Below are 57,671 nucleotides of genomic sequence, written 5' to 3'. Positions count from 1 at the left end.
TCCGCCGGTTCGTTCCGGAGTGCTGGGACACCGCCGCCCCGGAGACGGTGCACGCCGCGCGCCTGGCCGGGGTGGAGCAGTTCCTCGCCGGCGCCTTCGGACCCGAGGCGCCGGGCGGTCGCAGCCCGGAGCTGCCCGCGCTCGCCCAGCACCTCGTCGACGCACTCGACCCTGTGCTCACCGCTCTGCTACCCGACGGCCGGACGCTGTTCGCCGCCCACCAGGAGGCGCTCGCGCCGGGCGTGCAGGCCCAGGATCCCGCCGTGCAGCCGTTCCTCGACCTGTGGAGCGCGGCGACGCTGCTGCGCGAGTACCGCGGGGACGGACACATCGGCGCCCTCATCACCCACGACCTGTCCGGGCTCGAGGCGATCGTCCTCCACTGCCTCACCGGTACCTCGTTCCGTCCGTCCGCCGCGCGCAAGAGCCGCGGCTGGTCGGAGGAGGAGTGGAACGCCGCGGTCGAGTCGCTGCGCGAGCGCGGACTCGTGCTCGGTGCCGGGGACGAGGCCCGGATCACCGACGAGGCCGCGGCGCTGCGCGAGGAGATCGAGCAGGCGACCGACGCCTCGGTCGCGCTGTCGTGGGAGGCGCTGTCGGACGAGCGCCTCGCGGAGCTCGACGGGCAGGCGAAGGACTTCGCGAAGATCCTCGTCGCCCAGGGCGCGTTCCCGCAGAAGCTGTTCGCCACCGGCTCGGGTCTCACCAGCCGGGAGCAGGCCGACCGGGCGTAGGCGCGGGTCGGCGCCTCAGCCCTGGTCGGACGACACCCGGCGGGCGGCGGCGATCGCCTCGTCGCTCGTCGGCCCCTCGGTACGGAAGACGATCTCGCGGTAGTAGGCGAGTTCGGCGATCGAGTCCTTGATGTCGCCGAGCGCACGGTGGCCGCCGGTCTTCCCCGGGGCGTTGAAGTAGGCCTTGGGGAACCAGCGCTTGGCGAGCTCCTTGATCGAGGACACGTCGATGATCCGGTAGTGCAGGTGGTCGACGAGCTCGGGCATCTGCACCGACAGGAAGGTCTTGTCGGTGCCCACGGAGTTGCCGCCGAGCGGGGCCTTCCCCGGCTCCTTGACATGGGAGCGGATGTAATCGAGGACGGTGTCCTGCGCCTCGGCGACGGTGACCCCGTCGTCGAGCAGCGGGAGCAGCCCGGAGGTCGTGTGCATCCCGGTGACGAACGCGTTCATGTTGTCGAGCGCCGCCTGCGAGGGCTTGACGACGACGTCGACGCCCTCGTCGACGATCCCGAGGTCGAAGTCCGTCACCAGACAGGCGACCTCGATGAGCTCATCGGTGCCGACCTCGAGGCCGGTCATCTCGCAGTCGATCCATACGATTCTGTCGGTAGCCACGCCTCGATCCTACGTCGTCGACCGGTGAGGACACCGGAGGCGAGCCGGTGTGAGGTGCGCCACGGGCGCTGTCATCGAAATGTCAGGCGGGGTGTGTACCGTCGACTGCCGTCCTCCGGGGCAGGGTTCCGCACGCTTGGCGGACCCGTCATCTAGACTGAGGAACGCGCACGCGGCGGATGCCCTGCGCGGCTACGACGAAGGGGAATGCGTGCGCTACGTTGTCTCGGGACTGCTCATCGTCGCCGGTCTGATCGTCGGCGCGATCGGCATCCTGCAGCAGACCGCCTGGGCACCGGACGAGACGATCACGGCCTCCGCCTCGCTGAGCGAGCCGGGCCCGCTGCTCGTCATCGAGCCGGGGGTGCTCAACCTCTACGACACGCCGGCCACGCTCACCGTGCAGAGCGAGGGCGAGCTCACGCTGTCGCAGGCCTCGAAGGAGAACATCGACATCTGGGTGGGGGAGACCCCGCACTCGCGCATCACCGGGCTCGCCGACGAATCGACCCTGGCGGTCGAGACCGGCGGCGGCGAGGGCGAGACCGCGGACCCGGCGAACGGCGACCTGTTCGAGTCCCAGCTCAGCGGCGAGGGCGAGATCGTCCTCGACTGGGACTCCGAGCCCGCGCGCACCGCGTTCCTCATCGCCTCCGACGGCGAATCGCCCGCAGCCTCCTCCGTGGAGATCAGCTGGCCCAACCACGCCGAGACCCCGTGGGCGCTGCCGCTCATGATCATCGGCGGGATCCTCGTCGCGCTCGGCCTCGTGCTCGGCTTCATGGACCTGCGCCGCGCGCAGAAGGAGAAGCAGCGCCGGGAGGCCCGCCGTGAGAGGCGCCGCAGGCTCGCGGAGACCGGAGCCGCCTTCGCGATCGTCCCCGTCATCGCACTCGCTGGCTGCGGCGGACCCGCCGAGCTCCCGACGCCTGCGCCCTCGGACCCGCCGGAGACCGCACCCGCCGTCGTCACCGATGCCCAGCTCGAACGCGTCATCACGGAGATCGCGGATTCCGTCGCCGCGTCCGACGAACAGCTCCACGCCGATGCGCTCGCCGCCCGCGCGGCCGGGCCGTTCCTCGAGCAGCGGCAGTCCGCCTACGCCGTCAAGGACAAGGCGGAGGACTACGAGCTGCCCCCGGCCGTCGCTGCCGAATCGATCACTGTGAACTTCACCTCGGCGACGGACCAGTGGCCGCGCGTGACGAGCGCGATCACCTCCGACAGCGGGTCGGGCCAATCGCAGCTCCTCGTGCTGTCGCAGGAGAACGCGCGCGCCGACTACAAGCTGTGGTCGCAGAGCGTGCTGCTGCCCGGTGCGGCGATCCCCGAGGTCGCCGATGCGCGCCAGGGGTCCCAGCTCCTGGCACCGGACCAGGCGGGTCTGAAGAAGACTCCGGAGGACACCGTGCGCCAGTACGCCGACGTGCTCCAGAACGGCGACGACTCCCGCTTCGCCGGTGACTTCGCCGAGGACGCCTTCCGGAAGCAGGTGGAGCGCGCGCAGACCTCCCAGCGCGAGGCGCTGTCCGAGGGCAACGGCACCATCGAGTTCGAGTACGCCCCGGCCGAGGGCAACCAGCTCGCTGCCCAGCAGACCGCCGACGGCGGTGCGATCGTCACCGGGCTCATCACCGTGACGACGACGATCGCCCCGGAGTCCGTCGAGGGCCGCACCGGCTCGCTGACGATCCCCGAGCCGCAGAAGTCGATCGTCGGGGAGAGCACGACGAGCCGGAAGCTCGTGACGAAGAACCTCCAGGTCGTGTCGTTCACCGTCCCCGCCGACGGCAACGCGCAGATCGCCCTCGTCGGCGTCTCCGATGTGCTCGCCGACGCCGAGCTCGCCCGCTGATCCCACCCCGGCCCGCCGAACCATCCGCCCGCCGACACCGCCCGAAAGGACATCCCGTGACGCAGCCGCCCCAGCACCCGGACCCCCAGTCTCCTGCCCAGCCGCAGCAGGGGCTCGATCTCTCCGCTGTGCGCACCCAGCACGGCGCCACCGCCCCGACGACCGGTGACGCGGCCGGCGGTGCCCTGCCGGACAACGCCGTCGAGGTCCCCGCCCTCGTCTTCGACGTCACCGAGGAGACCTTCAACGACGTCGTGCAGCTCTCCTCCGACGTCCCCGTCGTCATCGACCTGTGGGCCGACTGGTGCGGGCCGTGCAAGCAGCTCTCCCCGGTCCTCGACCGAGTGGTGGCCGACCTCGGCGGCCGGGTGGTGCTCGCCAAGGTCGATGTCGACGCGAACCCGCGCATCCAGCAGATGTTCCAGGTGCAGTCGATTCCGACCGTCGTCGCGATCGTCCAGGGCCAGCCGGTTCCGCTGTTCCAGGGCGCGCAGCCCGAGCCCCAGGTGCGCCAGGTCTTCGACCAGCTCCTCCAGGCCGCCGCACAGGCCGGGATGACGAAGATCGCGGTGCCGCGCGGCCAGACCGCGGCCGAACCCGAACCCGCCCACCCGGAGGCGCTCGCCGCGCTCGAGGCCGGCGACCTCGACACCGCCGCCGAGGTCTACCGGAAGGCCCTCGCGGAGGCACCCGCCGACGAGGACGCGAAGGTCGGGCTCGCCCGGGTCGGCCTCCTCCAGCGCACCCGCGACCTCGACCCCCAGGCCGTGCGGGATGCCGCGGCCGCCGACCCGCGCTCGGTGCCCGCCGCGCTCGACTGCGCCGACCTCGACCTCGCCGGCGGGCACGTCGACGACGCGTTCTCCCGCCTCGTCACCGTCCTCACGACGAGCGCGGGGGAGGAGAAGGAGACCGTGCGGGTCCGTCTGCTCGAGCTGTTCGAGGTCGTCGGCGGCACCGATCCGCGCGTCGTCAAGGCCCGCGCCCGCCTCATGCGGTCCCTGTTCTAGAGGACCGGATGCTGCGCCTCATCCTGGCCGCCGTGTGCGCGGTGATCGGACTCGCGGTGACCGCGCTCGCGGTCTCCGCGGTCGCGGTCACCGGCACCGACGACGTCACCGAGACCGAACCCTTCACCGTCGCCGACGGGACCTACGCCGTCGTGCTCGACGAGCAGCAGGTGCCCTACGAGGGGTCCACGGCGGCGATCACCGCCGAGAGCGACACCGAGCTGTTCATCGGCACCGCGAGCGGCGTCGACACCGAGAACTACCTCACCGGGGTCGCCCACGAGACGATCACCGGCGTCGAGTTCCCGGGTGTGCTGAGCCACCGGTCCGTCCCCGGGGAGCCGCAGCCGGTGACGCCTGCCGCGACGCGCGATTGGTGGCTGGCGAGCGACACCGGCACCGCCGTGTCCCATCGCTTCGACCTCGATGCCGCACCGCAGATGGTCGTCATCGCACCGGCGGACCCGGACGCCACCCTCGACGGCACCACGGTGAGGCTGAGCATGGACGTCGAGGGAGTGTTCGGCTTCAGCCTGCTCGGCTTCGCAGTCGCAGTGCTCGCGTTCGGACTCGCGGTGTTCTTCCTGCTCCGCTGGTGGAACACCCGGCTGCGCCCGCCGCCCAAGCTCCCCAAGCGCAAGGGCACAGGCGATGGCCGGGGCACAGGCAAGGGCAGTGGCGACCGCCCGGCACCTGCCCGGCGGCCCGGCAAAGGGTCCGGACGACTCGGCGGCACCGCGGCCGGCGCCTCGGCGATGGCCCTGGTGCTGTCCGGCTGCTCCCAGCTGCCCCTGCCGATCGCCCAACCCGCCGAGCCGGAGCTCACCCCGTACGAGCGGCCGGCGCTGCGCCCGGGCGATGCCGGGACCTTCATGACGGACTACACCGAGGCGCTCGACGCGACCCTCGCCGGGGACCAGGAGGAGCTCGACGGCATCCAGACCGGGCCGCTGCTCGGGCGCACCCGCGCCGAGGTGCTCATCGCCCGCGCCGAGGAGCAGACGCTGTCAGCAGTGGCCTTCACCGAGGTCGTCGCCGGCGGGCCGATGTTCGACGAGTACCCGATGTGGTTCATCGGGTTCGGCGACCCGGGGGAGGGCGAGTCCGTGCAGGCGATGCTCGTCACCCGCGAGTCCGCCGCCGAGGACTGGAAGGCCGCCCAGTCGCTGTTCGTCCCGCGCGAAGCCGTGCCCACCCTGCTCGCCGGCGGCGACGGCGCGGTGCCCCTCGCACCCGATGCGCACCAGGACGTGGCGGCGGCCGCCGCCGCGCAGCTCGACGGGTTCCTCGAGACCGGGACGCTGCCGGAGAGCCCGGTCGAGTTCGCCTACCCGACCGACACCTTCTCGAGCTTCCGCGAGTACGTCGACCAGTTCTCCGAGGGCGACAACGCCTTCGAGGACGTCGGGGTGACATGCGAGCCGTACACCGAGGTGCCGCTGAGCACCTACGCGCTCGAGACGGAGGCCGGTGCAGTGTCCTTCGGCGAGGTGCAGTGCACGATCACGCTCTCGGTGCCCGGGGACTTCTCGATCGACATGGGCACTGCCGTCGAAGCCGTGATGACGAACGACGGCGGCGGCAACACCGTGCAGATCGACGCCTCCCTGCCCTACCTGCTCACGAGCGCCGGCGCGGAGAACACCGTGTACGGCTCCGACTGGTTCCTCCTGTCCTCGCAGACCTCCGAGGACTGAGCGGGGCTGCGCCGCCGCGGGGACCGGGCCATCCGCGGCCGGACGGTCTCAGCCGCGCACCCGGCGGTCGACGCGTGCCAGCCACCACAGGCCGACGACCGGGAGCACGAGCGGGATGAATCCGTACCCGATCCCGAACCCGGACCACACGCTGGGGGCCCGGAACACCTCGGGATGGGTGAAGCTCAGCACACCGACGACGAGCACTCCGAGAAGCTCGATGAGGCAGGACGCGATCGCGATCCGGTGGGTGGTGCGGTTGCCGATGACCAGGCACACCGTGGCGATGATGTAGACGACCGCAGCGACGGCCGACAGCGTGTAGGCGGTCGGCGCCTCGTCGAACTCGCGGATGATCTGGTACCCGGCGCGCGCGGACGCGGCGAGGGCGAACACGCCGTAGACGGCGGTGAGCGCCCGGCCGGGACCGGAGTGCATGGCCGACCAGCCCGGCCGCCCACCGGTGGCCGTGCCGGTGGTGCCGGGTGCGGAGCGGCGCGTCCTCAGAGCCAAATCTGGTCCATCCTCTCGATCATGACGAACACGGTGACCGCCGCGGCGGCGACCACGGCCGGCCCCCAGCGGCTGAGCTCCGCGAACGCCCAGAACCCGGCGAGCGGGACGAGCAGCAGCGCGGTGAAGAGGTAGCCGAAGAAGAGCAGCGGATCGGTGCCGTCGGCCCGGCCCCACAGCGCGATCGACACGACGAGCTGCACGATGAGGAGCACGAGCAGGCCGCCGGTCGCGCCGAGCAGCCCCTTGCCCGCAGCGGTGTTCCGGATCGTGAGGACGAGCGCCCACACGGTGAGGACCGCAGAGTACGCGAAGAGCAGATAGGTCAGGGCAGTGAGCACCGGACCAGTCTACCGAGGGCGCGCAGCGGATCACGAAGGGGCAACGATCGCCACCAGGTCCCCGGAGGCAGGTGTGGTCGATGTCACAATCACTGCAGGGCCGCACGTGCGGTGCAGACTCGGGGACAAGGGGCACGGGAGATGGCGATGACGCGCACACGGTGGATCACAGCGCTGGCGGCGACGGGAGCACTCGCACTCGCGCTCGCGGGCTGCGGGCAGTCCGGCACTCCCGGCGGTGAAGGATCCGGAGAGGGCGGCGCGGCCGGCGGCGACACCCCGGAGTACACCGTCGCCGACGACTTCTCCCTCGAGGAGTCCGAGACCTGGAAGGCCGCGAGCGACCGCGGGACGATCCGGATCGGCGTCAAGTACGACCAGCCGGGGCTCGCCAACGTCGAGGTCGGCTCCGAGCTGCCCGAGGGCTTCGACGTCGAGATCGCGAAGCTCGTCGCCGCGGGGATCGGATTCGCTCCCGAGGACATCGAGTTCATCGAGACCGTCACGCCCAACCGCGAGCCGTTCCTCCAGCAGCGCACCGTCGACCTCGTCGTCGCGAGCTACACGATCAACGACGAGCGCAAGCAGGTCATCGACTTCGCCGGCCCCTACTACATGGCGGGCCAGGACCTGCTCGTCCTCTCGGATTCGGAGATCAACGGTCCCGACGACCTCGCCGGGACCACGGTGTGCTCCGCGGACGCCTCGACCACCGCGATGCGGATCGAGACCGACTACCCCGAGGCCGACCTCGTGACCTACGACGCCTACCCCAAGTGCATCAACGACCTGCAGGCCGGCAACGTCGACGCCGTCACCACCGACGACTCGATCCTGCGCGGGTACGCCGCACAGTACGGGGACGAGATGCGGGTCGTCGGTGAACCCTTCTCCGAGGAGCCCTACGGCATCGGCATGCCCAAGGACGAGCAGGAGCTGCGGACCGCGATCAACGAGATCCTCGAGCAGGCACGCGAGGACGGCACCTGGGTCGAGGCCTTCGAGTCGACGCTCGGCGACAGCAGCGGTGTCGAGCAGCCGGCGACCGAGGACTACTGAGCCGAAGGCCGGTGAGCCGAGGGCTGCTGGGCTGGGGACTGCAGGGCCGGGGGCTGCCCGGCAGCCTGCCCGACGGCGGGCCGCTGCATCTGTGCGATGCGGGTCCGGCCCATCGTCAGGCCGATGAGGGCGAGCAGGCCGCCGATGACGAGGTAGACCGAGATCGGCCAGGTCGCGCCGTCGGAGATCTGGAGCAGCCAGGTCGACACCGAGGGGGACAGGCCGCCGCCGAGCACCGCTCCGACCTGGAACGACACGGACACGCCCGAGTAGCGGAAGCGCGGGGCGAACAGTGCGGTGAACCAGTACGCCATGGGTCCCCACACGATGCCGGCGAACGCGTAGCCGCCGACGATCGCGATCGTGGCACCCGTCGCGGTGGCCGAGGAGAAGAACCAGAAGAACGGGAACGCCCAGGCGATGAGGAGCACGGTCCCGATCCCCATCACCCGCGTCATCCCCAGCCGGTCACCCAGATAGGCGGCGGTGAGGCAGGTGACGAGGTGCACCGCGGAGCCGATGAGCCCGGCGGTGAGGATCGTCGAGCGCTCCATCCCGAGCGCCTCCGTGCCGAATGCCATGGAGAAGGTGTTGATGATGAAGATCGTGAGGTTGAAGCCCATGTTGAGGAGGATCCCGGCGAGCACGAACATGCCGGCGGTGCCCACCACCTCGACGAGGGGCGCGGCCGCCGTCGAGTCGGTGCGCTCGAGCGCGGTGAACTCGGGCGACTCGTCGAGGCGCAGCCGGATGTAGAGACCGACGAGCACGAGGACGGCGGAGGCGAAGAACGGCAGCCGCCAGCCCCAGTCGAGGAACGCATCCCCCGTGGCCGAGGCCGCGAGCGTGAAGGACAGCGTGCCGAGGATCGAGCCGAGCGGGGAGCCGCCCGTCGCCCAGCCGCCGTAGAACGACTTCGTGCCGGCCGGGGCGTGCTCGGTCACCATGACGAAGGCGCCGCCCTGCTCCCCGCCCATGAAGAAGCCCTGGAGCAGGCGGAGCGCGAGCACGATGAACGGCGCGGCGAGACCGATCTCGGCGGTCGCCGGCACGAGGCCGATGAGGAAGGTGCACACGCCGGTCGCGGTGAGGGTGATGACGAGCATCGACTTGCGCCCGAGGCGGTCGCCGAAGTGGCCGAATACGAGCCCGCCGAGCGGGCGGGACAGGAAGCCGGCACCCATGGTGAGGAAGGCGATGAGGGTGCCGACGAGCGGGTCCTCGGTGACGAAGAAGACCTGGTTGAACACGATCGCCGAGGCGAGGCCGTAGATGATGAAGTCGTACAGCTCGATCGCGTTGCCGATGCCCGAGGCCAGCGCGACGCGCCGGACGGCCGAGCGCGGAGCGGCCTCGGCGGTCCTCGCAGGGGTGGAAGTCATGAGAGGAATGGTAGGACGAGGCCCGGCCGCGGCGTTCGGCGGGGTCGCCTGGTGGACGGGACGCCGCGTAGAATCGCCCACGATGCGCACCTACTTCGACCATGCCGCCACCTCGCCGATGCCGCCGGACGTGCTCGACGCGTACACCGCGGAGCTCCGGCGCGCAGCCAACCCCTCGTCCCTCCACGCGGAGGGCCAGGCCGCCCGGATGAGGATCGAGCAGGCCCGTGAGGACATCGCACGGGCCGTCGACGCGAGCACCCCGGCCGAGGTCGTCCTCACCTCCGGCGGCACGGAGGCGGACAACCTCGCGATCAAGGGGCTGTGGAGGCTGCGCAACGCCGATGTCGGCAGCGCGGGTGACGCCTCCTCGGGCGAGGAGCCCAGCGGCGGCGAACACTCCTCGCCACCGCGCCCCCGCATCCTCATCTCCGCGATCGAGCACCCCGCCGTGTCCGAGGCTGCCGACTGGCTCACCGGGCTCGGTGCCGAGGTCGTGCGGATCCCCGTCGATGCCGACGGCCGCCTCGACCTCGCGGCGTACGAGGCGGCGCTCACGGCGGATCCGGATCGGACCGCGCTCGTGTCGGTGATGGCGGCGAACAACGAGATCGGCACGGTGCAGCCGATCGCGGAGGTCGCCGCGCTCGCCCGCGCTCACCGGGTGCCAGTGCACACCGACGCGGTGCAGGCATTCGGCCAGCTCCCGCTCGACTTCGCCGCAGTCGGCGTCGACGCGATGACGGTGACCGCTCACAAGATCGGCGGCCCGGTGGGCATCGGCGCGCTCGTGCTCGGCCGCGACCTGGCACCGGAGCCGGTGCTCCACGGCGGCGGGCAGGAGCGCTCCGTGCGCTCAGGGACCCTCGACGTGGCCGGGGCCGTCGCCTTCGCCGCCGCCGCGACCGCCGCGACCGCGGACCTGCCGGCCCGGGCGGGGCACATGGCCGCGCTCCGCGACCGGCTCATCGACGGGATCACCGCGGCGGTCCCCGAGGCCGAGCTGTCCGGCCCGCCCGGCGCGGGCCGGCTGCCGAACAACGTCCACTTCGTGTTCCCCGGGTGCGAGGGCGACACCCTGATCTTCGGCTTCGACGCTGCCGGCTTCGCGACCTCGGCGGGTTCGGCCTGCTCGGCCGGGGTGTCGCGGCCCTCGGAAGTGCTGCTCGCCTGCGGGCGCGACGAGCCGACCGCGCGCGCCTGCCAGCGCTTCACACTCGGCCCGGAGACGAGCGAGGCCGACGTCGATCGCCTCCTCGCCGCGCTGCCGGAGATCGTCGTGCGCGCCCGCCGGGCCGGCATGGCATCGGGGGCCCCGGCATGAGGATCCTCGCCGCGATGTCAGGAGGCGTCGACTCGGCCGTCGCCGCCGCCCGCGCGGTCGACGCCGGGCACGAGGTCGTCGGCGTGCACCTCGCGCTCTCCCGGATGCCGGGCACCCTGCGCACCGGCTCGCGCGGGTGCTGCACGATCGAGGACTCCCGCGACGCCCACCGGGTGGCGGGCCTGCTCGGCATCCCGTTCTACGTGTGGGACTTCTCCGAGCGGTTCAAGGAGGACGTCGTCGACGACTTCATCGCCGAGTACTCGCAGGGCCGCACCCCGAACCCGTGCATGCGCTGCAACGAGAAGATCAAGTTCGCCGCCCTCCTTGACCGGGCGCTCGCGCTCGGCTTCGACGCGGTCGCCACGGGCCACTACGCGGAGATCATCGAGGGGGCCGATGGCACCCCCGAGCTCCACCGCGGCCTCGATCTCAACAAGGACCAGTCCTATGTGCTCGGCGTGCTCACCGCCGAGCAGCTGCGCCACTGCTTCTTCCCGATCGGCGCGGCGACGGCGAAGGCTGAGGTCCGCGCCGAGGCCCGCGAACGCGGCTTCCCGGTGGCGGACAAGCCCGACTCCTACGACATCTGCTTCATCCCCGACGGGGACACGAAGGCGTGGCTATCCGACAAGATCCCCATGCGCCCCGGCCTCATCAAGGACACCGAGGGGGCCGTGCTCGGCGAGCACGAGGGCGCGATGACCTACACGATCGGGCAGCGCAAGGGCCTTCGGATCGAGCGGCCGGCGGCGGACGGGAAGCCGCGCTACGTCGTCGACCTCGACTCGCGGGAGAATACCGTGACGGTCGGTCCGCGCAGGGAGCTGTCCGTCGACCGCCTCGACGGGATCCGCACCTCGTGGTGCGGCGCGCCCCCGGCGGACGTCGGCTACGCGGAGTCCCAGGCGATCGACTGCGAGGTGCAGATCCGAGCCCATGCCGACCCGGTGCCGGCCCGGATGTGGCTCGGTGAGCTCATCACTGAGGTGGGGGACGGCGAGCACAGCGCTGAGGCGGAGGACGCCGAGGCGGAGGCGACCGCCACCGTGACGGGGGCAGGGGAACCCTCCGACCCCGCGGCCATCACCGTGCCCCGCTCCCGCCCGCCCGGCTTAGCTCATGCACGTCGTCACCGAACGCCCCCTGTCCGGGGTGGCCCCGGGGCAGACCATGGTCGTCTACCGCGGCACCCGGGTGCTAGGCCAGTCGACGATCGATCGCGCGCACCGCAGCACCGCGGCGGTCTGAGGCCCCGCGCCGGCGGGTTGCCGGGGACGCCGCACCCTCACCGATGCCGAGGTCCAGATCGTCATGACCGACGGCGGTCGGCGGCCCCCTGTTCTGCACCGCGGTCCCCGGTGACGGACCCCGCCCGGCCCCCCGGCAGTGCCCCGGGGGCATGACGTCCGTCCCACTCGCTACTGTGGTGCCATGAGCACCGCACCGTTCGGATCCTGGGATTCCCCGATCACCGCCGCACACGTGGCCGCAGGGTCCGAGCCGATCCAGCGCGCCCGGTTCGCCGGCGAAGCGATCTGGTACTCCCAGCGCATCTCCGACGAGGAGGGGCGGACCGGGATCTTCGTGTCCCGCACCGGCCGGTTCGGCGACGGGGAGCTCGTCCTCCCGTGCGGCCACAACGCCCGCAGCCGCGTCCACGAGTACGGCGGCGGGGCCTGGGAGATCGACGGACCCTCGGGCACGCTCTACTTCGTCAACGCGACCGACCAGCGCGTCCACGCACTCGACACCACCGACCCGGGTGCCCGTCCCGTCCCGCTCACCCCGGCGACCCGGTCGACCGTGCGCTACGGCGACCTCGTGCTCAGCGGCGACCGGCTCCTCGCAGTCCGGGAGAGCCACCGCGCCCCCGGCGAGGTGCACCGCTCCATCGTGGCCATCGAGACCGGCGGGCCCGACGCCGGCGCGCTCGTCACCCTGGCCGAGGGGCCGCACTTCCTCGCCTGGCCGCGGATCTCACCGGACGGCCGCCATCTGTCGTTCGTCGGCTGGGACCACCCGCACATGCCCTGGGACGAGACCCGGGTGTACATCCAGGAGCTCTCCGAGGGGCGCCCGGTCGGGCCCGCGGTTGCGATCTTCGGACGTGCCGAGGAGTCGGTGCTGCAGCCGGAATGGCTCGGCAGCAGCACGCTCGTCGTCAGCGCCGACCGGACCGGCTGGTGGGAGCTCTATCGGCTCGACGTGCCGACCTTTCTCGCCCGCTGCCGGGGCGAGGCCGGGGCCCGACCGGCCGAGGAGGTCCCCCTGCTGAGCACCGATGGGGAGATCGGCGGCCCGCTGTGGTCGCTCGGCGACCGCTGGCACCTGCCGGTGGAGCACGGCAATCGGATCCTCGCCGAGAGCCGGTACGGCACCTCCTCCCTCGTCTGGTCCGATGTCCGCACCGGCGAGCACCGGATGATCGACTGCGGGCTGACGAGCTTCTCGATCCAGGACTATCGCGAGGGCACAGCCCTGCTCGTCGGGGGCAGTGCGCACCGGGTGAGCGGTCTCTACACCTTCGAGCTCGCGAGCGGCGAGCTGTCGCCGGTGGCACTGTCGAACGCGCGCCTCGCGCACGCCGACCACTATCCCACCGCGGAGCTGCGGGAGTTCGACGGCGTCCCCGCCGTCGTGTACCCGCCGCGCAGCCCGGGGTTCTCCGGACCCGCCGGTGAGGTGCCGCCCTATGTCGCGTTCGTCCACGGCGGGCCCACCGGGCAGGCGGTGCCGATGGTGTCGGCGCACCACGCCTTCTTCACCTCGCGCGGGATCGGCGTCGTCGACGTCAACTACGGCGGCTCGACCGGCTACGGGCGGGCCTACCGCAACCGGCTGCGCGGGCAGTGGGGGATCGTCGACGTGCAGGACACCGTCACCGTGCTCCGCGGACTCGCCGCCGCCGGGGAGGCGGACCCGGACCGACTGGCGATCAGCGGCGGCTCCGCCGGCGGGTGGACCGTGCTCAACGCGCTGACCACGACCACCGATTTCGCCTGCGGGGCCTCCTACTACGGGGTCGCGGAGCTCACCCGGTTCGTCACCGAGACCCACGATTTCGAATCGCACTACATCGGCACGCTCGTCGGCCCGCTGCCGGAATCTGCGGAGATCTACGAGGAGCGCGCCCCGCTCAACCGGCTCGACGCGCTGTCCGCCCCGGTGGCGGTGTTCCACGGCGCACTCGACACCGTGGTTCCGCAGAGCCAGACGCGCCGGCTCGTCGCGGCACTCGAACGACTCGACCTGCCCTTCGTCGCGAAGGTCTACCCACGCGAATCGCACGGCTTCGTGCGGCCCGAGAACCTCATCGACTCCCTCGAGACCGAGCTCGGCTTCTACGGCCGCATCATGGGCTTCGACACCCCGGGCATCCGCCGGGTCCACCTGCGCGGACGCGGCCGATGAGCGGGGATCCCACGTCCGGCGGCGGACAGCCGGTGATCGGCGGCGGACGGACGACGGCCACCGCGCCCCAGCGTGCTTTCTCGACCACCGGGGTGTGGCCGGGGGAGGACCCGCGGCAGGGTGCCTCGGCGTCGTTCGACGATCTCGCCGCCGGCTACCCGGCGATCCCGCTCACCGGTGCCCCGGCCCAGGGCGGGAGCCGCTGGGCCGTCGACGGGACGGGTGCGGCGGTGCGGCTGCTCGCGGAGCTGCCGGTCGACCTCGGCTCCTACGGCTGGCGGCTGAGCCGCGGCGAGGGGAGGGACCAGCGCGTCGAGGAGTCGCGGTTCGGCCGCACCCTCGATGCCGTGGGCGAATACGGCGAGGGCTATGGCGGCCGCACCCTGCTCACGCTGCCCGGGCCGTGGACGCTGATCCGGGCGCTCAGCCTGCCGGGCGGCACGCCGGTGCTCGGCGATCGCGGAGCGGTGCGCGACGTCGTCCAGGACTATGCCGCCGGCATCACCGCGGAGCTCGACCGCTGCGAGCGGCTGCTCGGCGCCCGGCCGCGGGTGCGGCTGTGGGAGCCGTCGCTCGATGCGATCCTCACCGGTTCGGTGCCCACGGTCTCCGGATTCCGCACGCTGCCCGCGCTCGCCGAGCAGTCGGTCACGGCGGCGCTCGCGTCGTTCCTCCGCCGGACCGGGCCGGACACGATCCTCGGACTGCCGGAGCTCGGCCACGTGCGGATCAGCGGCAAGGCCGTCGCCCACCGGCGACTCCTCGCCGATGCCGGGGTCGGGGCGCTGAGCATCCCGCTCGAATCTCTCGAGTCGTTCGACGGGCGTCGCTGGGAGGCGGTCGCCGAGGCCGTCGATGCCGGGACCGAGGTGTGGCTGCGGCTGCCGGCGCGGGCCGGTGAGCGGCCGAGCGAGGTCACCCGTTGGGTGGATGCGCTCGCCGAACCCTGGGAGCGCATCGGGATGAACCGGGCGAGCCTGTCCGGATTCGGTATCCTCACCGGGTGGGAGCTGCCGGTCGGGCTCCCGCCGCTGCTCCCGGCCGACGCCTCGGTGCGGACCGCGCTCGGAAACATCGCGCTCGCGCGGCGCCTCGCCGATGCGCTCGCGGAGGAGTCGTGACCGGGACCGGAGCGGTGAGCGTGCGGGCGGCGTGGGTTCGGCCGGGGCGGACGGGCGCGAGACACCAGAACGACGGGGAGGCAGCATGACATGCTCGACGAAGCCGGCGGGCGACGAATCGACCGCCGAGGAGCCGACGGCAGCGGCTCAGGACGGTGCGGCCAAGGCCGCGGATGAGACTCCGGTGAGCAGCGCCTCGACCAGCGACGCCTCGGTCAGCGACGCCTCGGTCAGCGACGCCTCGGTCAGCGATGCCTCGGTCAGCGACGCCTCCGACGACGACACCTCGGACAGCAGCTCTGCTGATGTCGACCTCACCGACGCCTCGGCCCGTGCCCGGTACGCGCAGGAGCTCACGGCCGCGATCGAGGCGCATCGCGAGGCCTACTTCAAGCACGATGCGCCGACCGTGTCGGACGCGGAGTACGACGCGCTCATGGTGGCCCTGCGGGACCTCGAGGAGCGGTTCCCCGAGCTCGTCGACGACGCCTCGCCCACGCAGACCGTCGGCGGCGCCGTCGACACCTCGACCTTCGCGGAGGTCGAGCACCTGTCGCGCATGTACAGCCTTGACAACGTGTTCTCCCTCGAGGAGCTGCGGGCCTGGCGGGCGCGCACGGACAAGGCGGTGCCGGCCGGCACCCGGTTCCTGTGCGAGCTCAAGATCGACGGCCTCGCGGTCAACCTCCTCTACCGCGACGGCGAGCTCGTGCGGGCCGCGACCCGCGGCGACGGCCGCACGGGCGAGGACATCACCGCGAACGTGCGGACGATCGCCGACATTCCGACCCGGCTCGACACGGAGTTCCCGCCGGCGGAGGTCGAGATCCGCGGCGAGGTGTTCTTCCCCGTCGAGCGATTCACCGAGCTCAACGCCGCGCTCGTCGAGGCGGGGAAGGCGCCCTTCGCCAACCCGCGCAATGCCGCGGCGGGTTCGCTGCGCCAGAAGGATCCGCAGGTCACCGCTGCGCGTCCGCTCCACATGCTCGTCCATGGGATCGCCGCCTGGACCCCGGCTGGGCCGGATCATCCGGAGCCCGCCGCACAGTCGGAGGTCTACGAGCAGCTGCGGTCCTGGGGTCTGCCGATCAGTGAGTACTACCGGGTGCTCGGTGCCGAGTCGGAGGTCGAGGAGTACATCGACCACTACGGCGAGCACCGCCACGACGTGCTCCACGAGATCGACGGAGTGGTCGTCAAGGTCGACGACATCGGGACGCAGGAGGAGCTCGGATACACCTCGCGCGCCCCGCGCTGGGCGATCGCATACAAGTACCCGCCGGAGGAGGTCACCACCCGGCTGCTCGACATCCAGGTGCAGGTCGGCCGGACCGGACGGGTGACCCCGTTCGCGGTGATGGAGCCGGTGACCGTCGCGGGGTCCACGGTGAGCAAGGCGACCCTCCACAACGCGCACGAAGTCAAGCGCAAGGGCGTGCTGATCGGCGACACGGTGACGATCCGGAAGGCCGGGGATGTCATCCCCGAGGTGCTCGGCCCGGTGGTCGCGGCACGCACCGGGGACGAGCGGGAGTTCGTCATGCCCGCGGTGTGCCCGTCCTGCGGAACCGCGCTGCGGGAGATGCGCGAGGGCGACAAGGACATCCGGTGTCCGAACTCCCGGTCGTGCCCGGCGCAGGTCGCGAACCGGCTGTTCTACCTCGCGTCCCGGGCCGCTCTCGACATCGAGGCGCTGGGGGAGGAGGCCGCGCTCGCGCTCACGCAGCCGGTCGCCCCGGAGGTGCCTCCGCTGACGAGCGAGGCACACCTGTTCGATCTCACCGTCGAGGACCTCGCCGAGGTCGAGATCGAGCGGGAGAAGCGGGTCAAGGGCGAGCCGACCGGCGAGATCGAGCGCGTCAAGTACTTCTACACCAAGGAGGAGCGGTACGTCCGCGGGGAGAAGGCGGGCGAGCTCAAGAAGCCCTCGGTGCCGCGGGCGAACACCGTGAAGATGCTCGAGGAGATCGCTGCGGCGAAGGAGCGCCCACTGTGGCGCGTGCTCGTGGCGCTCTCGATCCGGCACGTCGGCCCGACCGCGGCGCGGGCGCTCGCGGAGCGCTTCCGCACGATGGAGGCGCTGCGCGGTGCCTCGTTGGAGGAGCTCGCCGAGGTCGAGGGTGTGGGTCCGACGATCGCGGAGAGCGTCGTCGAGTGGTTCGGCGTGGACTGGCACCGGGAGATCGTCGACACGTGGAAGGACGACGGGGTGGTCATGGCCGACCCGGAGCCCGAGGACTCCGACGTGCCGCAGACGCTCGCGGGGCTGACGATCGTGGCGACCGGGAGCCTCGAGGGCTTCACCCGCGACGGGATCAAAGAGGCGATCACCGGTGCGGGCGGGAAGGCCGCGAGCTCCGTGTCGAAGAAGACCGATTACGTGGTCGCCGGGGAGAACGCCGGCTCGAAGCTCGAGAAGGCGGAATCCCTCGGTGTGCCCGTGCTCGACGAGGCGGCATTCGCCAAGCTCCTCGCCGAGGGGCCGGCCAGCGGCGATGGCGACACCGCGGACGAGGACAGCGATGCCGCCGGGTACGATGTTGAAGCCGGCAGCTGAGCCGGTTCGAACGTCATGAGCTGAGAGCACTGTGAACGGCCCCCACAATCCCCGCCACCCCGACAACCCCCAGCATGTCCCCGGTCCCCACCAGGGCTCTGGTCCCGAGCAAGCCTTCGGGCTCCACCGGAGCTCCGGTCTCGAGCCCGGGGGCAGGCACCAGCTCTCACCGGAAGCAGGGTCTGCTGCCATGCCCGGTGGGCCCGTCCCGGTGCAGCAGCCGACCGGGGCGCTGGGCAGGTGGCTCGGGCTCATCAGTCTGTGTGGGCTCGCCCTGCTGGGGAATATCTTCGGGATCATCGCGACGTCGATCGTCCACGCGAAGAGCAGGCACAAGCCGATGCTCGCGCGGCACAACGCCCGGAACGCCCTCAACTGGTCGATCAGCTTCGGCGCGTACACGGCGCTGCTCTTCACCATCCACTTCATCGTGCTCTACGTGGTGACGGCGGATGAGCCGTACACCGGCGGGTTCTTCCCCATCGCCACCGCGATCGCGATCTGGATGGCCGTCGGTGTCTATCACGTCATCGGCTCGATCGTCTGCGCCGTCAAGGCGGCGAACGGCTCGGTCGCCTGGCTGCCCGGAACACTGCCCTGGGTCGGCAGCCCCCGCTGACGGGGAGCATCCACTGAACGCCAGATCCACTGAACGCCGGCATCCGCTGAACGCCAGTCGCCCTGCTGAGGAGTGGTGTCTGTTGACCGGTGACCTCCGGTGATCGGTCGCCTCCAGCTGATCAGCGGGCTCAGTTGATCAGCGGCGTCAGTCGATCGTCAGCCCCCCCAGATTGAAAGCCTTCTGACCGGCAGCCTTCTGATCGGCAGCCTCTGCTGGTTGGAGCAGCAGCGGATCTGCACATCTCAGGGTCGGATCGGTCTGGGGTGCGGGAGAGGTGCCGTCCCGTGTCGATTCAGAAGGGCGGCGGGTCGTCGTCGGCGTGCCACCAGGAGTCGCCGTCGTCGGCGGGAGATGCGGTGGATGTCTCCTCCGTGCTCCCGTCGTCGGACGTGCCGCTGAACAACGTAACGGAGTCCGTGAGGCGCGTGTCCTCTCGGCTGGCCGCGGGCACGCGGTCGATCGTCGTGTCGGGTTGCGGCGCGGTGGCGTGCGGACGGTTATCCTCCGTCTCGGAGGCGTCGGAGGCGTCGGAGGCGTCGGAGGCGTCGGGGGCGTCGGAGGCGTCGGGGTCCGGTTTCGGGACCTTCTCCCAGTACGCCCACGGATCGATGACCACGGCAGCGGCGGAACTGCCCGGCGTGCTGTCATCCGGATCTTGGTGCGGCGGACTGGCAGCTGGGCATACTCCGGGCGGTTGATCGGGCGGCCCGTTGCCGGGGCCGTGTGGTGGTCCGGTGTTCGGGGTGTCCGGCGGGTCGTCGTCAGGGTCACGCGGGGGTCCGCCATCGGGAGGACTCCGTAGGTCGTCGTCGCCGTCCGACAGTTGGGTGCCCGGGGTGTCCGGGTTGTCGTCGGGTTCGTTCGGCGGCGGATCGGGCTCGTCGGGGTCGGGGTCGGTTAGGCCGAGGAGGCGGCGGGTGATGCGGGCGTTTTCGCGATCGGCGGGCCTGTCAGCCGGTGTGGTGGTGTGGGTGATGCCGTGGGTGAATTGCCAGCAGATGAGTCCGTCGGTGGTGCGGTGCAGGCGCAGGGTCCGCTCGGTCTTCATCTGGTGGTGCTGCTTGCACAGGGGGTGGAGGTTGTCGAAGTCCGTCCGCCCGCCACGAGCAGGAGCGGCGTGGTCGAAGGGGGTGATGTGGTCGGCTTCGCTGGTCTCGGCTCGCCGCGTGCAGCCCGGGGCGGTGCACCAGGCCCAGGTCTGGTTCAGCGTGGTGCGCATTCCGGCCGGCAGCGTGTAGGACTGTGCAATCTCGGGGCAGATGGCGCCGGTGGTGGGGTCGGTGAGGATGCGGGTGAATTTCTCCGACCCGGCGGCGAGTCTGCGGGCGAGGTCGGCGGGGATGGGGGTGCCGTCGGACCAGGTGCCGGGCAGTGTGGCGTGTCCGGTGAGGGTGAGGAAGGGAACGGTGATGACGACGGTGGCCTGTCTGCGCAGCCAGTCCTGATTCGACGGACACGTCACCGTGACATGTTGCCGCACGCGCCCGTCCGGGCCTGCTTCACCTGCATCGGTATCACCGGTGGAGGGGAAGAGTCCTGGATTCGGATCTGCGGTACTCCCCTCAGCAGTGAACGCGCCTGCGTCCTGACTACTGCCGCCGTCACCGCCGCCGCCCTCCTCGGAGGCGGTGGTGGTGTTGGGGGTGGTGATCTCGATGTCGGTGCTCGGGGCGGTGGCGGTGAGGAGGTCGAACATCAGCTGCGGGATGGTGCGATCGTCCTCAATCTGCGCCCCGGCCGGCAGCTGCTCACCGAACGTCGAGGCGTGGGCGGCCCGGATCGCGCGGGCGGTGGCCTCGAGGCGGCGGTGCAGGGCGTGCAGGGGCTCGAGGGGACCGGTGAGGAGTAGACGTCCTTCCCGGGCATCGCTGCGCCAGAAATCGACCCGCCGGTTCTCCCGCACTTGCTCCTCCTGTTCCTCGTCATCGGTGAGCATCCGGATGAGCTCGTTGACCGCCCGGCAATAGGCTTCCCACGACAGATCGGGACGCAGTGCGGTGATCCCCGCATCGAGCGCTGCGAGTTTCTCATGCCCGAGTCGGTGAGCGCGGCGGGCGGCGTACTGCAGGCGCTCGTAGCGCAGGATTCCGGTGGTGGCGCGGTCGTGGCAGGCCCGCAGGCTGAACGTCGCGATGAGTGCTTCGCGGGCGGCGGTGTAGGCGCGTGTGATGGTGGTGTCGAGGACCGCGGCGAGACAGGTGAGGTGTTCGCCGGTGACGCGTTCGAGCACCCAGTGGGCGAGCGACCCATCGGCAGGCAGGCCGTACCGGTCCCGCCCACACCCCGGGCAGCCGGCGGCAGAGCTGGCAGTGCCGGTGGGCGCGGAACAGGGCACGGATTCTGCGATGCCGGTTGCAGAGTCCGCGGCGGCGGGAGAATCGGGAGACGAAACCACGGGCCCGGCCGTTCCCGCGCAGGTGGTGCAGTCGGGGGCGGGGGTGAGGTCGAGGCATTCCTCGACGATGGTCTCGGCGATGAGCTGCATCCGGGCGAGCATCACCCGATCATGGGCGGCCACCGAGTCCCGCAGCCGCAGGAGAGCAGGCCGCTCACCGAACGGGTGACCGGCAGGGTCGCGGGGATCGGAGTCGCCGGGGTCGGTGCTGTCGGGGTGGACGGTGGGTGCGGTCATCGGAGGTCACCTCCCTCGGAACGGAACGATCAGAGTGGATACTGGGACTGGATCGGGTGTGCTGTGCGAGTGGTTCCAGGCTATCGGGACCCACGGACACGGGATGCGCGTAAAGCACCGAAAAACCGTGTTATCCACAGGGTGTTCGATATTGATCTGAATATTCTTTCGTCTGCACCATCGATTGGGGAAATCTACCCCGCTCTGCGCAGGGATGGGTTTCCGCGCCCCGTGCGCGTACCGCCTCTCTCGCATCTCTCCACGACTGCAGCTCGAGCCCTGCCGACCCCCTGCCGACCCCCTGCCAGCCCCCTGCCTAGCCACCTGCCGGTCGCCACCCATCCGCCGGATGTGACCGTGCCTCGGCGCAATCGGTTCCTGCGCTAGGCGCGAGGCAGACCCGCGGCTCGGGGGTCACTGATCTCTGTACCGGGCCTCGCTCAGGTAGGGCCCGCCTCTGCCGTGACGCAGTCCGTTCCAGCACCGCTCAGTCATTCACTTTGACACTGTCCGTTCCAGCGCCACCCAGCCGTTCGCCGCGGTTGCTCATGCGGCTCGTTCCTGCTGGCGCTGCTCCGCCCTGCTCACTCGGCTTCGTCTTGCTCAACCACCCCCGTCTCGCCTGCTCAACCACCCCCGCCCGTCTCGCTTGCGCAACTCACCCTGTTCACCCCTGCTCGCCCCGCTCGCCCCGCTCGCCCCTGCTCACCCCTGCTCGCGCAGCTCGCCCTGCTCACCCAACTCACACTGCCCACGCACCCCGCTCAACTCACGCGGCTGCGCCCGGGCGGCGGTGCTCGGACGACTGTGTCAGGGCCAGACACTAGACTGACCGACGTAGACCGACCGCTGCCGCGCACACTGCCACAGGCGCTGCCACCAGCACTGCCGAACACACCGACGCAGGCACGGCGCGGAACATTGCCACCGAACACCGTCAACGAAAGGGTGAAGATGTCGGAGAAATCCGCTCTCACGTCCGCGGAGGTCGCCCACCTGGCCGACCTCGCCCGGATCGCCATAAGCGAGGAGGAACTCGCTCGTACGGCCGGCGACCTCAGCTCGATCCTCGCCAACGTGGCCCGTGTGGCCGAGGTCGCCACGGACGAGGTCCCCGCGACGTCCCACCCCATCCCGCTCTCCAACGTCATGCGTGAGGACGTCGTCGGTGAGACCCTGACGAACGAGCAGGCGCTGTCCGGCGCCCCGCAGTCCGAGGATGCCAAGTTCCTCGTCCCGCAGATCCTGGGGGAGGACTGACATGACCGACACTCCGCAGAATCGGGGCACCTCGCAGAACGCCGACGCCCCGCAGAACACCGACACTCCCCAGAGCTCCAGCGCTCAGCAGACCGCCGACCTCACCCGGCTCACCGCCGTCGAGCTCTCCGCCGGCCTGCGCGCCGGGGACTTCTCCGCGACCGAGGTCACGCGCGCCCACCTCGATCGGATCGAGCAGGTCGAGGGCACGGTCAACGCCTTCATCACCGTGACCGGTGACGTCGCGCTGGCGACCGCCGCCGAGGTGGACCGCAAGCGGGCAGCCGGCGAGGATCTCCACCCGTTCGCCGGTGTCCCCGTCACCCACAAGGACCTCGTCGTCACCTCCGGCATCACCACGACCGCCGGCTCGAAGATCCTCGCCGACTGGGTCCCGCCCTACGACGGCACGGTCTACCGCCGGACGAAGGCCGCCGGCCTTCCGCTCCTGGGCAAGACCAATCTCGACGAGTTCGCCATGGGCTCCTCGACGGAGCACTCCGCGTTCGGCAATACGACGAACCCCTGGGACACGACCAAGGTGCCCGGCGGTTCGTCCGGCGGTGCCGCCGCCTCGGTCGCGGCGTTCGAGAGCCCGTTCTCCGTCGGCACGGACACCGGCGGATCGGTCCGCCAGCCCGCCGCCTTCACCGGTACGGTGGGCGTCAAGCCGACCTACGGCTCGGTCTCCCGCTACGGCGTCATCGCAATGGCCTCGAGCCTCGACCAGGTCGGACCCGTCGCCCGCTCTGTCATCGATGCCGCGGCCCTCCACCAGATCCTCGCCGGCCACGACCCGCACGACTCGACCTCGCTGCCCGGTGAGGTGCCCGATTTCCTCGCCGCCGCCCAGCAGGGCGCGTCCGGCGGCGCGCTCGAGGGCGTCCGCCTGGGAGTCGTCAAGCAGCTCGCGGGGAAGGGCTACGAGGACGGCGTGAGCGCCGCCTTCCGCTCCGCTCTCGACCTCGCGGCCGCCCAGGGCGCGGAGATCGTCGAGGTCGACTGCCCGTCGCTCGGCTACGCGCTCGACGCGTACTACCTCATCATGCCCTCCGAGGTGTCCTCGAACCTCGCACGCTACGACGGCATGCGGTTCGGCCTGCGGGTCGAACCGGAGGACGGTCCCGTCACCGCGGAGACCGTCATGGCCGCCACCCGTGCCGCCGGCTTCGGCGCCGAGGTCAAGCGCCGCATCATCCTCGGCACCTACGCGCTGTCGGCCGGATACTACGACGCCTACTACGGCTCGGCGCAGAAGGTCCGCACCCTTGTGCAGCGCGACTTCGCCGCCGCCTTCGAACAGGCCGACGTCCTGGTCTCGCCCACCGCGCCCACCACGGCGTTCGGGTTCGGCGCGGAGAAGAGCTCCGACCCGATGGCGCTCTACCTGGGCGACGTCGCCACGATCCCGGCCAACCTCGCCGGCATCCCCGGGATGTCGCTGCCTGCCGGTCTGTCCGAGGGCCTGCCCGTGGGCTTCCAGCTGCTCGCCCCGGCCCATGAGGACGCGCGCCTCTATCGGATCGGCGCCGGCCTCGAATCCGCACTCGACTCCGCCCGCGGCCACTCGCTGCTCGCGCAGGCACCGGAACTGTGAGGAACACGATGAAGTACGAAGACGCAATCGCGAAGTATGATCCGGTCATCGGCATCGAGGTGCACGTCGAGCTCGGCACCGCCACGAAGATGTTCGACGCCGCGCCCAACACCTTCGGCGGCGGTCCGAACACCAACGTCACCCCGGTCTCGCTCGGACTCCCCGGGGCCCTGCCGGCCGTCAACGGGAAGGCCGTGGAATATGCGGTGAAGATCGGTCTCGCACTCGGCTGCGAGATCGCCGAATCCTGCCGCTTCGCCCGGAAGAACTACTTCTACCCGGACGTGCCGAAGAACTTCCAGACATCCCAGTACGACGAGCCGATCGCCTTCGACGGCTCCGTCGAGGTCGAGCTCGCGGACGGCGAGATCGTCACCGTCCCGATCGAGCGCGCCCACATGGAGGAGGACGCCGGCAAGAACACTCACGTGGGAGGCTCGGACGGGCGCATCCACGGCGCCCAGCACTCGCTCGTCGACTACAACCGGGCCGGCGTGCCGCTCGTCGAGATCGTCACCCACCCGATCGTCGGCACCGGGGAGCGCGCTCCCGAGGTGGCCTCCGCCTACGTCCGCACGCTCCGTGACATCTTCAAGGCCCTCGACGTGTCGGAGGCGCGCATGGAGCAGGGCAACGTCCGCGCCGACATCAACGTCTCCCTGCGCACCTCGCCCGAGGCGCCGCTGGGCACCCGCACGGAGACGAAGAACGTCAACTCCTTCCGCTCGATCGAGCGCGCCGTCCGCTTCGAGATCAGCCGCCAGGCCGCGATCCTCGAAGCCGGCGGGTCGGTCCTGCAGGAGACCCGCCACTTCCACGAGGACACGGGGGAGACCTCGTCCGGGCGCGTGAAGTCCGACGCCGACGACTACCGGTACTTTCCCGAGCCCGACCTCGTTCCGGTCGAGCCCGCCCGCGCCTGGGTCGAGGAGATCCGCAGCACTCTGCCGGAGCTCCCCGCCCAGCGCCGCCGCCGGCTGCTCGGCGAATGGGGCTTCTCCGAGCTCGAGATGCGCGATGTCATCAATGCCGGCCTGCTCGACCCGATCGAGGAGACCGTCACCCTGGGCGCCTCGCCGGCCGCCGCGCGCAAGTGGTGGACCGGGGAGATCGCTCGTCTGGCCAAGCAGGACGAGGCCGAGCCGACGCAGCTCGCCACTCCGGCGCAGGTCGCCGAGCTCGCTGGCCTCGTCGAGGCCGGGAAGCTCAACGACAAGCTCGCCCGGAAGGTGCTCGCCGGCGTCGCCGCGGGCGAGGGCTCCCCGAGCGACGTCATGTCCGCGCGCGGACTCGAGATCGTCGAGGACACCGGCGCGCTCGAGGCCGCTGTGGACCAGGCGCTCGCCGACAACCCGGATGTGGTCGAGAAGATCAAGGGCGGCAAGATGCAGGCGATCGGCGCGCTCATGGGGCCGATCATGAAGGCCACCCGCGGCCAGGCCGACGCCGGCAAGGCGCGCGAGATGATCATGGCGAAGATCGGCGGCTGACACCGCTGGTCGGCCGACACCGCCGATCGGCTGCCGCCCTGTCGGCGGACAGTCGGGGCCGCGGAACGGCGGTTGGTCGCGCATCGGATCGCCCGCCGGTCGCACCGCGCACACGGCTCCCGGGACGAGGTGGGGAAAACCCCCGACTTCATCCCGGGAGCCGTCTGCATCCCCGGATACACAGCGATGTGTCAGTTCCCGGTCCTACACTGGAGGCCACGATCCGGTGCCGCCGCCATGCCTGCGGGTGGTTTCCTGCCGCGCGACGCGGCCGCGCCGGACAGCAGTGGTGAGACCCGGACAGCAGTGGCGAGACGCGGAAGGTGGACGGTGAGCAGAACCTGGAAATCGCTGTGGCGCGAGGAGTGCGGTGCGACCCCGCCGGTGTACCGGATCCTCGTCCCCGACAGCGTGCCCTCGAGCGTCGTGAGCACCTGGCTGGCCCGCGGATACCGCGTCTCGGTCGGCTCCCCGGCCCCGACCTTCGTGTCCCCGGCCATGAACCGCAATCTCATCCGCTCGAACTTCATCTACCGCACGACCGCCGGCGCCGGACTCACCGCGACCGGGCTCGCCGCGCTCCCCACCGCCGTCATCGCGCTCGCCGGTGACATCGTCGCCGCCGGGGTCGTCACCACGGGAGTGTTCGGCGCGATCACCGCGGTGACCGCGGGCTGGACCGGGCTCAAGTACCGCCGCGACCCCAAGCGCCTGTCGAAGAAGGACAAGGAGGCCGCGGCCGCCGCCCGCTGGATCACCCCCACCGACCTCGGTTGGATTCCCGGGCTCACCTCCGGCCAGGACACCGACGAGCAGCGCCTCTTCCACCTCGCTGTCACCACCGCCCGCCGGATCGCGCAGACGCGGGCGTGGACCCACCCGATCCTGCAGGACCACGTGGCCCGCGTCGACCTCGACCACGCCGTCGCCTCGATCGGCACCCGCCTGCAGGAGCTCGTCGAGCTCCGCAGCGAGCTCGAATCGGTGCGCGAACCGCAGACGAGCGCCCGCATCGACACCTACCTGACCAAGCTCGCGACCGCATTCCGCTCGATGGCCGACCGGGTGGTCGCGATGCACGAGTACTACGAGCACCTCCTCGATCTCGACCGCCAGCTCACCGTCCTCGCCCACACCGAGCAGTCCAAGGTGCTCGGCGACCGGGTGCTCGACGTGCTCTCCCGCACCGCCGACGACGAATCCGCCGACTGGCGCTTCCGCGAGCTCAACATCGAGGCCGAATCCCACGCCGACGTCATCAAGGGACTGCTGTCCGAGCTCGAGGAGACCGCCGAGGAGTTCGACGACCTCGATGACCTCGACCGCAGGCTCGCCCAGGCGCAGCAGGCCGGGGCGCAGAAGTCCGAGGCGGCCCCGGCCGACGCCGGATCGGCGCGGGGGATCGGGTCGTCCACCGCCGAGGCGCGGGCCGCCGATCGGGACCACGCCGACCGGGACCACACCGACCGCGGCACCGCCGACGGGGTCGACAGCGGCCGGCATAGCTCTGTCCAGCACACCGCCGATCGCTCCGACCGCGGCCCGGCCGCGCTCGAACCGGGTGCGGAACCGGTGTTCGATCTCAGTGCCGAGCTGCGGCGCCAGGCCGGCGACCTCCAGCGCGAGCCGCGCGACTGAGGTCGGCGGCCGCGCGACCGGCGCGAATGCCCGATCGGCCGCGGAGACCGGCCCCGGCCCTGTTGCCCGCCCCAGTGCTCGACCGGGGCTGCTCGACCGGGCTCAGCGGGTGATCAGTGCCCGAAGGGGTCCGGGTCGGTGCCCGGCATCCAGGAGATGCCCGGCTCGTCGTAGCCGCATTCCTCCTGGGCCCGCTTCCACTTCTTCGACCAGCGCTTGTCGAGCTTGTCGACGTAGAGCGTGCCCTGCAGGTGGTCGAACTCGTGCTGCATGATGCGCGCGAACCAGCCCTCGACGGTGAGGCTGATCGGCTGCCCGTCTGCGTCCTTCCCGCTCACCGTCACCCGGTGGGCGCGCTTGATCGGGAAGTCGAGACCGGGCACGGACAGGCAGCCCTCCGACTCGGTGTCCGGATCGGGCCTGACGTCCTCGATCTTCGAGGCGACGAGCACGGGATTGACGAACACGCCGCGCCGGCGCACCTCGGCGACCTCGTCGTCGGCGTCGTAGACGAAGATCTGCTGCCCGACGCCGATCTGCGGCGCGGCGAGCCCGACGCCCTTCGATGCGGCGAGGGTCTCGAACATGTCGTCGATGAGGGTGTGCAGGGCGGAGTCGAATTCGGCGACGGGCTCGGCCCGGCGGTGGAGGACCGGCTCGCCGTACACGACGATGGGATGGATGGTCATGCCCAGGAGTCTAATCGAGCCGGCGTTCCCGGGGGTCGGACCCGGTGCGCGCACCCCGCGGCGGTTTGGAATAATGTCCTCACGACTGTCGTTGAACGAGACATCGTGATACCCGTGCGGCCGCTGAGGCAGCACCGGGTACCAGCAGCTGAAGCCATTGGCTGGTGTGTGGGCGAAGAGCACGGCCCTCCCATACCCCAGGTCCGAGCTCTTCGTGCAGCGGACCCCCGTCTCCCTGTATACGAATGGAAGGACACACTGTGAAGATCTACAACAACGTCTCCGAGCTCGTCGGCCGGACGCCGCTGGTCAAGCTGGGCCGTGCGAGCGAGCGCACCGGCGCGGAGATCGTCGGCAAGCTCGAGTTCTACAACCCGGCCAACTCGGTCAAGGACCGGATCGGCGTGGCGATGATCGACGCCGCCGAGGCCTCCGGCGAACTCAAGCCCGGCGGCACCATCGTCGAGGCGACCTCGGGCAACACCGGTATCGCGCTGGCGATGATCGGCGCCTCGCGCGGCTACAGGGTCGTCCTCACCATGCCGGAGTCGATGTCGAAGGAGCGCCGGGCGCTGCTCCGCGCGTTCGGCGCCGAACTCCTCCTCACCCCCAAGGCCGAGGGCATGAAGGGCGCGGTCGCGAAGGCCGAGGAGATCGGCGCGCAGGACGACGCCGTCCTCGTCCGCCAGTTCTCCAACGCCGCGAACCCGCAGGTCCACCGCGAGACCACCGGTGAGGAGATCCTCGCCGACACCGACGGCCAGGTCGACGTGTTCGTCGCCGGGATCGGCACCGGCGGCACCATCACCGGTGCCGGCCGCCTCCTCAAGGAGAAGAACCCGGGCGTCCACATCGTCGCCGTCGAGCCCGAGGCATCCGCCCTGCTCAGCACCGGCGAGGCCGGCCCGCACATGATCCAGGGCATCGGCGCGAACTTCGTCCCCGACATCCTCGACACGGACGTCTACGACGAGGTCGTCGCGGTGTCGAACGACGACTCCTTCGCCAAGGCGCGGCAGGTCGCCACCGAGGAGGGCCTGCTCGTGGGCATCTCCTCGGGTGCCGCGATCACCGCAGCGGAGAAGGTCGCCGCGCGGCCGGAGTTCCAGGGCAAGCGCGTCGTCGTCATCATCCCGAGCTTCGGCGAGCGCTACCTGACCACGCCCCTGTTCGCCGAGTACATGGACTGATCGAGATGGCCCTCCTCACCCGAATCGCGGCCGGGACCGCCGTCGCGGCCGCAGCCTTCGTCGCGACCCGGCCGGCGGTGCGCGCCGCGGTGCGCGAGGACCTCGAGACCGCCCGCCGCCGCGATCCCGCGGTGCACAGCGACCTCGTCACTCTCGTCAGCTATCCGGGACTCCACGCGATCTGGGCGCACCGCGGGCTGCACAAGCTGTGGCAGCGCCCGTCCGGGAAGGTGCCCGCACGGCTGCTGTCCCAGATCGTGCGGACGCTCACCGGGGTGGAGATCCACCCGGGGGCGACGATCGGCCGCCGCTTCTTCATCGATCACGCCAACGGCATCGTCGTCGGTGAGACCGCGGAGATCGGCGACGACGTCATGCTCTACCAGCAGGTCACCCTCGGCGGCACCTCGATGGAGCAGGAGAAGCGCCACCCCACGATCGGCAACGACGTGCTCATCGGCGCCGGCGCCAAGGTCATCGGCCCGGTGACGGTGGGGGACGGCGCCTCGGTCGGGGCGAACGCGGTCGTCGTCAAGGACGTGCCGCCGGACTCGATCGCGGTCGGCGTGCCCGCGACGATCAAGCGCCCCGCCGGGGTGGCTCACCCGCACGGCGGGGAGTACGAGCTCGTCGACCCTGCGATCTGGATCTGAGGGATCCGCCGAGCACGGGGCGCGCGATGAGCCGCAACTGGTTCGAGGCCGGAGCCGAGGGATACTCTCGGTTCCGGCCTTCGTACCCTCCCGCCCTCGCATCCCACCTCGCCGAGGCGACCCGCCGCTCCGTCGCCGCCGCAGGCACCTCGTCCGCAGGTTCCGCAGGTGCGGGGGAGTGCAGTGCGGGCTCCGCCGACACCCGTGGGCTCTGCGCGCTCGACGTCGGCTGCGGGACCGGCCAGCTCACCGTCGCCCTCGCCGCGCACCTGCCGCGCGTCATCGGTGCGGACCCGAGCGCCGATCAGCTCTCCCGGGCCGCAGCCCACCCGCGCATCGACTACGTGCAGGCGCCTGCCGAGCGGCTCCCGGCTCCGGACGCCTCCGTCCACCTCGTCACCGCCGCCCAGGCCGCCCACTGGTTCGACCTCCCGGCCTTCTACGCCGAGGTGCGCCGCATCGCCGCGCCCGGGGCGCTGCTCGCGCTCATCACCTACGGCGTCATCGAGACCGATCCGGACATCGCCGCCCGGGTCGACCGCTTCTACTCCGCGGAGATCGGCCGCTTCTGGCCGCCGGAGCGGCACCACGTCGATGCCGGCTACCGGACCCTGGACTTCCCCTTCGCCGAGGTGCCCCTGCCGCCGCTCGCGATCACCGGCGAGCTCACCTGCGCGGAGCTGCTCGGCTACGTGTCGACGTGGTCAGCGGTGCGCGCCGCGCACGAGGCCGGCCGCGAGGCGCTCCTCCGCGACTTCGCCGCAGACCTGCGTGCGCTCTGGGGCGACCCTGCACGCACCCGCACCGTGCGCTGGCCGATCAGCGGCCGCCTCGGGACCGTCTGAATTCCTCCACCTCTCCTGCGCGTCCGGCCCCTCCCAACGGCGTGCCCCCCAGCGCGGCTGCACCGACCGTCCGCACCCCTCACTTCACCGGGAATACCTGCACCCGAAAGTATGTTAAAGTTTTAACTAAGTAGTTGAGGCTTCAATGAAAAGAGGCATCATGGAGATCGGAATCTTCACGATCGGCGACGTCACCACCGATCCGACCACCGGCACCACCCCGACCGAGCACGAGCGCATCAAGTCCACCCTGCGGATCGCGCAGAAGGCCGAAGAGGTCGGCTTCGACGTGTTCGCCACCGGCGAGCACCACAACCCGCCCTTCGTCGCCCCCGCCGACCCGCCGGTCCTGCTCTCGCACATCGCGGCGACCACCGAGCGCCTGCGCCTGTCGACGGCGACCACCCTCATCACGACGAACGACCCGGTGCGGATCGCGGAGGACTACAGCTACCTCCAGCACCTGTCCGACGGCCGCGTGTCGCTCATGATGGGCCGCGGCAACACCGGCCCGGTCTACCCGTGGTTCGGCAAGGACATCCGCCAGGGCATCCCGCTCGCGATCGAGAACTACAACCTCCTCCACCGCCTGTGGCGGGAGAAGAACATCGACTGGGAGGGCAATCTGCGGACCCCGCTCAACGGGTTCACCGTCACCCCCTTCCCGCTCGACGAGGTGCCCCCGTTCGTGTGGCACGGCTCGATCCGCAGCCCCGAGATCGCCGAGCAGGCCGCCTACTACGGCGACGGCTTCTTCCACAACAACATCTTCTGGCCGGCCTCCCACACCGCGCGGATGGTCAAGCTCTACCGCCAGCGCTACGAGTACTACGGCCACGGCCGCGCCGACCAGGCCTTCGTGGGCCTCGGCGGGCAGGTATTCATGGCGAAGAACTCGCAGGACGCCGTCAAGCAGTTCCGCCCGTACTTCGACAACGCCCCGGTCTACGGCCACGGGCCGAGCCTCGAGGACTTCACCGCGCAGACGCCGCTCACCGTCGGCAGCCCGCAGCAGGTCATCGAGCGCTACCTGTCGATGCGCGACTGGGCCGGTGACTACCAGCGGCTGATGTTCCTCATCGACCACGCCGGACTGCCCACCGACACCGTGCTCGAGCAGATGGACATCTTCGGTGCCGAGGTGCTGCCCGTCCTCCGCAAGGAGATGGACGCCCTCCGCCCGGCCGATGTGCCCGACGCCCCCACCCACGAGTGGCTCGTCGAGCGCCACCGTGCCGGACTCGACCCGGTGGCCGGGGGCAGCCCGGAGTCCCGCGCCTTCCAGGACCGGGCCGCGCGCGCCGAGCGGGAGTCCGCGGAGAGCGCGGCCACCGGCGCCGTAAGCAGTGCAGGAGGTGCGCGATGACCTACCGCATCATCGCCGTCTCCGGCGGCACCGGCGACCCGTCGAACTCGACCGCGCTCGCCGAGCGCATCCTCGCCGCCGCGCGCGAACAGCTGCGGCTCGGCGGCGTGGACGCCGAAGTCGAGGTGATCGAGCTCAGCCCGCTCGCCCACGACCTCGTCGACATGACGCTCACCGGCATCGCGTCCGAGGCACTCGAGACGGCATTCGACCGGATCCGCACCTCGCACGGGCTCGTCGTCGCCGCCCAGCCGGCGGAGACCCGCAGCGTCTTCGACGACCTCGACCCGGAGGCGGTGACCCCCTTTGACCAGCTCCTCGGTGCCTGAACCCGGCGCGCCTCCCGGCACGCCGGCCGGCGGCGCCCCATCCGCCGGTGAGGTCCCCGGGGCGGGGCCGAACCTGCTCGCGGAGGCCGGGGTGCTCGACGCCTGGCGCAGCTACCTCGAGACCTCGCAGCGGCTCATCGGCCACCTCGACACCGAGCTCCGCTCCGCCACCGGGCTCGGGCTCAGCGACTACAACCTCCTGCTCCTCCTCGTCGAGGCGCCCGCCCGCACCCTGCGGATGAGCGTCCTCGCCGAGCGCCTCGTGTTCTCCGCCCCCCGGCTCAACTACCGGATCGGGGTGCTCGAGAAGAAGGGGTGGGTGGTCAAGAGCGCCTGCCCGCAGGACGGCCGTGCGCACCTCATCACCCTGACCGATGCCGGCTGGGACGAGTTCCGGGCCGCCGGCCGGGTGCACCGCGCCCACATCGGCGAGGTGTTCGAGGACGCTCTCGCCCCCGGCGATGCGGCGGTCCTCCTCCGGATCACCCGCGCGATCGCGGACCGGCTGCCCTGAGACCGGGCGCCGGGGCATCTGCCAGAATGAGGGCATGACGACTCTCGACATCCGCACCATCGCCTTTCCCGACGCCGAGCTGCGCGACCGCGTCGACTCCCGGATCCCCAACCACCAGCGCGCCGATCTCAAGCTCGTCGTGTGGTCCGCGGAGGACCAGGAGGCCGGGGTGAGCCGCGAATCGATCGACGCGATCGTCCTGCCCTACATCGACGCCGGACCGACCGTGGAGCTCCTCGACGAGCTCCCGAACCTCAAGCTCATCCAGCTCCAGACCACCGGCTACGACATCGTCGCCGACCGGGTCGGCACCGACGTCGCCATCGCCACGGCCTCCGGGGTGCATGCCGCGGCCACCGCGGAGATGGCGATCGCGCTCACCCTCGGCAGCCTGCGCGGCATCGACGACGCCGCCCGGGACATGGTGTCGCGGACGTGGAACCACCGTCGCCGGCGCTCGCTCGCCGACCGGCGGGTGCTCGTCGTCGGCGTCGGCGGGATCGGCGCGGAGATCTGCCGGCGCCTGGCCCCGTTCGAGGTCGAGATCACCCGGGTCGGCACCCGGGCCCGGACCGACGAGTTCGGGCAGGTGCACGCCACCGAGGAGCTGCCGAAGCTCCTCCCGCACGCCGAGGTCGTCATCCTCATCACGCCGCTGACCGAATCGACCCACCACCTCGTCGACGCGGAGTTCCTCGCCCAGCTGCCCGACAACGCCCTCGTCGTCAACGTCGCGCGCGGGCCGGTCGTCGACACCGCGGCCCTCGTCGAGGAGCTGCGCTCCGGTCGCCTCCACGCCGCCCTCGACGTCGTCGACCCCGAGCCGCTGCCGGAGAACCACCCGCTGTGGGGCACCCCGAACACGCTGCTGACGCCGCACGTCGGCGGGGACACGACGGCATTCGTGCCGCGCATCGAAGTGCTGCTCGCCGAGCAGCTGCGCCACATCCAGGCCGGCGAGACGCCCGCCAATATCATCACCGAATGACCGCCGCTTCCGGGTGACTTCCGTCCCCGGATGACCGCTGCCCCGGGTGGCGGTTACCCGGGGGCAGCGGAACGGCGGCTGAAACGACTCGGGCCGGGCGGCTCAGACCGGGCTCGTGGCGTCGCGCACCTCGCCGACGAGCTCCTCGAGCACGTCCTCGAGCGCGACCACGGCGACCTCGTCCGCGGAGCGCGGCCCGCCGTCGATGAGCGCCATGTGGGAGTTCGTCCGCTGCATGGCCACCATGACGCGGCGCAGCTTGGCGTCGCCGGGCACCGCGCCGAGCTCGCGGATCACCGTGTCCGGGAGTGCTGCGAGACGTTCCTCCGGGCCCAGGACGAGCAGATCCTTCGCGTGCACGTAGCCCACGAGCCCGCCCGATCCGTCGGTGACCGGGAACCGGGAGAACCCGGTCTCGATGCACAGCTGCTCGACCTCGGCGACCGTCGCGGTGCGCGGGATCGTGCGGACGGTGCCCGGTGCCAGGGCGACATCGGCGGCGGTGAGCTCCTCGAACTTCAGCGCGCCGGTGAGGAGTCGGATCTCCTCCTCGCCGAGCAGGCCCTCGCGGCCCGACTCCGCGACGAACTCGAGCACCTCGCCGGAGGAGAAGGACGAGGACACCTCGTCCTTCGGCTCGGCCCGGAGCACGTGCGTGACGACGAGGTTCGCCGCAGTGTTCATGAGCCAGATGAAGGGCCGGAACACGACGACGAACACCCGCAGCACCGGCCCGAGCAGGAGCGCGGCGGCGGCGGGCTTCGCGATCGCCATGTTCTTCGGCACCATCTCGCCGAGCACCATGTGGAGGAAGGTGACGATGAGCAGCGCGATGACGAGGGCGATCGGATGGACGAGCCCCCCGGGCACGCCCCAGGACTCGAGCGGACCCTCGATGAGGTGGGCGATCGCCGGTTCGCCGACCGCGCCGATGAGGAGCGAGCAGGCGGTGATGCCGAGCTGGGTGGCGGCGAGCGAGACCGAGACGTCGGTGATGCCGCGCAGCGTCCACCGGGCGGACCGGCTGCCCTCGGCGGCCTTGGGCTCGATCTGATCGCGGCGCGCGGACACCATGGCGAACTCCGCGCCGACGAAGAACGCGTTGCCGGCGAGCAGGAGGATCAGGACGAGGATCGCGACTCCGTCGCTCATGGGCGGTCTCCTTCTGCCGCGGTGGAGCCGGTGCGGTCTGCCGCACGGTCGGCCGGCTCCTCGGCTCCGGTGCGGTCATCGGATCCGCCGTCGGCGTCATCGCTGTCGTCATCGTCGTCATCGTCGCCCGGCACCGTGAGGCGGTGGACGACGACCTCGTCGACGCGCTGGCCGTCCATCGCCCCCACGGTGAGGGCGATCCTGGCCGGGGTGGGCAGGTCGTCCTCGTCGGTGACCGCGAGATCGGCGCCGTCGACCTCGATCCGGTCCCCGGCCTCGGGCATCTGGTTGAGCCGTTCGGCGATGAGCCCGCCGAGCGTGTCGGACTCCTCGCCCTCGGGCAGCCGCAGGCGCATGATCTCGCCGAGCTCGTCGGGGCGGAGCAGCCCGGACACGGCGAGCCCGCCGTCGGGGAGCCTGCGGTGCTTGTCCTCGCCGGAGTCCTGCTCGTCGTCGATCTCGCCGACGATCTCCTCGAGCAGGTCCTCGAGCGTGACGATGCCGGCCGTGCCGCCGTACTCGTCGGCGACGATCGCGATCTGGAGGCCCGGCTCGCGGAGCTGTGCGAGCAGCGGATCGAGCGTCATCGACTCGACGACGTGGGGCGCCTCGACGGCGATGTCGCGGACCGGGGTGGAGGCCCGCTCCTCGAACGGCACAGCGAGGGCGTGCTTGAAGTGGACGACGCCGACGACCTCGTCGACGGTCTCGCCGATGACGGGGAAGCGCGAGTGCCCGGTGTCGGCGACGAGGTCGAGGAGGTCCTGGGCGGACTCGTCCTCGAGGAAGGTCACCTGCGGCCGGGGCTGCATGACGTCGGCGGCGGTGCGCTGCCCGAACTCGATCGAGCGGGCGGCGAGCTCCGCCGTGGTCCGGTCGAGCGTGCCCTGCCGCCCCGACTGCGACACGACGGCGCGCAGCTCCTGGGCGGTGCGGGCGCTCGCAACCTCCTCCTCGGGAGTGAACCCGAGGAGCCGGAGGACGACGTTGGCCGCGGAGTTGAGCATCCAGACGAGCCAGCCGAAGACCGTCATGAAGACCTTCTGCGGGTACACGACGAGCCGCGAGACGAGCGCGGGCTCGGCGATCGCCCAGTTCTTCGGGACGAGCTCTCCGAACACCATCTGCGAGAAGGTCGCGATGATGAAGGCCGCGGTGGTGGCGATCCCGGTCGCGGCGGCCGGCGCCAGCCCGGCCCAGCCGAGGCCCTCGGTGAGGAGGACGCCCAGGGACGGGCCGGTGAGGAACCCGACGACGAGGCTCGTCACCGTGATGCCGAGCTGCGCCCCGGACAGATTGCTCGAGGTCTTCGTGAGCGAGTCGGACACCGCCTGCATCGTGCGGTCCCCGTCGGAGGCGGCGCGGCGCACCTCGGTCTTGTTGACCGTGAGATAGGCGAACTCGACCGCCACGAAGAGGGCGTTGGCGAGGATGAGGACGACGACGGCGAGGAGGACCAGCCAGGCGGCCGTCATGTGGGAATCACCATGCGGGAATCCTACCCAGCTCGCCCTGTCGTGAACGAGTCGAGCACCGGCCGACCGGGCCGGGGCGCCGGTGGCCCCGGTCAAGGTGCCGGGAGTCCATCATGTGTCGGGTGGAGACAGAACCGACCCCCGGTCCTAGACTGCGAACATGAGCACAGAATCGGATGTCAAGCCCGGGATCGATATCAAGCCGCGCTCGCGCGACGTGACCGACGGACTGGAGAAGGCCGCCGCGCGCGGCATGCTCCGCGCCGTCGGCATGGACGACGGCGACTGGGTCAAGCCGCAGATCGGTGTGGCCTCCTCGTGGAACGAGATCACGCCCTGCAACCTCACGCTCGAGAAGCTCGCCGCGTTCGCCAAGGAAGGCGTCCACAACGCCGGCGGCTACCCGCTCGAGTTCGGGACGATCTCCGTGTCCGACGGCATCTCCATGGGGCACGAGGGCATGCACTACTCGCTCGTGTCACGCGAGATCATCACCGACTCGGTGGAGACCGTGATGAATGCCGAGCGCCTCGACGGCTCCGTGCTGCTCGCCGGCTGCGACAAGTCCATCCCCGGCATGCTCATGGCCGCCGCCCGCCTGGGCCTGTCCAGCGTGTTCCTCTACAACGGCTCGATCATGCCCGGCACCGCGAAGCTCTCCGACGGCACGGAGAAGGAGGTCACCCTCATCGACGCCTTCGAGGCGGTCGGCGCCTGCCGCGCCGGCAAGATGACGGAGGCCGACGTCGACGCGATCGAGCGCGCGGTGTGCCCGGGCGAGGGCGCCTGCGGCGGCATGTACACCGCGAACACCATGGCCTCGGCCGCAGAGGCGATGGGCATGTCCCTGCCCGGCTCCGCCGCCCCGCCGGCGATCCACCGCAACCGCACGCTCTACGCCCGCCGGTCCGGCGAAGCCGTGGTCGAACTCCTCAAGCAGGGCATCACCGCCCGCGACATCATCACCCGCGAGTCGCTGCTCAACGCGATCGCCGTGGTGATGGCGTTCGGCGGGTCGACGAACGCCGTCCTCCACCTCATGGCGATCGCCCACGAGGCCGAGGTCGAGCTCACCCTCGACGACTTCAACCGGGTCGGCGACCGGGTCCCGCACCTCGGCAACGTCAAGCCCTTCGGCGACTACGTCATGAATGACGTGTTCAAGATCGGCGGCGTGCCGGTGGTCATGAAGGCGCTCCTCGACGCCGGGCTGCTCAACGGCGACTGCCTCACCGTGACGGGGAAGACCGTCGCGGAGAACCTCGAGAAGATCAACCCGCCGGACCCCGACGGCAAGATCCTGCGCGCGCTCGACAACCCGATCCACGCCACCGGCGGGCTCACCGTGCTCCACGGCTCGCTCGCCCCGGAGGGCGCGGTCGTCAAGTCCGCCGGCTTCGACGCCGACGTGTTCGAGGGCACCGCGCGGGTGTTCGACCAGGAGCAGCCGGCGATGGATGCCGTGCTCGGCGGCGAGCTCAAGCCCGGCGACGTCGTCGTCATCCGCTACGAGGGCCCCAAGGGCGGACCGGGCATGCGCGAGATGCTCGCGATCACCGGCGCGATCAAGGGCGCCGGGATCGGCAAGGACGTGCTCCTCATCACCGACGGCCGGTTCTCCGGCGGCTCGACCGGCCTGTGCATCGGCCACGTCGCGCCCGAGGCCGTCGACGGCGGGCCGATCGCGCTCGTCGAGGACGGCGACCGGATCCGCGTGGACATCGCCGGTCGCTCGATCGACCTCGACGTCCCCGCCGAGGTGCTCGAGGAGCGCCGGAGGAACTGGACCGTGCCGGAGAACCACCGCCTGCACGGCACCCTGGGCAAGTACGCCAAGCTCGTCGGCTCGGCGTCGACCGGTGCGGTGACGACGGACTGAGGCGCGGACCGAGGAGACACGGACCGAGGCGCCGGCCGAGCCGCGCGCTGACGGTGCAGCGGCGATGACGGTGACCCATGTGCGCGGGGAGTCCCGCGCCCTCGATGCGCAGGTGCACCGGTGGCCGGCGCCCCCGGTGCACCTGCGCGTGTTCACCGAGGCGATCCCCACCTGGACCGCGCTCACCCCGCCGGGCACGTCGATCGAGATCCGCCTGCGGGTGGGCCGCAGTGCCGAGGCGGAGCCCTCGGGCGGCTCGCGCTGGTCGGACTGGGCGGTGCTCGCGCGCTGGTCGACCGATCCCGGGTTCTGCTCGACCACCGTGCCCGGGCAGGCCCTGCACGGCATCCGGGTCGATGCCGACACCGCTGTCGTCGACACCGCGGTGCTCGGCGGTGCGGCGGACCTCATCGAGGTCGAGGCGCTCCTCCACGCAGCACCGTCGGGAGCGGTCCCCGTGCTCGAGCGCGTCTCCGTGCTCACCCGCGGCCCGGCGCCCCGGCGCCCCGAACTCGTGCCCTCGGTGCCGCGCGGCGCGGACATCGAACTGCTCCTGCCGCCGATCTCGCAGCGGCAGCAGGGGGAGCTGCCCGGCTACGGCGCCGGCGACGTGTGGTGCTCGCCGACCTCGCTCACCATGCTGCTGGACTTCCTCGACCGGGCGGACCGACGGCCGGGGCCGGCGGACCCGGGAGCGGACGATGCGGCCGCTGCTGCTCCTGCGACCTCAGCGCCGGGTCCGGAGGACGAGGACGGCTCGCCCGCGGTCCGCACCGCCCTGCGCGGGGTGTGGGACCACGCCTACGACGGGGCGGGCAACTGGGCCTTCAACACCGCATGGGCCGCCGCCCGGGGCTACGACGCCTTCCTCGACACGCTGCCGGATCTGCGCGCCGGCGAGGAGCTCCTCGCCGCCGGCGAACCCTTCATCGCCTCGGTGACCTTCGACGCCGCCGAGCTGCCGGAGGCCGGCTACGAGACCGGCGGCCATCTGCTCGTCGTCTCCGGGGTCACCGCGGGCGGCGACGTGCGCGTGCACGACCCCGCGGCTCCGACCGCCGCCGCAGTGCGGCGCATCTACCCGCGCGCCGCCTTCGAGCGCGCCTGGCTGTCCCGCGAGGGCAGCGGGGGCCTGGTCTACCGGGTCCGCCGGCGGCGCTGACGAGGTGGGACGGCGGAGGCTCAGTCCTCGTCCTCAGCGGCCTGCTCGCGCTTCCTGATCGAGCGGCTCGTGAGCTTGAACGCCACGATCACCGCGGCGATGCCGCCCGCACCGCCGACGAGGGCGCCGGCCACAGTCGCGAAGCCGTTGTCCGAGGGTCCGGGGAACCCGAGGTCGACGGGGACGAGCGGTGCCCCGGTGAGCACGTGGAACAGCATGGCCGCGACCCAGAGGACGGAGAGCACCGCCATCGAGGAGTAGGTCACCCTCCTGCGACGCCCGGTCGTCCGCTCGGTCATCGCGGGGAGGTCGACATCGTTGCGCGCGCAGTATCAGATCGCACCCCAGCCGGTCAGGCCGGCAGCGAGGACGACGAGGACCGACCACAGGCCCACGCCGATGACGGCGAGGAGGATCGCGACGGCGAACGCGGCGTACGTCGCGACGACGGAGGAGAAGGTGTAGGCGCGGAGGATGACGTCGCGCTCGCGCTCGTCACCCATCGAGGGGTCTCTCACGCCGCTGATGGAATCGGCGATCTCGGTGAAGCGGGACTGCGGGTGGGAGGTGCTCATGAGTGGTCCTTCCGGTCGAGTGGGAACAGCTCCTCGACAGTCGTGTCGAGGGCGCGGGCGATCCGCAGGGCGAGGTAGACGCTGGGCGAGTAGTCGCCGCGCTCGATCGCGATGATCGTCTGGCGGGACACCTCGACGAGTCCGGCGAGCTGCGCCTGGGTGAGCCCGGCGCGCTTCCGGCGGTCCTTGAGGGTGACCTCGCCGACGTCGAGTTCGGGCATCGGTCCTCCTTCCGGGGCGGTGCCATCGGTATGTGAAGTTCTCTTGACACTTTAAGTCAAACATCCTTGACATGTGGTGTCAAGAATCGTTGACACCGCTCGGGGGCCACTCCTGTGGCAGGGCCGGGGGAGCGAGCGGGTAGCGTTCTCCTCGGAAGCGCGATCGCCGGGCGCCGCGCGCCACCGGGCGATCGATCGGAAGGCGTCGAACCGGAAGGCATGCATGAGCACTGAAGAGATCACCATCCCGACAGCCCGCGGCACGGAGCTCCGCGGCTTCCTCGACCGGCCCGCGGGGACCCCGCTCGCCTACGCGGTGTTCGCCCACTGCTTCACCTGCTCGGCGAAGTCCCCGGCCGCCTCGCGCGTCTCCCGGGCGCTCACCGACGAGGGGTTCGCCGTCCTCCGCTTCGACTTCGCAGGCCTCGGCGGTTCGGAGGGGGACTTCGCGGAGTCGACCTTCTCCTCCGATCGCGCGGATCTGCTCGAGGTCATCGCCTGGCTCGGCGCGCACCACGCCGCGCCGCGGCTGCTCATCGGGCACTCGCTCGGCGGGGCCGCGGTGCTGTCCGTCGCCGCCGAGGTCGAGGGCCTCGATGCGGTCGCGACGATCGCCGCTCCCTTCGACCCCGGCCACGTCACCGGGCTGTTCGCCTCCGAGATCGAGACCATCCGGCAGGAGGGCTCGGCGGAGGTGATGATCGGCGGGCGCCCGGTCGTCATCGGCGAGGCGCTCGTCGATGACATCTGCGGCGTCGAGCAGACCCGGCGCATCGAGGCGCTGCGCACCCCGCTGCTCATCCTGCACTCGCCGACGGACGAGATCGTCGACGTCCACAACGCGCAGGCGATCTACCGCACCGCGCACCAGCCCAAGAGCTTCATCGCCCTCGACGGTGCGGACCACCTGCTCACCGGGCCCGGGCAGGGAACCTACACGGCCGGGGTCATCGCCGCATGGGCCGCACGGTACATCGATGCCCCCGAGGACGCCGAGGCGCCCCACGCCGACCTGCCGCCGGGCCGGGTGCGCGTGAACCCCGACGGCCGGACAGACTTCGGCACGGTGCTCGCGACCGCCTCCCACACCTGGCTCGCCGACGAGCCGCGCTCGGCGGACGGCGGCCACGACGCCGGCCCCAACCCCTTCGACCTGCTGCTCGCCGCGCTCGGTGCCTGCACCTCGATGACCATGGGGATGTACGCCCGCCGCAAGGGCTACGAACTCGGGGACACCCGCACCGACCTCACCTTCCGGCAGGTCAAGCGCGACGGCGACCTCGTCACCCGGATCGAGCGGAGCATCGTCTTCGACGCGGAGCTGAGCACCGATCAGCGCCGCGCACTGCTGCGGATCGCGGACCGCTGCCCGGTGCACCGGGCGCTCGAGGGGCGCTTCGAGATCTCGACGGCGGAGGCCTGACCCGACCACCGGGGCGACCCGGGGGCCGGTGGGGCGGCGCGGGCAGATCTGCCCGCTGTCGCCGGCGTCGCTTCGGCAGGACCTGCCGACGGCTGCCCGGGGTGGGTTCTCTAGGATTGTGATCCAGAACACAGTGCAGGGCCGCATCTGCACGCCGGAGCCGCTGGGCGCAGGCCCGGAGGGGAGTGGATCCTATGACCGGAGAACGAGAGACCGCACCGCAGCCGCCGAGCGCGAACCGACCCCCGCCGGAAGGTGTGACACCGCGCTACGGCATCGACGAGATGCCGCCGCTCGGGACGGCGATCGTGCTGGGCATCCAGCACGTCCTCGTGATGATGGCGAGCAATGTCACGATCCCGATCATCCTCGCCACGGCGATCGGCGCGACGACCGGGGAGACCGCCTTCCTCGTCCAGGTCGCCCTCCTCGTCGCCGGGATCACCACCCTCATGCAGACCATCGGCTTCGGGCCGGTCGGTTCGCGCCTGCCGATCGTCCAGGGCACGAGCTTCGGGTTCCTCGTCGTCGCCATCCCCCTGGCCCAGCAGTACGGGATCGCCGCGGTGCTCGGAGGAGCGATCTTCGCAGGCCTGGTCCAGGTCGTCCTCGGGTTCAGCCTGAGATGGCTGCGAGCGCTGTTCCCGCCGCTCGTGTCCGGCATCGTCGTCCTCGTCATCGGGATCGGGCTGCTCCCCACCGGGATGGCGCTCTACGCCGGGGGCAACGGAGCCGAGGACTTCGGATCCTGGACGAACCTCGGCCTCGCGACGCTCGTGCTCGTCGTCATGCTCGTCCTGTACCGGTTCGGCAAGGGGATCATCGGCGCGGCCTCCGTGCTCATCGCACTCGTCGTCGGATACCTCGTGGCCATCCCCCTCGGCCTCGTGGACTTCTCGCAGGTGGCCGAGGCGGACTGGTTCGCGATCCCGATGCCTCTCCGGTTCGGTCTCGACTTCCCGTCCGCCGCGATCATCGGCATGGGAGCGATGGCGATCGCCACCTCCGTGGAGACGATCGGCGACCTGTCCGCCATCACCAAGAGCGGCGCGGGCCGAGAGGTCACCGACCGCGAGCTGTCCGGGGGAGTCATCGCCGACGGCGTCGCCACCGCCTTCGCATCGATCTTCAGCGCCCTGCCGAACACGTCGTTCGGTCAGAACGTCGGTCTCGTCGCGTTCACCGGTGTGATGAGCCGGCATGTCGTGTCGATCGGAGCGGGGTTCCTCATCCTCCTCGGCCTGCTGCCCAAGTTCGCCGCAGTCATCGCCGTCATGCCCTCGGCAGTCATCGGCGGTGCCGCCGTCGTGATGTTCGGGATGCTCATCGGCGCCGGGATCAAGCTCCTCGCCGAGACCGCGCTCGACCGCCACGACATGCTCGTCATCGCGGTGTCGATCGGGGTCGGCCAGGGATTCGCCGCGGTGCCCGCGGCGGTCGGCGGGATGCCCGAGACCCTCGAGGTCCTCCTCGTCTCCGGAATCGTGCCGGCGGCCCTCTTCGCCGTCGTCATGAACCTCTCCCGGCCCGGCCCTGCACAGGGCGCGGTCCTCGATATCGATGTGCCGCTCGAGCAGCCCCTCGCCGAGCCCGGGCGCCCCGCCGAGCCCGGGCATCCTGACGAGCCCGGGCACCCCGACGCGCGGCAGCCCGGTCGCCGGGGGCACGGCGATCCGGGCTGAGGATTCCGGCGGGCGGCGCGCGACGGCCGGGCGACAGGAGATCGCCCGGCCGTCGCGTCGTGCGGCGCTGCCCTCAGCCGCTGAAGGTGTATCCGGTCGGATCCTCGCCGAGGTCGACGATCGCGGCCACCGGGCCGCCGCCGTCCGGCCCCTGGTGGGCGGCGGAGACGGAGACGAAGACGGCGGGATCGCCGGTCACCTGGGCGGTGACCCCGCCGACGGCCGCCTTGATCTGCCGGTGCCAGTGCACGTCGGAATCGTCGAGCATGGCGTTGCGCCGGCCGAGCACGGAGCCATCCTGGCTCGTCTCGCACTTGAGGAAGACATTGACGAGCCGACCGGCGAGATCGTCGCGGTGCGGGCGCTCGGGCAGGTCGAGGCCGGCGTCGGCGATCGCCTCCCAGATCCCGTCGGCGTCGAGGGCGTGGCGCATGACGGAATGGCCGATCCGGTACCGGCCGCCGATCCCGCTCGCATTCCCGACGACGACGACCTGCGCCCGGTCGAGCTCGACCCCGGAGGAGCACGAGGCCACGGCGGAGTACTTCGACCGGTCGGCCATGATGTCCTCGTCGCGGATCTCGGCGACCTCGCCGAGCGCCTTCGCGATCCCGAGCCCGGTGGTGCCGTTCGAGACGTCCATCGACGCCAGGGTGTCCTCGGTGACGACGTCGTTGCCGCGGGAGCGGGCGTCGCGGATCGTGTCGATGGTGAGCAGCGGGGTCTTCGTCTGCACGTAGTGGACGTCCGCGTCGTCGGTGATCCCGGCCCGCTCCTTCGCCTCCTGCACGGCGACGGCGACCTTGTCGACCATGCCCATCCGGCCGATCTCCTCGGGCAGGATCGGCTCGCTCAGCGCGAATCCCACCGACAGGCGCTTCTCCTCCGTCGGCTCCACCTCGGACGGGTCGACGGTGGCGAAGATCGTCGCGTGCGGGCTGATCACCCCGTCCGTGCCGCCGGACCACACGATCGGGATCCGGCTCACCTGATCGGCGGGCGCCCCGGCGGCGACGAGTGCTTCACGGAAGGCGCGGTCGGCGATGATCCGGGTGTAGTCGTTGACCCCGCCGTTGCCCTCGGTCTTGCCGATGATGGCGATCACGCGGTCGGCGGACAGGGTGCCGGCGTCGATGAGTGCGGTGAGCTCGGAGGCGTCGGTGACGCTGTGGAGAGGGACCTTGCGGACTTCGATCGGATCGGGCATGTTCGGCTCCTTCGGCCTCGGTGGCTGAGTGTCGCCGTGCCGGACGCGCACGGTGCGTTCACTCTACGGACCGGACTGTGATCAGCGACACGTCAGGAACTGCTGATCGGCACCGAAGGGAAGTGGCACATCTGGCCGGAAGGGCGCGGGGCGCCCGCCCTCAGCGGCGCCCGGCGAGGACGCCGACGATCACCCCGGCCAGCGCGATCCCGGCCCCGGCGAGCAGACCGGTGAGGAGATCACCGCCGCCCCGCGGAGCCGGACCCGAGGCGGCCGCCGGTGGGCTGCGACGCTCCGCCGGGACCGTCGCCGGCGCCGGTGCGGCGTCGGCGAGCGCGTCCCCGGGCGCGGTCCCGGCGGGGGAGGCCTCCTGGGCGGCGCCGCCGGCTGCGATGTCGGCATCGATGTCGGCGAAGAACTTCGTGGCGATGCGCTTGGCGACCCCGGAGAGCATGCGCTGTCCGACGCCGCCGATCGGGCCGCCGAGCACTGCGGAGGCCTCCCACGCGATGTCGGTCCCGGATTCGGCTCCCGGAGCCAGGTGCACGGTGATGTCCGCGCCGATCGTGCCCGGTCCTCCGCTGCCGGTGGCGGTGAGGACGAAGGACTCGTTCTCGACCTCCTGGGAGAACGCCACCGTGCCCTTGTACGTCCCCTTGATCGCCGCGACCCCCATGGTGAGGACCACCGCATAGGTGCCCGGGGCGGTGGGGGTCAGCGACTCGACGCCCGGGATCGTGCGGGACAGGACCCCGGTGTCGTGGAACGCCTGCCAGGCGGTCGCGGAATCCGCCTGCATATGGGCCGTCGATGAGATCTGCACGTGGTGTCCTCCGTGGTCGGGTAGATGGTCGGGTGGATGGTCCGGGGTGTCAGCGGGCGGCGGGCGCGGGTGCGTCGGCGGTCTCGCGCCGCAGCTGCCAGAGCTCGGAGGGTGAGATCGGCATCCGGCGGATCGGGATGCCCTCGGCGTCCTCGATCGCCGCGGCGATCACCGCGGTGCCCGGGATCGTGCCCGCCTCGCCGGCGCCCTTGATGCCGAGCGGGTTCAGCGGGCTCGGGGTCTCCAGGTGGTCGGTCTCGATGTGGGGCACCTCGGAGGCGAAGGGCATGAGGAAGTCCATGAAGGAGGCATTGAGGAGCTGCCCCATGTCGTCGTAGGCCATCCGCTCGTACAGGGCGCCGCCGACTCCCTGCGCGACTCCGCCGTGCACCTGGCCCTCGACGACGAGCGGGTTGATCATCGGCCCGCAGTCGTGGACGACGCAGTAGCGCAGGATCCGGATGTCGGCGGTGTCCGGGTCGGTCTCGACGATCGCCGCGTGCATCCCGGAGGCGAAGGTCGAGCGCACCGGGGAGAAGAAGTCCTGGTCCTCGAGACCCGGGGCACGGCCCGGGGTGACCGGCGGGGCCCCGGGAGCGGGCGGCCGAGCGAACTGGGTCGCGGCCTTCGCCGATTCGTCGAAGGCGTAGCGCAGCGGGTTCGACAGCACGGACACGGCCGACAGCGGCATGGAGGCGCTCGGGTCGCCCTTGACGCGGACGGTCCCGTCGACGATCTCGAGGTCGCCGGGGTCCACCTCGAGGTTGTCGCCGGCGATCGCGAGCGCCTTCTCCTTGACCTTCCGCGCCGCGAGATGCACGGCGTTGCCGCTCATCACCGCTCCGCGGGAGCCCCAGGTGCCCACCGAGTACGCCATCTTCCGCGTGTCCCCGGTCGTCACATGCACCTGGTCGATGGGCACGCCGAGCTCGTCGGCGACGATCTGGGCGAACACCGTGGCGTGGGCCTGGCCCTGCGTCGTGAGCCCCGTGAAGACGTTGACCCGGCCGGAGGTCTCGACCTCGATGTGACCGCCCTCGTACGGGCCGGCACCGGTGGATTCGACGTAGCAGGCCACGCCGATCCCGACCCTGCGGCCCTCGGCCCGTGCCTGCTCACGGAACTCGACGAAGTCCTCCCAGCCGACGAGCGCGCGCAGCTTGTCCATCGAGGCGACGTAGTCGCCGGAGTCGAGCACGCCCTCGGCGCCGTCCTGCATGATGACGCCGAGCGGATGCGGGAACTCGCGGACGAAGTTGTTCATCCGCACCTCGGTGCGGTCCATCCCGAGGCGTTCGGCGATCGCATCCATGGTGCGTTCCATGATGTACACGCCCTGCGGGCGGCCGGCACCCCGGTACGGGGTGACGATGACGGTGTTCGTGTACATCGACCAGAACTCCACCCGGTAGTCCGGCACCAGGTAGGGCCCGAGGACGTGGGTCGAGGTGTTGAGCGGGCAGATGACGCCGTAGGGGAGATAGGCGCCGTTGTCGTGCCAGAACTGCACATCGAGCCCGCGGATGCGACCGGAGTCGTCGAATCCGACCCGCACCCGCTGGAGCTGCCCGCGCTCGTGGGCGGAGGAGATGAAGTGCTCGCGCCGGTCCTCGGTCCATTTCACCGTCGTCGACAGCGCCCGGGCGGCGCAGGCCACCGCGACCTCCTCCGGCCAGGGGTGGTTGATCTTCACCCCGAAGGCGCCGCCGACGTCCGGGGTGATGACCTCGATGTCGGTGAGCGCCAAGCCGAGCTTGGCGGCCAGAGCCGCCCGCAGGCCGGTGCTCGTCTGGGTGGAGGAGTGGACGACCATCGTCCGGTCCTCGGAGTTCCACCGCGCGATGACGCCCTTGCCCTCCATCGGGATGCACGCGCTGCGCTCGATCTCGAGCTCGAGATCGAGCACGTGCGGGGCGGAGTCGATCGCCGCGGCGGCGTCGCCGACGGTCTGCACGTGGTGGGCGGCGACGTTGTCCGGGGTCTCGTCGTGGACGGCCCGGGCGGCCTCCCGTGCGGCGGGGAGCCCGACGACCGGCGGGAGGAGCTCGTAGTCGACCTCGATGCGCCCGCACGCGTCCTCGGCGATGTACCGGTTCTCGGCGACGACCATCGCCACGGGCTCGCCCACGTGGTTGACGTGATCGCGCGCGAGCGCGAACCCGGTGTGGGGAGAGCTGATCGAGGGGTGCGGCAGGAGCATGGGCAGGCGCTCCGCCGCCGCGCCGGGCAGGTCCTCGTGCGTCCACACCGCGACGACCCCGGGGACGTCGAGGGTGCCGGCGACGTCGATGTCGCGGATCCGGGCATGGGCGTGCGGGCTGCGGACGAACGCAGCGGCGAGGACCCCGGGGGCGAGGTCGTCGAGGTAGGCTCCGGCGCCGGTGACGAGGCGGGGGTCCTCCCGTCGGGTGATCGACTGTCCGAACATCCGCGTCGTCATGCGTCCTCCTCCCGCTCGGGCACGAGCTCGGCGGCCCGGCACACCGAGCGCACGATGTTCTGGTACCCGGTGCACCGGCACAGGTTGCCGGAGATCGCCTCGCGTGCCTCCTCCTCGCTCGGATCGGGGTTCTCGCGGACGTAGGCATCGATGGTCGTGACGAAGCCCGGGGTGCAGAAGCCGCACTGGAGGCCGTGGCAGTCGATGAAGGCCTGCTGCACCGGCCCGGGGTCGTCCGGGCCGTTGCCCAGCCCTTCGACGGTGGTGATCTCATGGCCCTCCGCCGAGGCGGCGAACATCAGGCACGAGCGCACCGGCCGACCGTCGAGCTGGACGGTGCACGCTCCGCACACGCCGTGCTCGCAGCCCACGTGCGTGCCGGTGAGCCCGAGGGTGTGGCGGAGGGCGTCGGAGAGGAGCTGCCGGTCGGGGACGTCGACCGTGCGGTCCACGCCGTTGACGCTCAGTCTCACGGTGCTCGTCGGTTCGCTGCTCATGCGTGCGCCTCCTGGGTCCGGGGCCGGTCGTTCGTGCGGGCCAGCCGGGTGAACGTGCGGCGGGCGATGACGCCGGCGAGGTGCCGGCGGTAGTCGGCGGTGGCGTGGATGTCGTCGATCGGGTCGATGTGCTCGCGCACGGCGGCGGCGACCGCCTCGGCGACCTCCCGGGCCTCGGCGGTGGGGGTGCCCGCCACGTGCTCGTCGAGCACGAGCCGCTCGGGGAGGTCGGTCACGGAGACGAATCCGGCGCTGAGCCCGGTGATCGTCTCCGCGGCGCCGTCCCCGTCGGTCGCGAGCACCATCCCGACCCCGGCGAGCGCGTAGTCGCCGGATCGGCGTGCCAGCTCGTCGAAGCCCGTGCGCGCCCCGGCCCCGGCTGCGCCGAAGGTCGCCGAGACGAGGATCTCGTCGGGCTCCAGGCAGGTCTCGAGCGGGCCGACGAACAGCTCTGCGGCCGGGATCTCGCGCTCGCCGCGGCTGCTCACGGCGCGCACGTGCCCCTCGGTCAGCGCGAGGATCATCGGCATCTCGCCGTTGGGGTCGGCGTGGGCGAGCGATCCGACGACGGTGCCGCGATTGCGGATCGCCGGGTGGGCGACGTGGGTGAGGGCCTGGCGGAGGAGCGGCTGGTGCTCGTGCGCGCCGGCATCGTGCTCCACGGCGCGATGGGTGGCGAGCGCGCCGACCGTCACGCCGGCCCCGCTCGACTCGACGCGGTCGACGTCGGGCAGCGCGGTGATGTCGACGAGGTGGGCGGGTGCCGCCAGGCGCATGTTGAGCACCGGTACGAGGCTCTGTCCGCCGGCGAGCACCTTGGCGTCGGGGCCGAGCTCGGCCAGCAGCTCGAGCGCGGCCGCGAGGGTGCGCGGACGGTGCAGAGTGAAGGGGGCGGGCTTCACGTATCGGTCCTCTTCTCGCGTGCCCGACGGGCACCGTAGTCCTCGGTGAGCTCCTCGCCGATCCGGCCCTCCGATCCGGTGGACCCGATGGTGATCGCCGTGCCGCCGGGCTCGACGGCCTCTGCGGCCGCGGCATCGCGCATCGAGCGGGGGGCGACGAGTCGGGCGAGGTGGTACATGACCAGGGTGACGATGGTACCGAACGCGATGCCGGAGAGGGTGAAGTTCTCGGTCACCGTCAGACCGACGTCGCCGATCGCGATGATGATGCCCGCCGCGACCGGGGCGAGGTTGAGCGGATTGGCGAAGTCGACCCGGTTCTCCTTCCAGATCTTCGCGCCGAGCATGCCGATCATGCCGTAGAGCACGACCGTGATGCCGGCGAGGACGCCGCCGGGGACCGCTGCGATGACCGCGCCGAACTTGGGGGAGAGGCCGAACCCGATCGCGACGAGCGCGGCGACGTAGTAGGCCGCGGTCGAATACACGCGGGTGGCTGCCATGACGCCGATGTTCTCCGCGTAGGTGGTGGTCGGCGAGCCGCCGACGCTCGAGGCCATCGCGGTGGCGACGCCGTCGGCGAACACCGCGCGTCCCACATAGGGGTCGAGATCGACGCGCGTCATCTCCTCGACGGCCTTGACGTGGCCGACGTTCTCCGCGACGAGCGCGATGACCGCGGGGAGCATGAGGACGATGAACCCGGCGTTGAAGGCGGGCAGGTGGATGCCGACGACGCCGGCGGCCTCGTCGGTGAAGGGCGGGAAGCCGATCCATGCGGCGGCCTCGACGCCGGACCAGTCGACGCGGAAGCGGGTGGTGATGTCGTCGACCGCGGAGTCGTAGGACGTGATCTGGCCGAACACGAGGTCGAAGACCCAGGAGAGCACGTAGCCGAAGACGAGTCCGATGAACACGGAGACGCGGCCGAGGAACCCGCGCAGGCCCACCGACATGAGGATGACGGCGACCATGACGATGAGGGCGACCCACTGGTCCTGCGGCCAGTAGACGTTCGCCACGACCGGGGCGAGGTTGAACCCGATGAGCATGACGACGGCGCCGGTGACCACGGGCGGGAGGATCCGGGTGAGGATGCGTGCGCCGATGAAGTGGATGAAGACGCCGGCGACCGCGAGGACGAGTCCGGCGACGAGGATCGATCCCGACACCTCCTGGATGGTGCCGCCCTGGGCGGTGACGGCGGCGACGCCTCCGACGAACGCGGCAGAGGTGCCGAGGTAGCTCGGCACCTTCCCGTTGACGATGAGGAGGAAGATGATCGTCGAGAACCCGCTGACCATGACGGCGAGCTGCGGGTTGAGACCCATGACGATGGGGAAGACGAAGGTCGCGCCGAACATCGCGACGACGTGCTGGGCGCCGAGCCCCACGGTGCGCCCCCAGCTCAAGCGCTCGTCCGGGGCGACGGCGCGACCGGGCAGGACGTCCTTGCCGTCGCCGTGGAGTTTCCATCCGAATGCCGACATGACTGCTCCTCGGGTCGCGGGCGGTGGCGATGGTGCTCGGGAACCGCTCCCGGTCACTCGCCGCTGTGTACACCCTAGAAGGGCGATGAGGCGCAGGTCACGTCAGCATCTGACGAACCGGATCGGTGCGCACTGGAGGTTTCCGCCAGTCGGCCGGGCCGGGGTCGCGCGCCGTCGTCACGGGAGCCGGACGATCTGCAGAGCCAGGGTGATCGCGAGGCGCAGGTGCGGGTCCGTGGTGAAGGGCCCGAGCATCCGCTCGAGCTTCGTGATCCGGTAGCGCAGCGAGTTGTAGTGGAAGAACAGCGCGCGGGCGGTCTCGGCGACGTTGAGATTGTGGTCGAGGAGCACCTGCAGGGTCTCCCGCAGGTCGGCGTACTCGGTCTTCGCGTCCCCGGCCAGCGGGCCGAGGGTGTCTTCGGCGAAGGCGCGCAGCTCCTCGGTGTCGGCCACCTGGAGGAGGAGCCGGTGGACCCCGAGGGTGTCGAAGTGGCTCAGTGCGCTGCCGCCGTGGATCCGGCGGCCGATCTCGACCGCCCGGGTGGCCTCGACGTAGGCGGTCGGCAGATCGTGGACGGTCGCCGCCGGGCGGGAGATCCCGGTGGAGAAGGCCCGTCTGCCGCCGCCGCCCATGCCCCGGACCTCCCGAATGCACTCCTCCACCGCCGCGGTCTGGCGTTCGGTGTCGGCCGCGGGCAGCAGCACGATGACCTCGTCGCCGGCCCCCACCACGGCGGCCTTCTCGTCGAGCCGCTTCACCGCGGCGGTCCACGCGGTGGCGAACAGCTCCTGGAGCGTGCGCTTCTCGTCTCCCTCGGAGGCGTCGGCATCGGCGTCGACCTCGGCCACGACGACGGACAGCGGCCGGTCGAGGTCCCAGCCGAGCGACTCCGCATGGGACAGGATCCGGTCCGTCGAGGTGATGCGGCCGCGCATGACCTCGTGGACGAAATCGGTCCGGTACTTGCTCTCCACCGCGGAGATCGCCTGCTGCTTGGTGATGACGAGGGCGGCGGCCGCGGCCGCCTGCTCGAGGACTCCCAGGTGGGCCGGGCCCAGCCCCCGCTCGGAGAACACGACGAGCCGACCGAGATCGCGGGACCCGCCGAGGATCCTGGTGCTCATCCGGTGCATCCCGTCCTGCGCGAGGTCGACGCCCGTGGGCTCGCTCTCCACGCGGAAGCGGCCCGTCGGATCGAAGCACGGCAGCTCGCGCGGCCGCGGGGGGTCCGCGACCGCGCGGGGATCGGGGACCTCGGCGCGGACCCGGCCGTCCATCGTGGTGACGACGACGTGGATCCCGATCTCGTGGGCGAGGCGCGCGCACACGTCGTCGAGGTCGCCTCCGGTGACGACGGCATCGACGAGCTCGCGCATCACCCGTTCGCTGCGATGGAGGGAGTCGGCGCTGCGGCCGAGCACCTCGGCGAGGACCTCGTTGATGATGTCGTCGAACCCGGTGTCCGCGGGCAGCGCGATGATCGGCAGGCCGAGGTCGTCGGCGAGTGCGATCGCCTCCTCCGGGATCTCCTCGAGGTACCGGCTCATCTTGATGCCGAGGCCGGAGAGTCCGTGCGCGGAGAACTCGGAGACGAGCTCCGTCAGCCGCCCGGGGTCGTCGCGGAGCGGGTACCCGGTGGTGAGCAGGAGCTCGTGCGGGCGCACCCAGGGGAGGATGTCCGGGACCTCCATGATGTTCACCCGCCGCACCGTCCGGTCGAGCCGGTTGCCGCCGGCGACGAGCCGGGAGCCGAGCAAGGAGGGGAGGGTGAGGACCTCGGAGAGCGGGAGAGCGGCGGGGTCGAGCTCGGTGATCGCGGGCTCCTCTCGGGATGCGGCATGAGCCGTAGCATGTTCTGCCGGATCGCACCGGCTGGTTCGGCATGATTCGCCGTGACCTGCACCATACCAGCCGGGCATAGGCTGAGTGGATGACCACAGCGCCCGTCGCATCGACCGCTCCTCCCCGGAACCCGACGACTGCGCGCCGGCCCGCGCCCGCACAGCTGGCGGCCGCCGCTTCGACCCTGACGTCGGCGGCCGGGCCGGGCCCCTGGCAGGTCGTCGGCATCATGCGCCACGGCTTCTACGCGGCCTCGGAGACCGGCGCGGTGCTGCCGGTGCTCGGCCCCACGGCGCTGCGCCTGCCGACGGCCGTCCTCGTCCCCGAGCTCACCGGCGATCGACTGGCCTCCCTGCAGATCGGTGCGGCCCTCCGGGTGGAGTCGGGACGCATTATGACCGAGCACTTCCACTGCGCGATCCGCCGCCGCTGGAATCCCACGCGCATCCGGCCGTGCGATCCCGCACGCCGTGCCTCGGCCGCATCCGTCTCCGCCTCGATCGCCCACCCCGCGTGGCCGGAGCCGGGCATCGAGGATCTGGCCCACCGTGCCGCACGACTCGTCCATGTCGGACGCGCCCTCGACCCCGGGGCCGTCGACTCCGCGCTCGCCGCGCTGCTCGGCCTCGGCCCCGGCTCCACTCCGTCCGGCGACGACGCCGTCTGCGGCGTGCTGCTCGCGCTCCGGCAGGTCCGCGCCGTGCCCGCGCTCGACCTCCTCCGGAACCGGCTCCGCGCGGCCCTCGCCGCCCGACCTGCCCCCACCGGCGGGCTGTCGGCCTCGCTCCTCGACGCCGCCGCCGCCGGCGCCTGCGTGCCCGAGGTGCGCGCGGCCCTGGAACTCCTCGTCTCCGGCGCGCCGGCCGGCCCGATCGCACGCGCCGTCGCCGCGGTCGGGACGAGCTCGGGAGCCGACATCCTGTGCGGCGCCGCAGCCGTCCACCTCACCGACGCGACCGCACCCGACAGCGGTCCCGCAGCTGTCCCGCCGTCCGCCTCGCCCGTCGCACCGTCCTCCTGAAAGGAACCCCGATGACCGATTCGATCGAGATCCGCAGCGGAGTCTACTTCGACTCCGTGGCCCTCATGCAGGTGTCCGCACGGGTGAAGAGCACCCCCGGGGTCAGCGATGCCCTCATCGGCATGGGCACCCCGCTCAACCTCGACCTCATGCGGGAGGTCGGGTTCGACGTCGCGGACGGAGCGGCACCCACCGACCTCGTCATCGCCGTGCGCGGCGAGACCGAGGAGGCGCTGGAGGCCGCGCGATCCGCACTCGATGCGGCGTTCGCCGAGCTCGCGGCCGCCGCGGCGGCCGCCGGTGGGCCGCTCGGCGGGGACAGCCCGCCGCTCACGCTGGGTTCGGCCGCGCGCCGGACCGGGGCGGGCCTCGCCGTCGTCTCCGTGCCCGGCGAGTACGCCGCCGTCGAGGTCCACGATGCGCTCGAGGCCGGCTGCTCGGTGATGCTCTTCAGCGACAATGTCCCGGTCGAGACGGAGATCGCGCTCAAGGACGCCGCGGCCACCCGCGACCTCCTCGTCATGGGCCCCGACTGCGGGACCGCCGCGATCGGCGGGGTCGGACTCGGTTTCGCCAACACCGTGCGGTCGGGGACCTTCGGGATCGTCGCCGCCTCGGGCACCGGCGCGCAGCAGGTCATGACGCTGCTCGACGAGGCCGGGGCCGGGGTGAGCCACGTCCTCGGCACCGGCGGCCGCGACCTCGGGTCCGCCGTGGCCGGACGGACGACGAAGCAGGCGCTGCGCGCTCTCTCCGCGGACCCGGGCACCGAGCACGTCATCATCGTGTCGAAGCCCGCGGACCCCGCGGTTGTGCGCGAGGTCGAATCGCTCGCCGGCGAGCTCGGCCTGCCGGTCTCCTGGGCGGTCCTCGGACCGGACAGCCCGGATCTCACCGCCGGGGTCGAGGCCGCCCTCGCCGCCACCGGGCGCACCGTCCCCCAGTGGCGGTCCTGGGGAGCGGGGGAGCCGCCGGCCGCGGCTACCGCCGCCGGCGGGGACCTGCACGGACTGTACGTGGGCGGGACGCTCGCCGACGAGGCGATGCTCATCGCCTCGTCGGTGCTCGGACCGATCCCGTCGAACATCCCGCTCGACGGAGCACCGGAGATCGACGGCCACAGCCTGCCGGCCTCCGGCCACCGCGTGCTCGACTTCGGCGACGATGCGATGACCCGCGGCCGTGCCCACCCGATGATCGACCCGGAGCTGCGCCAGAGGGCGATCCGGAGCGCGGGCGGGACGGCAGGGGTGCTCCTCCTCGATCTCGTCCTCGGACACGCCTCCCACCCGGACCCGGCCGCCGAACTCGCAGCGGCGATCGCGGAGGCCCGCGAGACGGCGGCGGCCGCCGGTCGCACCCTGCCCGTCGTCGTCGGCCTCGTCGGGACCGAGGCAGACCCCCAGGGGCGCGCGGCCGCCGCCGAGGCGCTCGTCGCCGCCGGGGCCGAGGTCTTCAGCTCCCATGCCCGAGCGGTGGGGCGGGCGCTCGCCCACCTCGGCCACGCGGTGCCCACGGCGTCGCCGGTGCGCTCCGCGGACGGGACCGGGGGCGCCGGTGCCGGGAGCACGGGCGCATCCGATCCCGCGAGCAGCCCGCTGCGCGGACTCCTCGACCGCGACCCGGTGGTCGTCACCTCCGGGGTGTCCCTGTTCGCCGAGGCCCTGCGCGCCCAGGCCGTGGCCGTCACGGAAGTGGCCTGGCAGCCGCCGGCCGGCGACATCCGCGCGCTCACCGCCGTCATGGCCGACGAGCGCCGGGAGGCCGCCAATGCGCAGGCCCTGGAGCGGATGCTCGCCGCCGGCGCCGAGCTCGTCGGCCTGCGGCCGGCGCGCGAGTGCCTGGGCCTGGCCGAGACCGAGCTTCTCCACTCCGGCCCGCCGCTGGACTGGGAGCGCGCCTCCGGCCCGATGCGCGGAGCGCTCGCCGGCGCGGTCGTGTTCGAGGGCCTGGCGGATTCCCTCGACGAGGCGGAGGAGGGGCTCGCCGCCGGTCGCTTCTCGTTCGCGCCCTGCCACAGCCGGGACGCGGTGGGTCCGATGGCCGGTGTGGTCTCTCCGAGCATGTGGATGATGGAGTTCGTCGACCCGGTCCACGGCAACCGCGCCTACTGCTCGCTCAACGAGGGCCTGGGCAAGGTGCTGCGCTACGGGGCGAACGGCCCGGAGGTGCTCGAGCGGCTGCGCTGGATGCGCGACGTGCTCGGGCCCGTGCTCGCCGCGGTGCTCGCCGCGCACGGACCGATCGACACGAAGAACTACGTCTCCCAGATGCTCCAGTCCGGCGACGAGGGGCACAACCGCAACCGCACCGGCACGCTGCTCTTCCTCCGGGACATCATGCCCGACCTCCTCTCCCTCGACGGCTGGTCGCGCGAGGATCTCGCCGAGTGCGCGCGGTTCCTCGGCTCGAACGACTACTTCGCGCTCAACATCGTCATGCCCACGTGCAAGCTCGCCCTCGCCGCGGCGAAGGACGTCCCCGGCTCGACCCTCGTGGTGACGATGGCCCGCAACGGCACGGACTTCGGCATCCAGCTCTCCGGCACCGGGGACCGCTGGTACACCGGCCCCGCCCAGCTCCCGCAGGGGCTGTTCCTCGGCTCCTACGGGCCCGACGACGCCAACCCGGACATCGGGGACTCCGCCATCACCGAGACCGCGGGGATCGGGGGGCTCGCGATGGCGGCCGCCCCGGCGATCGTGCGCCTCGTCGGCAGCGATGTCGCGTTCGCGGTGGAGACCACTCTGCGGATGTACGAGATCACGCTCGGCGAGCACCCCGTGCACCAGGTCCCGGTGCTCGAGTTCCGCGGCGTGCCCAGCGGCATCGACGCGACCAAGGTGGTCCGGACCGGGGTGCTCCCGCAGATCAACACCGGCATGGCCGGGAAGATCGCAGGGGTGGGGCAGGTCGGTGCCGGGCTCGTCACCCCGCCGGCGGAGTGCTTCACCGCCGCGCTCGCCGCGCTCGAGGAGACCGTCCCCGGGTGACCGCCGCTCAGCGGTGGATGGGGCCTGCGCCGGATGTCAGCGGCAGACCGGTGGCCCCGGAGGCGTCGCGGAGCACCTCGGCGAAGATCGAGACCGCGGTGGCCTCCGGGGTGCGCGCCCCGAGGTCGAGGCCGATCGGCGCGCGGAGCCTGCCGAGCTCCTCCTCGCTCAGCCCCGCCTCCCGCAGCCCGGCGAGCCGGAGCGCATGCGTGCGTCGGCTGCCGAGCGCCCCGACGTAGCCGACATCGGCCCGGAGCGCGGCGGCGAGGACGGGGACGTCGAACTTGAGATCGTGGGTGAGCACGGCGACGACCGTCGAGGGGTCCACCCGCCCCGCGGAGATCTCCGCCGCGAGGTGATCGTGCGGCCACCGGGCGATGACCTCGTGCGCCTCCGGGAACCGGGCCGCCGTGGCGAACACCGGGCGGGCATCGCACACCGTCACCCGGTAACCCAGGAAGCGGCCGAGCCCTGCGAGCGCCCGCGCATAGTCGATCGCCCCGTAGACGAGCAGCCGGGGCGGGGCGGCGGAGACGACGATGAGCACCCGGGTCCCGCCGCCGAGGCGCCGGCCGGTCGAATCGTACTCCCGCACCCGGGTGCTCCCTGCGGTGAGCAGGCCGCGGGCGTCCTCGGCGACATGCGCGTCGAGGCGCGGATGGCCGAGGCCGCCGACCGTCGCATCCTCGACGGGGATGGCGAGCCACGGGGAGCCCCCGCCGAGCGCGTCGCCGGGCGCGGACCCCGCCGGATCCGCGGGCAGACGCAGGGCGAGGGCCGCCGGTGATTCCGCGCGCACCGCGTGGAGGAATGCGATGAGCGCGGCGGGGTCGGTGACCGGGACGACGCACACGTCGAGCGTCCCCCCGCAGGCCAGCCCCACACCGAACGCCTCGTCGTCGCTGATGCCGTAGTGGGCGATCTGCGCCGAGCGGGATTCCATGACCTCGAGCGCAAGGGCGTGCACGGCGCCCTCGATGCAGCCGCCCGACAGGCTGCCGATCGCCTCGCCGGCGCGGTCGACGGCCATCATGGTGCCGGCCGGGCGGGGCGCGGAGGACCACGTGTCGACGACGACGGCGACCGCGCACTCCCGCCCCTCCTCGAGCCACGCGAGCAGGGGTTCGCAGATGTCACGCACGGGCAGGCTCCCGTCCCGGGGAGGGAGCCCGTCCGATGGTCGCGGCGACCTGCTCCCAATCGGCGACGGTCGTTCCCGGCAGGGTCCGCTCGGCGTGGGCGGCGGCGATCCCCATCGCGCGGGTGGCCGGCTCCCAGCCCGGGCGGCCGGCCCGTGGGTTCACCCAGAGGAAGCGTCGCGACAGCCGGTCGAGCCGCTCGCAGGCGTGGTCCAGCGAGTCCATCGACCCCGTCTCCCAGCCGTCGGACACGAGCACGCAGACGCTGCCGCGCACCGCGAGGGCATTCGAATCGAGCAGGGTCCCCAG

The 57,671-nt window shown here is 71.6% G+C and carries 48 protein-coding genes and 1 pseudogene (2 of these 49 running past the window's edge); 28 read left to right on the top strand and 21 right to left on the bottom strand.

Annotated features, from left to right (window positions below; translation table 11 throughout):
* A protein-coding gene (locus FDF13_RS14355; RefSeq protein ID WP_137320244.1) for a hypothetical protein crosses the window boundary here: on the top strand, positions 1-734 show its 3' portion. The gene continues 220 nt to the left of window position 1, outside the view; only the last 734 of its 954 coding nucleotides appear in the window; the start codon falls outside the window, past its left edge; its stop codon occupies positions 732-734.
* 15 nt (positions 735-749) lie between these two features.
* On the opposite strand, the gene orn is transcribed toward FDF13_RS14355, so the two are convergent.
* Positions 750-1,316, bottom strand: a complete 567-nt coding sequence (gene orn / locus FDF13_RS14350) for an oligoribonuclease (RefSeq protein ID WP_254668986.1) — start codon at positions 1,314-1,316, stop codon at positions 750-752.
* A gap of 247 nt (positions 1,317-1,563) precedes the next feature.
* On the opposite strand from orn, the gene FDF13_RS14345 reads away from it, so the two are divergent.
* Genes FDF13_RS14345 through FDF13_RS14335 form a run of 3 tightly spaced genes read left to right on the top strand, consistent with a single transcriptional unit; the run spans position 1,564 to position 5,914 of the window.
* Positions 1,564-3,207, top strand: a complete 1,644-nt coding sequence (locus FDF13_RS14345; RefSeq protein WP_254668827.1) for a hypothetical protein — start codon at positions 1,564-1,566, stop codon at positions 3,205-3,207.
* A 56-nt stretch (positions 3,208-3,263) separates the two neighbouring features.
* Positions 3,264-4,217: a tetratricopeptide repeat protein gene (locus tag FDF13_RS14340; protein WP_137320242.1), complete on the top strand. Its 954-nt coding sequence runs from the start codon at positions 3,264-3,266 to the stop codon at positions 4,215-4,217.
* A gap of 8 nt (positions 4,218-4,225) precedes the next feature.
* The gene (locus FDF13_RS14335; RefSeq protein ID WP_137320241.1) at positions 4,226-5,914 is read left to right on the top strand and encodes a hypothetical protein; all 1,689 of its coding nucleotides are present in this window, start codon (positions 4,226-4,228) and stop codon (positions 5,912-5,914) included.
* A gap of 48 nt (positions 5,915-5,962) precedes the next feature.
* Here FDF13_RS14335 and FDF13_RS14330 read toward each other — a convergent pair whose 3' ends face one another.
* Both FDF13_RS14330 and FDF13_RS14325 read right to left on the bottom strand, forming a co-directional pair.
* A complete protein-coding gene (locus FDF13_RS14330; RefSeq protein WP_302630561.1) occupies positions 5,963-6,427 on the bottom strand; it encodes a hypothetical protein in 465 nt (154 codons plus the stop codon).
* Positions 6,418-6,768 (bottom strand): hypothetical protein, encoded by a 351-nt coding sequence (locus FDF13_RS14325; protein WP_137320240.1) that lies wholly within the window; start codon positions 6,766-6,768, stop codon positions 6,418-6,420. The genes FDF13_RS14330 and FDF13_RS14325 overlap by 10 nt, the downstream gene beginning before the upstream one ends.
* A gap of 147 nt (positions 6,769-6,915) precedes the next feature.
* Between FDF13_RS14325 and FDF13_RS14320 the strand changes: the two genes are divergently transcribed.
* Complete coding sequence (locus FDF13_RS14320; protein WP_137320239.1) at positions 6,916-7,827, top strand: glutamate ABC transporter substrate-binding protein; 912 nt, start codon at positions 6,916-6,918, stop codon at positions 7,825-7,827.
* On the opposite strand, the gene FDF13_RS14315 is transcribed toward FDF13_RS14320, so the two are convergent.
* On the bottom strand, positions 7,821-9,209 hold the full coding sequence (locus FDF13_RS14315; protein WP_137320238.1) for an MFS transporter: 1,389 nt from the start codon (positions 9,207-9,209) through the stop codon (positions 7,821-7,823). The genes FDF13_RS14320 and FDF13_RS14315 overlap by 7 nt on opposite strands.
* An 82-nt stretch (positions 9,210-9,291) precedes the next feature.
* Between FDF13_RS14315 and FDF13_RS14310 the strand changes: the two genes are divergently transcribed.
* From FDF13_RS14310 to FDF13_RS14295, 4 genes and pseudogenes are all read left to right on the top strand, one after another.
* Positions 9,292-10,533 carry a cysteine desulfurase family protein gene (locus FDF13_RS14310; RefSeq protein WP_137320237.1) on the top strand — a complete coding sequence of 414 codons (1,242 nt, stop codon included), beginning with the start codon at positions 9,292-9,294 and terminating at the stop codon, positions 10,531-10,533.
* Positions 10,530-11,784 (top strand): annotated as a pseudogene (gene mnmA, locus FDF13_RS14305) (tRNA 2-thiouridine(34) synthase MnmA). Before FDF13_RS14310 ends, mnmA begins: the two are co-directional and overlap by 4 nt.
* Positions 11,785-11,967: 183 nt before the next feature.
* A complete protein-coding gene (locus tag FDF13_RS14300) occupies positions 11,968-13,947 on the top strand; it encodes a prolyl oligopeptidase family serine peptidase (RefSeq protein WP_137320236.1) in 1,980 nt (659 codons plus the stop codon).
* Positions 13,944-15,068, top strand: coding sequence for a hypothetical protein (locus FDF13_RS14295; protein ID WP_137320235.1), 1,125 nt, complete (start codon positions 13,944-13,946; stop codon positions 15,066-15,068). Before FDF13_RS14300 ends, FDF13_RS14295 begins: the two co-directional genes overlap by 4 nt.
* A gap of 147 nt (positions 15,069-15,215) precedes the next feature.
* Here the strand turns inward: FDF13_RS14295 and FDF13_RS15680 are convergent, their stop codons facing one another.
* Entirely contained in the window at positions 15,216-15,353 is a 138-nt protein-coding gene (locus FDF13_RS15680) for a pentapeptide repeat-containing protein (RefSeq protein ID WP_368074045.1), read from the bottom strand.
* A gap of 79 nt (positions 15,354-15,432) precedes the next feature.
* Here FDF13_RS15680 and ligA point away from each other — a divergent pair, with 79 nt between their 5' ends.
* Both ligA and FDF13_RS14285 read left to right on the top strand, forming a co-directional pair.
* Complete coding sequence (gene ligA / locus FDF13_RS14290) at positions 15,433-17,625, top strand: NAD-dependent DNA ligase LigA (protein ID WP_368074061.1); 2,193 nt, start codon at positions 15,433-15,435, stop codon at positions 17,623-17,625.
* Between the two features lie 190 nt (positions 17,626-17,815).
* Positions 17,816-18,244 (top strand): DUF4870 domain-containing protein, encoded by a 429-nt coding sequence (locus FDF13_RS14285; RefSeq protein WP_137320233.1) that lies wholly within the window; start codon positions 17,816-17,818, stop codon positions 18,242-18,244.
* Between the two features lie 295 nt (positions 18,245-18,539).
* Here the strand turns inward: FDF13_RS14285 and FDF13_RS14280 are convergent, their stop codons facing one another.
* Positions 18,540-20,879, bottom strand: coding sequence for an HNH endonuclease signature motif containing protein (locus FDF13_RS14280; RefSeq protein ID WP_137320232.1), 2,340 nt, complete (start codon positions 20,877-20,879; stop codon positions 18,540-18,542).
* A gap of 954 nt (positions 20,880-21,833) precedes the next feature.
* Between FDF13_RS14280 and gatC the strand changes: the two genes are divergently transcribed.
* The 4 genes from gatC (at position 21,834) to FDF13_RS14260 (ending at position 26,864) form a co-directional block, all read left to right on the top strand.
* Positions 21,834-22,139 (top strand): Asp-tRNA(Asn)/Glu-tRNA(Gln) amidotransferase subunit GatC, encoded by a 306-nt coding sequence (gene gatC, locus FDF13_RS14275; RefSeq protein WP_137320231.1) that lies wholly within the window; start codon positions 21,834-21,836, stop codon positions 22,137-22,139.
* A 1-nt stretch (position 22,140) separates the two neighbouring features.
* Positions 22,141-23,736, top strand: a complete 1,596-nt coding sequence (gene gatA, locus FDF13_RS14270) for an Asp-tRNA(Asn)/Glu-tRNA(Gln) amidotransferase subunit GatA (RefSeq protein WP_137320230.1) — start codon at positions 22,141-22,143, stop codon at positions 23,734-23,736.
* 8 nt (positions 23,737-23,744) lie between these two features.
* Positions 23,745-25,226 (top strand): Asp-tRNA(Asn)/Glu-tRNA(Gln) amidotransferase subunit GatB, encoded by a 1,482-nt coding sequence (gene gatB / locus FDF13_RS14265; protein ID WP_137320229.1) that lies wholly within the window; start codon positions 23,745-23,747, stop codon positions 25,224-25,226.
* Positions 25,227-25,556: 330 nt separating this feature from the next.
* On the top strand, positions 25,557-26,864 hold the full coding sequence (locus FDF13_RS14260) for a hypothetical protein (protein WP_175406994.1): 1,308 nt from the start codon (positions 25,557-25,559) through the stop codon (positions 26,862-26,864).
* Positions 26,865-26,977: 113 nt separating this feature from the next.
* Here the strand turns inward: FDF13_RS14260 and def are convergent, their stop codons facing one another.
* The gene (gene def / locus FDF13_RS14255; RefSeq protein WP_137320228.1) at positions 26,978-27,553 is read right to left on the bottom strand and encodes a peptide deformylase; all 576 of its coding nucleotides are present in this window, start codon (positions 27,551-27,553) and stop codon (positions 26,978-26,980) included.
* A 260-nt stretch (positions 27,554-27,813) separates the two neighbouring features.
* On the opposite strand from def, the gene cysK reads away from it, so the two are divergent.
* The 7 genes from cysK to FDF13_RS14220 all read left to right on the top strand — a co-directional run bounded on the left by cysK (position 27,814) and on the right by FDF13_RS14220 (position 33,438).
* Complete coding sequence (cysK, locus tag FDF13_RS14250) at positions 27,814-28,743, top strand: cysteine synthase A (RefSeq protein ID WP_137320227.1); 930 nt, start codon at positions 27,814-27,816, stop codon at positions 28,741-28,743.
* A gap of 5 nt (positions 28,744-28,748) precedes the next feature.
* Entirely contained in the window at positions 28,749-29,396 is a 648-nt protein-coding gene (gene cysE, locus FDF13_RS14245; protein WP_137320226.1) for a serine O-acetyltransferase, read from the top strand.
* A 26-nt stretch (positions 29,397-29,422) separates the two neighbouring features.
* Positions 29,423-30,241 (top strand): class I SAM-dependent methyltransferase, encoded by an 819-nt coding sequence (locus FDF13_RS14240; protein WP_137320225.1) that lies wholly within the window; start codon positions 29,423-29,425, stop codon positions 30,239-30,241.
* A gap of 160 nt (positions 30,242-30,401) precedes the next feature.
* Positions 30,402-31,607, top strand: coding sequence for an LLM class flavin-dependent oxidoreductase (locus FDF13_RS14235; RefSeq protein WP_137320224.1), 1,206 nt, complete (start codon positions 30,402-30,404; stop codon positions 31,605-31,607).
* The gene (locus FDF13_RS14230; protein WP_137320223.1) at positions 31,604-31,936 is read left to right on the top strand and encodes an NADPH-dependent FMN reductase; all 333 of its coding nucleotides are present in this window, start codon (positions 31,604-31,606) and stop codon (positions 31,934-31,936) included. Before FDF13_RS14235 ends, FDF13_RS14230 begins: the two co-directional genes overlap by 4 nt.
* Complete coding sequence (locus tag FDF13_RS14225; protein ID WP_175406993.1) at positions 31,929-32,450, top strand: MarR family winged helix-turn-helix transcriptional regulator; 522 nt, start codon at positions 31,929-31,931, stop codon at positions 32,448-32,450. The genes FDF13_RS14230 and FDF13_RS14225 overlap by 8 nt, the downstream gene beginning before the upstream one ends.
* 34 nt (positions 32,451-32,484) lie before the next feature.
* Positions 32,485-33,438, top strand: a complete 954-nt coding sequence (locus FDF13_RS14220) for a 2-hydroxyacid dehydrogenase (protein ID WP_137320221.1) — start codon at positions 32,485-32,487, stop codon at positions 33,436-33,438.
* Positions 33,439-33,540: 102 nt separating this feature from the next.
* Here the strand turns inward: FDF13_RS14220 and FDF13_RS14215 are convergent, their stop codons facing one another.
* Both FDF13_RS14215 and FDF13_RS14210 read right to left on the bottom strand, forming a co-directional pair.
* Positions 33,541-34,590 carry a hemolysin family protein gene (locus tag FDF13_RS14215; protein WP_137320220.1) on the bottom strand — a complete coding sequence of 350 codons (1,050 nt, stop codon included), beginning with the start codon at positions 34,588-34,590 and terminating at the stop codon, positions 33,541-33,543.
* The gene (locus FDF13_RS14210) at positions 34,587-36,065 is read right to left on the bottom strand and encodes a hemolysin family protein (protein ID WP_137320219.1); all 1,479 of its coding nucleotides are present in this window, start codon (positions 36,063-36,065) and stop codon (positions 34,587-34,589) included. The genes FDF13_RS14215 and FDF13_RS14210 overlap by 4 nt, the downstream gene beginning before the upstream one ends.
* 160 nt (positions 36,066-36,225) lie before the next feature.
* On the opposite strand from FDF13_RS14210, the gene ilvD reads away from it, so the two are divergent.
* Together ilvD and FDF13_RS14200 are read left to right on the top strand one after the other, a co-directional pair.
* Positions 36,226-37,944 carry a dihydroxy-acid dehydratase gene (ilvD, locus tag FDF13_RS14205; RefSeq protein WP_137320218.1) on the top strand — a complete coding sequence of 573 codons (1,719 nt, stop codon included), beginning with the start codon at positions 36,226-36,228 and terminating at the stop codon, positions 37,942-37,944.
* A 64-nt stretch (positions 37,945-38,008) separates the two neighbouring features.
* Positions 38,009-39,106 (top strand): C39 family peptidase, encoded by a 1,098-nt coding sequence (locus tag FDF13_RS14200; RefSeq protein ID WP_137320217.1) that lies wholly within the window; start codon positions 38,009-38,011, stop codon positions 39,104-39,106.
* 20 nt (positions 39,107-39,126) lie between these two features.
* On the opposite strand, the gene FDF13_RS14195 is transcribed toward FDF13_RS14200, so the two are convergent.
* From FDF13_RS14195 to FDF13_RS14185, 3 genes are read right to left on the bottom strand one after another with little or no spacing between them, the layout of a single operon-like run.
* Positions 39,127-39,405: a hypothetical protein gene (locus FDF13_RS14195; RefSeq protein ID WP_137320216.1), complete on the bottom strand. Its 279-nt coding sequence runs from the start codon at positions 39,403-39,405 to the stop codon at positions 39,127-39,129.
* A gap of 33 nt (positions 39,406-39,438) precedes the next feature.
* Positions 39,439-39,681, bottom strand: coding sequence for a hypothetical protein (locus tag FDF13_RS14190; protein ID WP_137320215.1), 243 nt, complete (start codon positions 39,679-39,681; stop codon positions 39,439-39,441).
* Positions 39,678-39,902: a helix-turn-helix transcriptional regulator gene (locus FDF13_RS14185; protein ID WP_137320214.1), complete on the bottom strand. Its 225-nt coding sequence runs from the start codon at positions 39,900-39,902 to the stop codon at positions 39,678-39,680. The genes FDF13_RS14190 and FDF13_RS14185 overlap by 4 nt, the downstream gene beginning before the upstream one ends.
* Positions 39,903-40,125: 223 nt before the next feature.
* On the opposite strand from FDF13_RS14185, the gene FDF13_RS14180 reads away from it, so the two are divergent.
* Entirely contained in the window at positions 40,126-41,325 is a 1,200-nt protein-coding gene (locus FDF13_RS14180; RefSeq protein ID WP_137320213.1) for an alpha/beta fold hydrolase, read from the top strand.
* A 194-nt stretch (positions 41,326-41,519) separates the two neighbouring features.
* Positions 41,520-43,007, top strand: a complete 1,488-nt coding sequence (locus FDF13_RS14175; protein WP_217494870.1) for a uracil-xanthine permease family protein — start codon at positions 41,520-41,522, stop codon at positions 43,005-43,007.
* Positions 43,008-43,080: 73 nt separating this feature from the next.
* Here the strand turns inward: FDF13_RS14175 and FDF13_RS14170 are convergent, their stop codons facing one another.
* The 7 genes from FDF13_RS14170 to FDF13_RS14140 form a co-directional block, all read right to left on the bottom strand.
* Positions 43,081-44,214, bottom strand: a complete 1,134-nt coding sequence (locus FDF13_RS14170; RefSeq protein ID WP_137320212.1) for a ring-opening amidohydrolase — start codon at positions 44,212-44,214, stop codon at positions 43,081-43,083.
* 160 nt (positions 44,215-44,374) lie between these two features.
* Positions 44,375-45,037: a carbon monoxide dehydrogenase subunit G gene (locus tag FDF13_RS14165; RefSeq protein ID WP_217494869.1), complete on the bottom strand. Its 663-nt coding sequence runs from the start codon at positions 45,035-45,037 to the stop codon at positions 44,375-44,377.
* A 49-nt stretch (positions 45,038-45,086) separates the two neighbouring features.
* Positions 45,087-47,477 carry an aerobic carbon-monoxide dehydrogenase large subunit gene (cutA, locus tag FDF13_RS14160; protein ID WP_137320211.1) on the bottom strand — a complete coding sequence of 797 codons (2,391 nt, stop codon included), beginning with the start codon at positions 47,475-47,477 and terminating at the stop codon, positions 45,087-45,089.
* Entirely contained in the window at positions 47,474-47,974 is a 501-nt protein-coding gene (locus FDF13_RS14155; RefSeq protein WP_137320210.1) for a (2Fe-2S)-binding protein, read from the bottom strand. Before FDF13_RS14155 ends, cutA begins: the two co-directional genes overlap by 4 nt.
* A complete protein-coding gene (locus tag FDF13_RS14150; RefSeq protein ID WP_137320209.1) occupies positions 47,971-48,876 on the bottom strand; it encodes a xanthine dehydrogenase family protein subunit M in 906 nt (301 codons plus the stop codon). Before FDF13_RS14150 ends, FDF13_RS14155 begins: the two co-directional genes overlap by 4 nt.
* A complete protein-coding gene (locus tag FDF13_RS14145; RefSeq protein WP_137320208.1) occupies positions 48,873-50,366 on the bottom strand; it encodes a uracil-xanthine permease family protein in 1,494 nt (497 codons plus the stop codon). Before FDF13_RS14145 ends, FDF13_RS14150 begins: the two co-directional genes overlap by 4 nt.
* A 177-nt stretch (positions 50,367-50,543) precedes the next feature.
* Positions 50,544-52,124 carry a PucR family transcriptional regulator gene (locus FDF13_RS14140; RefSeq protein WP_217494868.1) on the bottom strand — a complete coding sequence of 527 codons (1,581 nt, stop codon included), beginning with the start codon at positions 52,122-52,124 and terminating at the stop codon, positions 50,544-50,546.
* Between the two features lie 173 nt (positions 52,125-52,297).
* On the opposite strand from FDF13_RS14140, the gene FDF13_RS14135 reads away from it, so the two are divergent.
* Together FDF13_RS14135 and FDF13_RS14130 are read left to right on the top strand one after the other, a co-directional pair.
* Positions 52,298-53,230: a DUF2877 domain-containing protein gene (locus FDF13_RS14135; RefSeq protein WP_137320206.1), complete on the top strand. Its 933-nt coding sequence runs from the start codon at positions 52,298-52,300 to the stop codon at positions 53,228-53,230.
* 11 nt (positions 53,231-53,241) lie between these two features.
* Positions 53,242-56,223 (top strand): DUF1116 domain-containing protein, encoded by a 2,982-nt coding sequence (locus FDF13_RS14130; RefSeq protein ID WP_137320205.1) that lies wholly within the window; start codon positions 53,242-53,244, stop codon positions 56,221-56,223.
* 7 nt (positions 56,224-56,230) lie between these two features.
* Here FDF13_RS14130 and FDF13_RS14125 read toward each other — a convergent pair whose 3' ends face one another.
* Both FDF13_RS14125 and FDF13_RS14120 read right to left on the bottom strand, forming a co-directional pair.
* A complete protein-coding gene (locus tag FDF13_RS14125; RefSeq protein WP_137320204.1) occupies positions 56,231-57,364 on the bottom strand; it encodes an XdhC family protein in 1,134 nt (377 codons plus the stop codon).
* Positions 57,357-57,671: the final stretch of a VWA domain-containing protein gene (locus tag FDF13_RS14120; protein WP_137320203.1), read on the bottom strand. 810 nt of this gene lie beyond the right edge of the window; the window shows 315 of its 1,125 coding nt (coding positions 811-1,125); the start codon falls outside the window, past its right edge; the stop codon is at positions 57,357-57,359. Before FDF13_RS14120 ends, FDF13_RS14125 begins: the two co-directional genes overlap by 8 nt.

It is taken from the genome of Brevibacterium sp. CS2 (assembly GCF_005280295.1).
Taxonomy (GTDB): Bacteria; Actinomycetota; Actinomycetes; order Actinomycetales; family Brevibacteriaceae; genus Brevibacterium; species Brevibacterium pityocampae.
The sequence above is the reverse complement of the archived record's forward strand: the minus strand, read 5'-3'. Positions and strand labels throughout refer to the sequence as shown.

Bases quoted from the DNA above. Each gene is read 5' to 3' on its own strand.
- orn (WP_254668986.1), bottom strand. From the start codon at position 1,316: ATGACCGGCCTCGAGGTCGGCACCGATGAGCTCATCGAGGTCGCCTGT.
- FDF13_RS14335 (WP_137320241.1), top strand. From the start codon at position 4,226: ATGCTGCGCCTCATCCTGGCCGCCGTGTGCGCGGTGATCGGACTCGCG.
- FDF13_RS14320 (WP_137320239.1), top strand. From the start codon at position 6,916: ATGACGCGCACACGGTGGATCACAGCGCTGGCGGCGACGGGAGCACTC.
- FDF13_RS14315 (WP_137320238.1), bottom strand. From the start codon at position 9,209: ATGACTTCCACCCCTGCGAGGACCGCCGAGGCCGCTCCGCGCTCGGCC.
- FDF13_RS14310 (WP_137320237.1), top strand. From the start codon at position 9,292: ATGCGCACCTACTTCGACCATGCCGCCACCTCGCCGATGCCGCCGGAC.
- FDF13_RS14300 (WP_137320236.1), top strand. From the start codon at position 11,968: ATGAGCACCGCACCGTTCGGATCCTGGGATTCCCCGATCACCGCCGCA.
- FDF13_RS14295 (WP_137320235.1), top strand. From the start codon at position 13,944: ATGAGCGGGGATCCCACGTCCGGCGGCGGACAGCCGGTGATCGGCGGC.
- FDF13_RS14285 (WP_137320233.1), top strand. From the start codon at position 17,816: ATGCCCGGTGGGCCCGTCCCGGTGCAGCAGCCGACCGGGGCGCTGGGC.
- FDF13_RS14280 (WP_137320232.1), bottom strand. From the start codon at position 20,879: ATGACCGCACCCACCGTCCACCCCGACAGCACCGACCCCGGCGACTCC.
- gatC (WP_137320231.1), top strand. From the start codon at position 21,834: ATGTCGGAGAAATCCGCTCTCACGTCCGCGGAGGTCGCCCACCTGGCC.
- gatA (WP_137320230.1), top strand. From the start codon at position 22,141: ATGACCGACACTCCGCAGAATCGGGGCACCTCGCAGAACGCCGACGCC.
- gatB (WP_137320229.1), top strand. From the start codon at position 23,745: ATGAAGTACGAAGACGCAATCGCGAAGTATGATCCGGTCATCGGCATC.
- def (WP_137320228.1), bottom strand. From the start codon at position 27,553: ATGACCATCCATCCCATCGTCGTGTACGGCGAGCCGGTCCTCCACCGC.
- cysE (WP_137320226.1), top strand. From the start codon at position 28,749: ATGGCCCTCCTCACCCGAATCGCGGCCGGGACCGCCGTCGCGGCCGCA.
- FDF13_RS14240 (WP_137320225.1), top strand. From the start codon at position 29,423: ATGAGCCGCAACTGGTTCGAGGCCGGAGCCGAGGGATACTCTCGGTTC.
- FDF13_RS14235 (WP_137320224.1), top strand. From the start codon at position 30,402: ATGGAGATCGGAATCTTCACGATCGGCGACGTCACCACCGATCCGACC.
- FDF13_RS14230 (WP_137320223.1), top strand. From the start codon at position 31,604: ATGACCTACCGCATCATCGCCGTCTCCGGCGGCACCGGCGACCCGTCG.
- FDF13_RS14220 (WP_137320221.1), top strand. From the start codon at position 32,485: ATGACGACTCTCGACATCCGCACCATCGCCTTTCCCGACGCCGAGCTG.
- FDF13_RS14215 (WP_137320220.1), bottom strand. From the start codon at position 34,590: ATGAGCGACGGAGTCGCGATCCTCGTCCTGATCCTCCTGCTCGCCGGC.
- FDF13_RS14210 (WP_137320219.1), bottom strand. From the start codon at position 36,065: ATGACGGCCGCCTGGCTGGTCCTCCTCGCCGTCGTCGTCCTCATCCTC.
- ilvD (WP_137320218.1), top strand. From the start codon at position 36,226: ATGAGCACAGAATCGGATGTCAAGCCCGGGATCGATATCAAGCCGCGC.
- FDF13_RS14200 (WP_137320217.1), top strand. From the start codon at position 38,009: ATGACGGTGACCCATGTGCGCGGGGAGTCCCGCGCCCTCGATGCGCAG.
- FDF13_RS14195 (WP_137320216.1), bottom strand. From the start codon at position 39,405: ATGACCGAGCGGACGACCGGGCGTCGCAGGAGGGTGACCTACTCCTCG.
- FDF13_RS14190 (WP_137320215.1), bottom strand. From the start codon at position 39,681: ATGAGCACCTCCCACCCGCAGTCCCGCTTCACCGAGATCGCCGATTCC.
- FDF13_RS14185 (WP_137320214.1), bottom strand. From the start codon at position 39,902: ATGCCCGAACTCGACGTCGGCGAGGTCACCCTCAAGGACCGCCGGAAG.
- FDF13_RS14180 (WP_137320213.1), top strand. From the start codon at position 40,126: ATGAGCACTGAAGAGATCACCATCCCGACAGCCCGCGGCACGGAGCTC.
- FDF13_RS14175 (WP_217494870.1), top strand. From the start codon at position 41,520: ATGACCGGAGAACGAGAGACCGCACCGCAGCCGCCGAGCGCGAACCGA.
- FDF13_RS14170 (WP_137320212.1), bottom strand. From the start codon at position 44,214: ATGCCCGATCCGATCGAAGTCCGCAAGGTCCCTCTCCACAGCGTCACC.
- cutA (WP_137320211.1), bottom strand. From the start codon at position 47,477: ATGACGACGCGGATGTTCGGACAGTCGATCACCCGACGGGAGGACCCC.
- FDF13_RS14155 (WP_137320210.1), bottom strand. From the start codon at position 47,974: ATGAGCAGCGAACCGACGAGCACCGTGAGACTGAGCGTCAACGGCGTG.
- FDF13_RS14145 (WP_137320208.1), bottom strand. From the start codon at position 50,366: ATGTCGGCATTCGGATGGAAACTCCACGGCGACGGCAAGGACGTCCTG.
- FDF13_RS14135 (WP_137320206.1), top strand. From the start codon at position 52,298: ATGACCACAGCGCCCGTCGCATCGACCGCTCCTCCCCGGAACCCGACG.
- FDF13_RS14130 (WP_137320205.1), top strand. From the start codon at position 53,242: ATGACCGATTCGATCGAGATCCGCAGCGGAGTCTACTTCGACTCCGTG.